Origin of the sequence: Paenarthrobacter sp. YIM B13468 (genome assembly GCF_042788025.1) — a bacterium.
Taxonomy (GTDB): domain Bacteria; phylum Actinomycetota; class Actinomycetes; order Actinomycetales; family Micrococcaceae; genus Arthrobacter; species Arthrobacter aromaticivorans.
This window is the reverse complement of sequence record NZ_JBHZPI010000006.1, coordinates 56486-114156: the sequence shown is the minus strand read 5'-3', so window position 1 is coordinate 114156 and position 57671 is coordinate 56486. Positions and strand designations below refer to the sequence as shown.

General features: G+C 61.5%; 55 protein-coding genes (2 of these 55 running past the window's edge). 14 read left to right on the top strand and 41 right to left on the bottom strand.

The window, feature by feature from the left end:
* On the top strand, window positions 1-459 hold the end of the coding sequence (locus ACFX4T_RS08040; protein ID WP_377651410.1) for a PrsW family intramembrane metalloprotease. 795 nt of this gene lie to the left of the window's left edge; the window shows 459 of its 1254 coding nt (coding positions 796-1254); the start codon falls outside the window, past its left edge; the stop codon is at window positions 457-459.
* A 110-nt stretch (window positions 460-569) separates the two neighbouring features.
* Here ACFX4T_RS08040 and nusB read toward each other — a convergent pair whose 3' ends face one another.
* From nusB to ACFX4T_RS07970, 14 genes are all read right to left on the bottom strand, one after another.
* On the bottom strand, window positions 570-980 hold the full coding sequence (gene nusB, locus ACFX4T_RS08035) for a transcription antitermination factor NusB (protein WP_216925562.1): 411 nt from the start codon (window positions 978-980) through the stop codon (window positions 570-572).
* Complete coding sequence (efp, locus tag ACFX4T_RS08030) at window positions 980-1543, bottom strand: elongation factor P (protein ID WP_011774957.1); 564 nt, start codon at window positions 1541-1543, stop codon at window positions 980-982. The genes nusB and efp overlap by 1 nt, the downstream gene beginning before the upstream one ends.
* Before the next feature lie 167 nt (window positions 1544-1710).
* Entirely contained in the window at window positions 1711-2232 is a 522-nt protein-coding gene (locus ACFX4T_RS08025; RefSeq protein ID WP_223946193.1) for a tetratricopeptide repeat protein, read from the bottom strand.
* Window positions 2229-3320, bottom strand: a complete 1092-nt coding sequence (gene aroB / locus ACFX4T_RS08020) for a 3-dehydroquinate synthase (RefSeq protein ID WP_377651409.1) — start codon at window positions 3318-3320, stop codon at window positions 2229-2231. The genes ACFX4T_RS08025 and aroB overlap by 4 nt, the downstream gene beginning before the upstream one ends.
* On the bottom strand, window positions 3317-3883 hold the full coding sequence (locus ACFX4T_RS08015; RefSeq protein WP_377651408.1) for a shikimate kinase: 567 nt from the start codon (window positions 3881-3883) through the stop codon (window positions 3317-3319). Before ACFX4T_RS08015 ends, aroB begins: the two co-directional genes overlap by 4 nt.
* Window positions 3883-5082 carry a chorismate synthase gene (gene aroC / locus ACFX4T_RS08010; RefSeq protein ID WP_216925558.1) on the bottom strand — a complete coding sequence of 400 codons (1200 nt, stop codon included), beginning with the start codon at window positions 5080-5082 and terminating at the stop codon, window positions 3883-3885. The genes ACFX4T_RS08015 and aroC overlap by 1 nt, the downstream gene beginning before the upstream one ends.
* A 26-nt stretch (window positions 5083-5108) precedes the next feature.
* Complete coding sequence (locus tag ACFX4T_RS08005; RefSeq protein ID WP_377651407.1) at window positions 5109-5963, bottom strand: shikimate dehydrogenase; 855 nt, start codon at window positions 5961-5963, stop codon at window positions 5109-5111.
* Window positions 5960-7648 carry an endolytic transglycosylase MltG gene (mltG, locus tag ACFX4T_RS08000; RefSeq protein ID WP_377651406.1) on the bottom strand — a complete coding sequence of 563 codons (1689 nt, stop codon included), beginning with the start codon at window positions 7646-7648 and terminating at the stop codon, window positions 5960-5962. Before mltG ends, ACFX4T_RS08005 begins: the two co-directional genes overlap by 4 nt.
* Window positions 7645-8235, bottom strand: coding sequence for a Holliday junction resolvase RuvX (gene ruvX, locus ACFX4T_RS07995; protein ID WP_377651405.1), 591 nt, complete (start codon window positions 8233-8235; stop codon window positions 7645-7647). The genes mltG and ruvX overlap by 4 nt, the downstream gene beginning before the upstream one ends.
* Window positions 8236-8237: 2 nt before the next feature.
* Complete coding sequence (alaS, locus tag ACFX4T_RS07990; RefSeq protein WP_377651404.1) at window positions 8238-10916, bottom strand: alanine--tRNA ligase; 2679 nt, start codon at window positions 10914-10916, stop codon at window positions 8238-8240.
* A 115-nt stretch (window positions 10917-11031) separates the two neighbouring features.
* Complete coding sequence (locus ACFX4T_RS07985; RefSeq protein WP_223946200.1) at window positions 11032-11274, bottom strand: DUF6167 family protein; 243 nt, start codon at window positions 11272-11274, stop codon at window positions 11032-11034.
* Between the two features lie 22 nt (window positions 11275-11296).
* Window positions 11297-11671: a DUF948 domain-containing protein gene (locus ACFX4T_RS07980; RefSeq protein ID WP_216925653.1), complete on the bottom strand. Its 375-nt coding sequence runs from the start codon at window positions 11669-11671 to the stop codon at window positions 11297-11299.
* 156 nt (window positions 11672-11827) lie between these two features.
* Window positions 11828-12448: a 30S ribosomal protein S4 gene (rpsD, locus tag ACFX4T_RS07975; protein ID WP_216925553.1), complete on the bottom strand. Its 621-nt coding sequence runs from the start codon at window positions 12446-12448 to the stop codon at window positions 11828-11830.
* Window positions 12449-12615: 167 nt separating this feature from the next.
* Window positions 12616-14130, bottom strand: coding sequence for a replication-associated recombination protein A (locus ACFX4T_RS07970; protein WP_377651403.1), 1515 nt, complete (start codon window positions 14128-14130; stop codon window positions 12616-12618).
* Between the two features lie 41 nt (window positions 14131-14171).
* Between ACFX4T_RS07970 and ACFX4T_RS07965 the strand changes: the two genes are divergently transcribed.
* On the top strand, window positions 14172-14849 hold the full coding sequence (locus ACFX4T_RS07965) for an acVLRF1 family peptidyl-tRNA hydrolase (protein ID WP_377651402.1): 678 nt from the start codon (window positions 14172-14174) through the stop codon (window positions 14847-14849).
* Between the two features lie 38 nt (window positions 14850-14887).
* Here ACFX4T_RS07965 and ACFX4T_RS07960 read toward each other — a convergent pair whose 3' ends face one another.
* From ACFX4T_RS07960 to hisS, 3 genes are all read right to left on the bottom strand, one after another.
* A complete protein-coding gene (locus tag ACFX4T_RS07960) occupies window positions 14888-15691 on the bottom strand; it encodes a GNAT family N-acetyltransferase (RefSeq protein WP_377651401.1) in 804 nt (267 codons plus the stop codon).
* Between the two features lie 111 nt (window positions 15692-15802).
* On the bottom strand, window positions 15803-17596 hold the full coding sequence (aspS, locus tag ACFX4T_RS07955; protein WP_377651400.1) for an aspartate--tRNA ligase: 1794 nt from the start codon (window positions 17594-17596) through the stop codon (window positions 15803-15805).
* A gap of 96 nt (window positions 17597-17692) precedes the next feature.
* Window positions 17693-19057 (bottom strand): histidine--tRNA ligase, encoded by a 1365-nt coding sequence (gene hisS / locus ACFX4T_RS07950; protein ID WP_216925548.1) that lies wholly within the window; start codon window positions 19055-19057, stop codon window positions 17693-17695.
* A gap of 207 nt (window positions 19058-19264) precedes the next feature.
* Between hisS and ACFX4T_RS07945 the strand changes: the two genes are divergently transcribed.
* The 3 genes from ACFX4T_RS07945 to ACFX4T_RS07935 all read left to right on the top strand — a co-directional run bounded on the left by ACFX4T_RS07945 (window position 19265) and on the right by ACFX4T_RS07935 (window position 22497).
* Window positions 19265-20059: a peptidylprolyl isomerase gene (locus ACFX4T_RS07945; protein ID WP_216925547.1), complete on the top strand. Its 795-nt coding sequence runs from the start codon at window positions 19265-19267 to the stop codon at window positions 20057-20059.
* A 66-nt stretch (window positions 20060-20125) separates the two neighbouring features.
* Entirely contained in the window at window positions 20126-21781 is a 1656-nt protein-coding gene (locus ACFX4T_RS07940) for a DUF349 domain-containing protein (protein ID WP_377651399.1), read from the top strand.
* Window positions 21782-21894: 113 nt separating this feature from the next.
* Window positions 21895-22497, top strand: coding sequence for a hypothetical protein (locus ACFX4T_RS07935; protein ID WP_216925545.1), 603 nt, complete (start codon window positions 21895-21897; stop codon window positions 22495-22497).
* Here the strand turns inward: ACFX4T_RS07935 and ACFX4T_RS07930 are convergent.
* From ACFX4T_RS07930 to pdxT, 9 genes are all read right to left on the bottom strand, one after another.
* The gene (locus ACFX4T_RS07930; RefSeq protein ID WP_216925652.1) at window positions 22494-24887 is read right to left on the bottom strand and encodes a bifunctional (p)ppGpp synthetase/guanosine-3',5'-bis(diphosphate) 3'-pyrophosphohydrolase; all 2394 of its coding nucleotides are present in this window, start codon (window positions 24885-24887) and stop codon (window positions 22494-22496) included. The genes ACFX4T_RS07935 and ACFX4T_RS07930 overlap by 4 nt on opposite strands.
* A 163-nt stretch (window positions 24888-25050) precedes the next feature.
* Window positions 25051-26040, bottom strand: a complete 990-nt coding sequence (secF, locus tag ACFX4T_RS07925; protein WP_377651398.1) for a protein translocase subunit SecF — start codon at window positions 26038-26040, stop codon at window positions 25051-25053.
* Window positions 26040-27791, bottom strand: coding sequence for a protein translocase subunit SecD (gene secD / locus ACFX4T_RS07920; protein WP_223946209.1), 1752 nt, complete (start codon window positions 27789-27791; stop codon window positions 26040-26042). Before secD ends, secF begins: the two co-directional genes overlap by 1 nt.
* A 114-nt stretch (window positions 27792-27905) precedes the next feature.
* Complete coding sequence (gene yajC, locus ACFX4T_RS07915) at window positions 27906-28286, bottom strand: preprotein translocase subunit YajC (protein WP_216925542.1); 381 nt, start codon at window positions 28284-28286, stop codon at window positions 27906-27908.
* 187 nt (window positions 28287-28473) lie between these two features.
* A complete protein-coding gene (gene ruvB, locus ACFX4T_RS07910) occupies window positions 28474-29550 on the bottom strand; it encodes a Holliday junction branch migration DNA helicase RuvB (protein ID WP_223946210.1) in 1077 nt (358 codons plus the stop codon).
* Window positions 29543-30187: a Holliday junction branch migration protein RuvA gene (gene ruvA, locus ACFX4T_RS07905; RefSeq protein WP_377651397.1), complete on the bottom strand. Its 645-nt coding sequence runs from the start codon at window positions 30185-30187 to the stop codon at window positions 29543-29545. The genes ruvB and ruvA overlap by 8 nt, the downstream gene beginning before the upstream one ends.
* A 79-nt stretch (window positions 30188-30266) precedes the next feature.
* Window positions 30267-30845, bottom strand: a complete 579-nt coding sequence (ruvC, locus tag ACFX4T_RS07900) for a crossover junction endodeoxyribonuclease RuvC (protein ID WP_216925539.1) — start codon at window positions 30843-30845, stop codon at window positions 30267-30269.
* A 44-nt stretch (window positions 30846-30889) separates the two neighbouring features.
* Window positions 30890-31645, bottom strand: a complete 756-nt coding sequence (locus ACFX4T_RS07895; protein WP_216925538.1) for a YebC/PmpR family DNA-binding transcriptional regulator — start codon at window positions 31643-31645, stop codon at window positions 30890-30892.
* Between the two features lie 4 nt (window positions 31646-31649).
* Window positions 31650-32351, bottom strand: coding sequence for a pyridoxal 5'-phosphate synthase glutaminase subunit PdxT (pdxT, locus tag ACFX4T_RS07890; protein ID WP_216925537.1), 702 nt, complete (start codon window positions 32349-32351; stop codon window positions 31650-31652).
* A gap of 114 nt (window positions 32352-32465) precedes the next feature.
* Between pdxT and ACFX4T_RS07885 the strand changes: the two genes are divergently transcribed.
* The gene (locus ACFX4T_RS07885; protein ID WP_216925536.1) at window positions 32466-33797 is read left to right on the top strand and encodes a Mur ligase family protein; all 1332 of its coding nucleotides are present in this window, start codon (window positions 32466-32468) and stop codon (window positions 33795-33797) included.
* On the top strand, window positions 33794-34534 hold the full coding sequence (locus ACFX4T_RS07880) for a type 1 glutamine amidotransferase (RefSeq protein ID WP_377651396.1): 741 nt from the start codon (window positions 33794-33796) through the stop codon (window positions 34532-34534). Before ACFX4T_RS07885 ends, ACFX4T_RS07880 begins: the two co-directional genes overlap by 4 nt.
* A gap of 12 nt (window positions 34535-34546) precedes the next feature.
* Here the strand turns inward: ACFX4T_RS07880 and ACFX4T_RS07875 are convergent, their stop codons facing one another.
* Window positions 34547-35545, bottom strand: coding sequence for a CapA family protein (locus ACFX4T_RS07875; RefSeq protein WP_377651395.1), 999 nt, complete (start codon window positions 35543-35545; stop codon window positions 34547-34549).
* A 7-nt stretch (window positions 35546-35552) separates the two neighbouring features.
* On the opposite strand from ACFX4T_RS07875, the gene ACFX4T_RS07870 reads away from it, so the two are divergent.
* Entirely contained in the window at window positions 35553-35768 is a 216-nt protein-coding gene (locus ACFX4T_RS07870) for a hypothetical protein (RefSeq protein ID WP_377651394.1), read from the top strand.
* 127 nt (window positions 35769-35895) lie between these two features.
* Window positions 35896-37923: a M3 family metallopeptidase gene (locus ACFX4T_RS07865; RefSeq protein WP_377651393.1), complete on the top strand. Its 2028-nt coding sequence runs from the start codon at window positions 35896-35898 to the stop codon at window positions 37921-37923.
* A 64-nt stretch (window positions 37924-37987) separates the two neighbouring features.
* Here ACFX4T_RS07865 and pdxS read toward each other — a convergent pair whose 3' ends face one another.
* From pdxS to ACFX4T_RS07830, 7 genes are all read right to left on the bottom strand, one after another.
* Entirely contained in the window at window positions 37988-38914 is a 927-nt protein-coding gene (gene pdxS / locus ACFX4T_RS07860) for a pyridoxal 5'-phosphate synthase lyase subunit PdxS (protein ID WP_211712266.1), read from the bottom strand.
* A 230-nt stretch (window positions 38915-39144) separates the two neighbouring features.
* A complete protein-coding gene (gene pgsA / locus ACFX4T_RS07855; protein WP_216925532.1) occupies window positions 39145-39756 on the bottom strand; it encodes a phosphatidylinositol phosphate synthase in 612 nt (203 codons plus the stop codon).
* Entirely contained in the window at window positions 39746-40339 is a 594-nt protein-coding gene (locus tag ACFX4T_RS07850; protein ID WP_216925531.1) for an HIT domain-containing protein, read from the bottom strand. The genes pgsA and ACFX4T_RS07850 overlap by 11 nt, the downstream gene beginning before the upstream one ends.
* An 18-nt stretch (window positions 40340-40357) precedes the next feature.
* Window positions 40358-42367, bottom strand: coding sequence for a threonine--tRNA ligase (gene thrS / locus ACFX4T_RS07845; protein ID WP_216925530.1), 2010 nt, complete (start codon window positions 42365-42367; stop codon window positions 40358-40360).
* Between the two features lie 120 nt (window positions 42368-42487).
* Window positions 42488-46021: a DNA polymerase III subunit alpha gene (locus ACFX4T_RS07840; protein ID WP_377651392.1), complete on the bottom strand. Its 3534-nt coding sequence runs from the start codon at window positions 46019-46021 to the stop codon at window positions 42488-42490.
* Between the two features lie 3 nt (window positions 46022-46024).
* Window positions 46025-46369 (bottom strand): DUF6504 family protein, encoded by a 345-nt coding sequence (locus tag ACFX4T_RS07835; RefSeq protein ID WP_216925528.1) that lies wholly within the window; start codon window positions 46367-46369, stop codon window positions 46025-46027.
* Window positions 46370-46478: 109 nt separating this feature from the next.
* Window positions 46479-47552 carry an FAD-dependent monooxygenase gene (locus ACFX4T_RS07830; protein WP_377651391.1) on the bottom strand — a complete coding sequence of 358 codons (1074 nt, stop codon included), beginning with the start codon at window positions 47550-47552 and terminating at the stop codon, window positions 46479-46481.
* Window positions 47553-47610: 58 nt separating this feature from the next.
* Here ACFX4T_RS07830 and ACFX4T_RS07825 point away from each other — a divergent pair, with 58 nt between their 5' ends.
* A complete protein-coding gene (locus ACFX4T_RS07825) occupies window positions 47611-48150 on the top strand; it encodes a TetR/AcrR family transcriptional regulator (RefSeq protein ID WP_377651390.1) in 540 nt (179 codons plus the stop codon).
* A 45-nt stretch (window positions 48151-48195) separates the two neighbouring features.
* Window positions 48196-48585 carry a hypothetical protein gene (locus tag ACFX4T_RS07820; protein ID WP_216925525.1) on the top strand — a complete coding sequence of 130 codons (390 nt, stop codon included), beginning with the start codon at window positions 48196-48198 and terminating at the stop codon, window positions 48583-48585.
* Here ACFX4T_RS07820 and ACFX4T_RS07815 read toward each other — a convergent pair whose 3' ends face one another.
* The gene (locus ACFX4T_RS07815) at window positions 48586-49350 is read right to left on the bottom strand and encodes an SOS response-associated peptidase (protein WP_377651389.1); all 765 of its coding nucleotides are present in this window, start codon (window positions 49348-49350) and stop codon (window positions 48586-48588) included.
* 147 nt (window positions 49351-49497) lie between these two features.
* Between ACFX4T_RS07815 and ACFX4T_RS07810 the strand changes: the two genes are divergently transcribed.
* Complete coding sequence (locus ACFX4T_RS07810; protein WP_017197512.1) at window positions 49498-49755, top strand: mycoredoxin; 258 nt, start codon at window positions 49498-49500, stop codon at window positions 49753-49755.
* A 5-nt stretch (window positions 49756-49760) separates the two neighbouring features.
* Here ACFX4T_RS07810 and ACFX4T_RS07805 read toward each other — a convergent pair whose 3' ends face one another.
* The 4 genes from ACFX4T_RS07805 to ACFX4T_RS07790 all read right to left on the bottom strand — a co-directional run bounded on the left by ACFX4T_RS07805 (window position 49761) and on the right by ACFX4T_RS07790 (window position 54268).
* Window positions 49761-52088 (bottom strand): FdhF/YdeP family oxidoreductase, encoded by a 2328-nt coding sequence (locus tag ACFX4T_RS07805; protein ID WP_377651448.1) that lies wholly within the window; start codon window positions 52086-52088, stop codon window positions 49761-49763.
* A gap of 86 nt (window positions 52089-52174) precedes the next feature.
* Entirely contained in the window at window positions 52175-52945 is a 771-nt protein-coding gene (locus tag ACFX4T_RS07800) for a biotin/lipoate A/B protein ligase family protein (protein ID WP_377651388.1), read from the bottom strand.
* Window positions 52945-53748 carry a thioesterase family protein gene (locus tag ACFX4T_RS07795; RefSeq protein WP_377651387.1) on the bottom strand — a complete coding sequence of 268 codons (804 nt, stop codon included), beginning with the start codon at window positions 53746-53748 and terminating at the stop codon, window positions 52945-52947. The genes ACFX4T_RS07800 and ACFX4T_RS07795 overlap by 1 nt, the downstream gene beginning before the upstream one ends.
* A 31-nt stretch (window positions 53749-53779) precedes the next feature.
* Window positions 53780-54268 carry a DedA family protein gene (locus ACFX4T_RS07790; protein ID WP_377651386.1) on the bottom strand — a complete coding sequence of 163 codons (489 nt, stop codon included), beginning with the start codon at window positions 54266-54268 and terminating at the stop codon, window positions 53780-53782.
* 105 nt (window positions 54269-54373) lie between these two features.
* Here ACFX4T_RS07790 and ACFX4T_RS07785 point away from each other — a divergent pair, with 105 nt between their 5' ends.
* Window positions 54374-55336, top strand: a complete 963-nt coding sequence (locus tag ACFX4T_RS07785) for a hypothetical protein (RefSeq protein WP_377651385.1) — start codon at window positions 54374-54376, stop codon at window positions 55334-55336.
* On the opposite strand, the gene ACFX4T_RS07780 is transcribed toward ACFX4T_RS07785, so the two are convergent.
* Window positions 55337-56845 carry an FAD-dependent oxidoreductase gene (locus tag ACFX4T_RS07780; protein WP_377651384.1) on the bottom strand — a complete coding sequence of 503 codons (1509 nt, stop codon included), beginning with the start codon at window positions 56843-56845 and terminating at the stop codon, window positions 55337-55339.
* Between the two features lie 79 nt (window positions 56846-56924).
* The gene (locus tag ACFX4T_RS07775) at window positions 56925-57410 is read right to left on the bottom strand and encodes a DNA alkylation repair protein (RefSeq protein WP_377651383.1); all 486 of its coding nucleotides are present in this window, start codon (window positions 57408-57410) and stop codon (window positions 56925-56927) included.
* A 60-nt stretch (window positions 57411-57470) separates the two neighbouring features.
* On the opposite strand from ACFX4T_RS07775, the gene ACFX4T_RS07770 reads away from it, so the two are divergent.
* Window positions 57471-57671, top strand: the 5' end (the start) of a protein-coding gene (locus tag ACFX4T_RS07770) for a YhcG family protein (RefSeq protein ID WP_216925517.1). 903 nt of this gene lie beyond the right edge of the window; the window shows 201 of its 1104 coding nt (coding positions 1-201); it begins with the start codon at window positions 57471-57473; its stop codon lies beyond the right edge, outside the window.

The following is a 57671-nucleotide window of genomic DNA, read 5'->3' as shown; positions in this document are numbered from 1 at the left end:
CGGAGATGGCATTCCGGTTATGCAGTGCTGGCCTTCGCCATCGGTCTCCTGCCGGCCATGTTCCTGCACAACCGGTGGAACAGCATGGGCCAGGACTTCCTGCTGGACTACTTCGTGGTGCAGGTGCCGATCTTCCTGATCGCGGCCCTCGGCATCATTTTCCTGCGCCTTGCCGAAGGCAAACTCACGCGCCAGCGGCTGCTCGAATATGCCAGGGCCGGATGGTTCACGCCAGCCGAAGTTGAAATGCTCGCAACATCCCAAGGAAGGCGACAGGCGGTTCGCTGGGCAGCCTCGCGTGGACGTGCGGCGCAGATGCGGGCATTCATCAAGGGTGCCACGGCCTTGGCGTTCACCCGCCAACGCATCCTCAGCGGCCGCGATGTGCCGGTTCATCAGCAGGACGAACTTGACCATCTTCGCGCGATTCCAGAGCTCCGGGCGGCAGTGCTGCACTAGCAGAAAGAGAAGGACCCGCATCCTGCGTGGATGCGGGTCCTTTCAAGCCTGATTGAGACTTAGCCATTTCGACTCGGCCCTTTCGGGCCTGAAGCAGTCCGGCAGTGCTCCTACGCGAGCAGTGACGGCTTGAGCTTCTGGAGCCGGCCGAGCAAGCCGTTGATGAAGGCCGGTGATTCGTCCGTGGACATCGTCTTGGCGAGGGCCACAGCTTCGCTGACTGCCACTCCGTCCGGGACTTCGTCGTTGTAGAGGAGCTCCCAGGCACCAATGCGGAGGATGATGCGGTCTACCGAAGGCATCCGCTCCAGCGTCCAGCCCTGGGCATAGGTCTGCAGGAACTCATCGATGGTTGGCTGCATGGAGACGACACCCTCAACGATTTCCATCGTGTAAGGGTTAATGACGAGATCCGTCTTCTCCCGACGCGCCTTGAGCGCGTCGAAAGCCGAAACGGAACGCTGCTCCGCCTCGAAAAGTACTTCAAGTGCCCTGCTACGGGCTTTACCGCGTGCGCTCACTAGTCGTTGACCCGGCCCAGGTAGCTGCCATCGCGGGTATCAACCTTGACTTTGGTGCCCTGCTCCACGAACAGCGGAACCTGGATTTCGTAGCCGGTTTCCACGGTTGCAGGCTTGGTGCCTGCCGAGGAGCGGTCGCCCTGCAGGCCGGGCTCGGTGTAGGTGATTTCGAGAACGACGCTCGGCGGCAGCTCGATGTACAGCGGAGTGCCTTCGTGGATGGCGATGTTCACCATCTGGTTCTCAAGCATGAAGTTTGTGGCGTCGCCCACCGTAGCACCGGAAACGGTGATTTGGTCGTAGTCCTGGGTGTCCATGAAGACGAAGTCTTCGCCATCCTGGTACAGGTACTGGTAGTCACGGCGGTCAACCGTAGCGGTCTCGATCTTCAGGCCGGCGTTGAAGGTCTTGTCAACCACCTTGCCGGACATGACATTGCGCATCTTGGTGCGAACGAAAGCGCCACCCTTGCCCGGCTTGACGTGCTGGAACTCAATGATGTTCCAGAGCTGGCCCTCGAGCTTCAGTACGGTTCCGTTCTTGATGTCGTTTGTGGTTGCCACTCGTATCCTCTGGTTTCTCTCACTGGTTCTAGCTACGGTTTCTAGCTTCCAGCCGGGTATGCCAGCCAGCATGCCAAAAGGCGTGCCAGCGCGTATTTATCAAAAATCCAAGAACCATTCTACCGGCAAATGGGAAGTGGCTTGGTTTCGGGTGGTTCCAGCCTGGATCAGGATGCGAGTTCCAGCACGTCCCTGGCCCGTTGGAGGGCAACTGCGGAGGAGTAAATCAGCGCGGCATCGGCGGCGTTGGCAACCCTCAGGTCGAGGGCCCTGGCGAACTCTTCGGACGCTGCCAGCGCATTTCCGCTCACGAAGTAGGCCCTGCCCAAATACTGGTGCACGATCGCTTCCTTGGACGTGCCGTTGACTTCCTGCAGCAGCTGGCGGAACAGTTGGATGGCACGGTCCAGGCGGTTGGTGGCCCGGTGGACTTCAGCTTCAAAAATCCGCAATCGGAAGGATTCCGGGTCTTTGTAGCGGGCTTCGGCGAGCAATTCCGCTGCTTCCTTGGGCTGGTTCTCCAGCAGCAGCGCCATAATGCGGTCCGCCGGATCTTCCGAAGCAGCCAACGCTGATTCCAGTGCGTCTTCATTGACGACGACGGGCAGCAGAGTGTCGGGATTCATGCGGACGCCCGGGAACCCTGCGGTTGGCCAATCGCTGACGCCTTCCCTGAGGGCGGTCATCACGACGCAATCTCCTGGTAGGCGGCAAACAACAGGGACGTATCGGGGACGTCCAGAATGCCGGGCTTGGCTACGCCATCCAGGACAACAAAGCGCAGGAGATCGCCACGGGACTTCTTATCCCGGCGCATGCCATCCAGCAGGCCTTGCCAGCGGTCCTTGCGGTAGGTGATGGGCAATCCAAGGCTCTCGAGGATGGTACGGTGCCGGTCGGCGTCGGCGTCGGAGAGCCTTCCAACGCTTCGCGCCAGTTCAGCAGCGAACATCATGCCCACCGAAACGGCCGCACCATGGCGCCAGGAGTACCGTTCCACGAGTTCAATGGCATGGCCCAAGGTGTGTCCGTAGTTCAGGATTTCGCGCAGCCCGGATTCCTTGAGGTCCTGGGAGACTACGTTGGCTTTGACCGCAATGGCACGCTCGATGAGTTCACGGACAACGTCAGATTCCGGATCCATCACGGCGTCCGTGTTCTTTTCAACGAGGTCAAGGATCGCGGGATCGGCGATAAAGCCGCACTTGATGACCTCTGCCATCCCGGAGATCAGTTCGTTCCGCGGCAAGGTCTTGAGGGTGTCCAAATCGGCGAGTACAGCCGCCGGCGGATGGAATGACCCCACTAGGTTCTTGCCTTCGGCCGTGTTGATACCTGTCTTGCCGCCAACAGAGGCGTCCACCATACCCAGCAGGCTGGTTGGCATGTGGATCACTTTGACGCCGCGCAGCCACGTAGCCGCCACGAATCCGGCTAGGTCGGTCACCGCGCCACCACCCACGGCCACGATCGCATCCGAGCGAGTGAAATCGTTCTGTCCCAGAACTTGCCAGCAGAAGGCGGCAACCTGAATGTGCTTGCCCTCTTCGGCGTCCGGGATTTCTGCCGTCAGGGCAGTGAAGCCCGCAGCTTCGAGTTCATCGCGGACGGTGTCGCCGGTCAGGCGAAGAGCGCGCGGGTGAATGACAAGCACGCGTCGAACCCGTTCGCCAAGTTTGGCAGGAAGCGATTCGAGCAGGCCACGGCCCACTACGACGTCGTAGTTCTCCGCGCTGGATTGGCCGGTCACCTTGATGACGGTTGCTTCGTTGCTCACTTTTCAACTTCCTCTTTCAAGGCTGCATGCTGGCGCAGCCGCTCCTCCAGTTGGAGGCCGATTTCAGCCACGGATCCCGAACGGACGTCCAGGACGATGTCTGCAAGACGCTCATACACAGGACGCCTGGTGGCAAACAGCGCCTCCCAACGGGACATTGCGTCGCCCTGCAGCAAAGGCCTGCCGGTGTTTCGCTCGATCCGGTCCGCAACAGTCGAGGCGTCACATTCCAGGTAAACCACGGTGCACTCCCCCAGTAATTGCTGGGTTCCCGAGTCCAGGACGGCGCCGCCACCAAGCGAGATCACACTGGGCTGCTCCTTGGCGGCCTCGATGGCTTTCGCCACTGCCCGGGCTTCAATTTCCCGGAAGGCGTGTTCACCCCGGCCGGCGAAAATGTCCGCGATGCTGCCGTGCGCTGCGACCACCACGGCGTCGGTGTCCACGAATGGAACGCCGAGCTGCTGGGCCAGCTGCTGGCCGATCGCAGACTTGCCAACCGCCATAGGGCCCACGAGGACGACGGGACGGCCAGAACAGCCGTCCTGAATTGGGCGGCCCACTACCGTCCGACCGAGTCCAGGGTTGCCGGGATGTTCTCGAGGTAGCTCTGCAGGTTACGCGTGGTCTCGGCCACGGAGTCGCCACCGAACTTCTCGGCAATGGCTTCTGCGAGGACAAGGGCCACCATGGCCTCGGCCACAACGCCCGCTGCTGGAACTGCACAAACGTCCGAACGCTGGTGGTGGGCCTTGGCTGGTTCCCCGGTGCTGACATCAATGGTGCGCAGCGCGCGGGGAACAGTGGCAATAGGCTTCATGGCGGCACGGACTCGCAGAACTTCGCCGATGCTCATGCCACCCTCAATGCCGCCGGCACGGTTGGTCTGACGAATAATTTTGCCGTTCTCATCCTTGAGGATTTCGTCGTGCGCTGCAGAACCGCGGCGGGCAGCGGTGAGGAACCCGTCACCGACCTCAACGCCCTTAATGGCCTGGATGCCCATCAGCGCAGCGGCCAGTCGGGAATCGAGGCGGCGGTCCCAGTGGACGTAACTGCCCAATCCAGGCGGAAGTCCGTAGGCAAGGACCTCAACCACGCCTCCAAGGGTCTCGCCTTCCTTGTGGGCGGCATCCACCTCGGCGACCATTGCATCCGAAGTCTCGCGGTCGAAGCAGCGCAAGGGATCTGCGTCAAGGGCGATGACGTCCTTGGGCAGAGGCAACGCCTTGCCCTCGGGTACGGTGACGCTGGCAATGGAAACGGTATGGCTTACCAATTCCACGCCCAGCTGCTTAAGGAACTGGGCGGCAACGGTACCGAGAGCAACACGGGTGGCGGTCTCACGCGCACTTGCGCGCTCAAGGACCGGACGGGCTTCGTCAAAGCCGTACTTCTGCATCCCGGTGAAATCGGCATGCCCAGGACGCGGGCGCGTCAGGGGCGCGTTGCGGGCTTGGTCGGCAAGGACTTCAGGGTCCACAGGATCAGCAGACATAATCTGCTCCCACTTTGGCCATTCGGTGTTGCCCACCTGAATAGCGACCGGACCACCCTGGGTGATGCCGTGGCGTACGCCACCGAGGATCGTGACTTCGTCCTGTTCAAACTTCATGCGGGCACCACGCCCATAGCCCAGGCGACGACGCGCCAAGGCATCACGGATTTGCCCACTGGTGAGTTCAACACCGGCGGGCACGCCTTCAACAATTCCGATCAGAGCCGGACCATGGGATTCACCGGCAGTCAACCAACGCAACATATAACCAATCCTGCCATGTAAGGCCTCTAGAACACTCGCCGGGGAAGCCCAACTGAGTCGCACATCACATCTATGACGGAGGCGTCAACGTCACAGCCACTGAACTGCCGGATCTGCTCCGCAGCTTGGTACATCAGCATTTCAAGCCCTGGAACCACCGCTCCCCCATGGCCGTGCCAAACCTCGGCGAGGCGGCTCGGCCAAGGGTCATAAGCGACGTCCAGCAAAACCCCCGCCCCGGTTCCTGGCAGGGCAGCGAGTTCCTCCGCAAGCGCGTCGGCCGCGCGCGGTGGAAAAGTGGAGATGACCAGCCCGGACCCAGCCACAGCCGTGGCCGCCTCACTGAGGGGCCGGACCCGCAGGGAAATTCCGACGGCGGCCGCGGCGGCTTGCGCGTCGACGGCACGGGTTGTGTCCCGAACGAAAACGTCGACGTGTTCGGCTCCGAGCTCGCGGACGGCAGCGACCGCAGCCGCTGAGGTACCTCCACCGCCAAGAACAGCGGCATGCCCTGCCGAAGCGATTCCGGCGTAACGTACTGCCTCTACGATGCCCTTGACATCGGTGTTGTAGCCGACTCGGCGGACCGATCCGCCGTCGTTCTCGAAGACGACCGTGTTGATAACGCCCAAATGGGCGCCCGCGCCACGAACCTCATCGACTTCCCTGACCATGGCCGATTTTAGGGGCATGGTTACCGAAAGCCCGCACCACGACCCATCCCCGCGAAGGGAATCCATGAACGTCGGCAGCCTATCGACCGTCAGGTCGATTGCCGAGTACTCGATGTCCACGCCGAGCTTGGCGTAGGCAGCAGTGTGCATCGCCGGGGACTTCGAATGTGAGATCGGGTGCCCGAGGACCGCGGCGCGACGACTCACACGCACCGTCCGGCGTGGGCCTGGCACCACGCGTTGTACTGCTCAACGTAAGTGCTGTGTTCGGCCAGCGTCTTGGAGAACTTGGTCTCCTTGGTGTCCAGGTTGATGGTCACCCAGTACAGGTAATCATTTTGCGTCGGTTTGGCCGCTGCATCGATCGCCGTCTTGCCCGGGGAACCAATCGGACCGGCAGGCAGCCCAGGGTTCGCATAGGTGTTGTAGGTGTTGGACTTGTCAGCCTTCTCTTCATCGGTGAGGTGGAAGGACTTCTTGCCCAGGCCATAGGTGACTGTGGCATCTGACTGGATGAGGCCGTTGGTCTCGGTGTTGTTGGGCTTGAGCCGGTTATAAATAGCGCCGGCGACATTTCCGTAGTCGGCCTGGCCGCCCTCAGCCTGAACGATGCTGGCGATGGTTACGGTGTCGTACTGCTTGGCCGGATCCGTAATTCCTTGGGCCTTGAGCTCATCGAGGGTGGTGGAGACCAGCTTTTGGATAATGTCCTTACCTGATGTACCTAACGGGAAGCGGTACTCTCCCGGAGCCAAGAAACCCTCCAGGTTCTTGGCCTTGGCAGGTACCCCGAACTGTCCAGGCGCCTGGTTGAAACCGTTGAGTTGGGCCATCGGAATACTGGAACCCTTGGAGATTGCCTCTAGGGATTCGTTGATCCGGAGCCCGGCACTCAGGGCAAAGTAGATCACCTTGGAGGCGTCCTTATTGGCAAGGACCGCCACGGCGTCGGAGTTTTTCATCTCCGTGCGGAACGTGAATTCGCCCGGAGAGAGTTCGCCGCCTTCCGCCACGAATGCCTTGACGAAGGTATCGGCGTCAGCCACCACGTGGTTTTCGACGAGGGCGGTTGCCACTGCCTTGGGACCTGCGCCTTCCGGCACCGTGATGCTGACGGATCCTGTGCCCGGGCCCGGATAGTCCGTGACTTTGTCCATACCCAGGAGTGGCTTGAGGAATTGCGCGCCGATCGCAATGGCGGCAACGAAGACTCCCAGCGTGATCAGCAAGGCCAGGATACGACGACGGCGGCGCGCCTTCTTTGCCGCGGCCTTGGACACGGCCGGAGTTTCGACGGGAGCTATCAGATCATGATGGTGGTCGTGATGCAGCTCGTCGTGATGAAGCTCGTCGTGAAGTTCTTCGTGATCCAGGTGGCCTTCATGGCCTTCGTACGCGTAGTGCGGGTCATGCTCTGTGAACGGATGATCGTCAACGTGGACCGGGCCGTCATGGACACCGTAGTGGTGGGTTTCATTCACATGACCGGCGAAGACGGGTACAACGGCGGGGACCGTGTGGGCGTCTTCATGCTGCTCTTCGTCCGAAAGCAACGGATCCGCCGGCATTTCAGTATGTGCAGGCGTTTCGGTGACTACCGGCGTCGCAACAGTTGGTGAAGCCTCCGGAACCGGTGGAACAGCCGGAGCAGGAACATCCGCCTCAACCGGTTCAGGCACAGTAGTCGGCCGGGGAACGGCGGGAATCGGACGGGGCAGTTCAGGCTCAACGTCGGCCGAAGGCGCTGCTTCCCCGGGCGTCGCTTCGGGAACGGGTACGACGTTCTGGTTCTGGGTGGCGAGGAATCGTTCCCGCGCCCGCAGTTCCTTGCGGGTCAGCGGCATGCCGCCGCCAGCGGTTCCGCTGGAGGGGTCGTTGTTGACCGGGCTCACAGTTGCAGTCCCCTCGTAGAAGAATCTGGTTCAGGGCCGGAGGAAGCCTGCAGCGTTGGGGCACTGCGGGATGTATCAGACTGCGCCGGTGCATTTACTCGGCGGCCAACGTCCGTTCCTCTGGCTTGTTGCATTTCGATCGCGTGCTGAAGTATTCCAGCAGCGGCAACCTGATCAACCACTTTACGGTGGTTCTTGCTGCTCATGCCAGCTTCGTGCAGGTTGCGGTGCGCCGTAACAGTGGAAAGACGCTCGTCTACGAGGTTCACGGGAACGTCCAAACCGGCGCGCGCAAGCTCGCCCGCAAGCAGTTCGGCGTACTCCGTTGCCATTTGCGCGGAGCTTCGTTCCTCGCCCTTCATCGTCCTGGGCAAGCCTACGAAAATCTGCACGGCCCGCATTTCCGTAGCGTGTTTTACCACCACGCGAACATCGGAGTTCTTCTTGGCGTCGCGGCCCACTGTCTTAAAAGGCGTGGCCAGGATTTCGTCGGGGTCGCAAATGGCCAGCCCAACCCTGACGGTGCCGACGTCTACCCCCAGCTTGATGCCTTGGGGGTAGACGCCGCTGTTCGTACTGGAATTCACCGTTAGCGCTTGGCTATCGCATCCACCACCGCTGTGAGGGCCTCAGAGACCTTCCCAGCGTCGGTGCCGCCACCTTGGGCGACGTCGTCCTTGCCACCTCCGCCACCACCGAGGATGCCGGCGGCAAGGCGCACCAATGCTCCGGCCTTCACACCGGCTTCACGGGCAGCCTCATTTGTGGCAATCAAAATGACGGGCCTGTCATTGCTGACACCGGCAACGGCCACAGTGGCGGCTTCGGAGCCCAGACGGTTGCGGAGGTCGAGGGCAAGGTTCCGGAGATCGTCTGCTCCACCTACCTGGCCGGCATCGTGGGCTACAACGCGCACACCTGCTGCGTCCTTGGCGGTGCCCACCAGGTTGGCGGCCGCTGCAGCCAACTGCTCCTTGCGAAGGCGTTCGAGTTCCTTCTCTGTTGCCTTCAACTTGTTCAACGTGCTGGAGATGCGGTCCGCGAGCTGGCCGGAGGGAACCTTCAGCAGTTCAGTGAGTTCCGTAACCAGTGCACGCTCGGCGGCCAGGTGGCGGAAAGCATCCAAGCCCACGAAGGCCTCCACGCGGCGGTTTCCGGAACCGACGGACTGCTCACCCAACAGGGAAAGGCTGCCAATAAGGGAGGTATTGGACACGTGGGTTCCACCACAAAGCTCGCGGGACCACGCGCCGTCGATCTCCACGACACGTACTTCACTGCCGTAGTTCTCGCCGAACAGGGCCATGGCGCCCAGGGCCTTGGCCTCGGCCAATCCCATGACCTTGGTGTCCACCCGGTAGTTGTTCCGGATGGCGATGTTGGAAACCTCTTCAATTTCGGACCGGGTGGCGGGGCTCAGGCCCTCCCCCCAGGCGAAGTCGAAGCGGAGGTAGCCAGCCTTGTTATAGGAACCCCGCTGGGTAGCTTCCGGGCCCAGGATCTGGTGCAGCGCGGCATGCACAATGTGCGTACCCGTGTGCGCCTGTTCGGCTGCGTGGCGCCGTTCACGGTCTACGGCGGCGCGCACCAGGGCGTCGGTGGCGATCTCACCTTCCCGGACGATTGCCTTATGGACGCTGAGGCCCTTAACCGGGCGCTGGACGTCCAGGACTTCGACGACGAACCCGTCGCCGGTGATCAGGCCGGTATCGGCCGACTGTCCACCGGCTTCTGCGTAGAATGGCGTCTCATTGAGCACCAATTCGATTTCGTCACCGGTGGAAGCGTGCGCCACCCGCTGGCCGGCACTGACGATGCCGCGGACCTTGGACTCACCTTCAAGCTCGTCGTAGCCGGTAAAGGTGGTCTCGCCCTGGCCCAGCATTTCCTGGTAGGCGCTGAGGTCGGCGTGGCCGCCCTTCTTGCCTTTGGCATCTGCCTGCGCGCGCTGACGCTGTTCGAGCATGAGCGAGCGGAAGCCGGCTTCGTCAACCTTAAGGCCGGCTTCTTCAGCCATTTCCAAAGTGAGGTCAATGGGGAATCCATAGGTGTCATGCAGCGCAAAAGCGTCGGCGCCGGACAAGGGAACGCCTGCAGCCTTCGATTCGGCCACTGCATCCTCCAGGCGTGCCGTACCCGAAGCGATGGTGCGCAGGAACGCTTTTTCTTCGGCATAAGCGATACGGCTGATGCGGGCGAAGTCCGTCTCCACCACTGGGTAGACACCCTTCATGGCGTCGCGGGAAGCGGGAAGGAGGTCCGGCAGGCAAGCCTTCTCCACACCGAGCAGGCGCATGGCACGGACGGCCCTGCGGATCAGCCGGCGCAGGACGTAGCCGCGGCCTTCGTTGGACGGTGCCACGCCGTCGGCAATCAGCATCAGGGCCGAGCGGATGTGGTCGGCGACAACGCGCATGCGGACGTCGTCAGTGTGGTGCGGATCATCAGCTGACTCCGCAGAGGTGTACTCACGGCCCGACAGCTCGGCAGCCTTGTCGATGACAGGGCGGACCTGATCGGTCTCGTACATGTTTTCCACGCCCTGGAGGATCATTGCAAGACGTTCCATGCCCAAGCCGGTGTCGATGTTCTTCTGCGGCAGTTCGCCAACGATGTCGAAGTCCACCTTGGAGCGGACATTCTCGATCTGGTACTGCATGAACACGAGGTTCCAGATCTCGATGTAGCGGGTCTCGTCCGCGAGGGGTCCGCCTTCGACTCCGTAGGCAGGGCCGCGGTCGTAGTAGATCTCCGAGCAGGGGCCAGCGGGGCCCGACTGCCCAGTGGACCAGTAGTTGTCGGCCTTGCCCATGCGCTGGATCCGCTCGGCAGGAATTCCTGTGTTCTTGAGCCACAGTTCCTTGGCTTCGTCGTCTTCTTCGTACACGGTCACCCAGAGGCGTTCCGCCGGAAGCCCATAGCCGCCGTCGTCAACGCTCTTGGTGAGCAGCTCGAAGGCGAACTTGATGGCGTCTTCCTTGAAGTAATCGCCAAAGGAGAAGTTGCCGCACATCTGGAAGAACGTGCCATGCCGGGCCGTCTTGCCGACTTCCTCGATGTCGCCAGTACGAATGCACTTCTGAACACTCGTGGCACGGGTGTAGGGAGGCTCTTCGCGCGCGGTCAGATAAGGAATGAATGGGACCATGCCGGCCACAGTGAAGAGAAGTGACGGGTCGCTTGAAACGAGCGACGCGGAGGGAACGGCGGTGTGGCCCTTGCTGACAAAAAAGTCCACCCAGCGCTTGGTGATCTCCTGCGACTTCATTAGCTGATTACTTACCCTTCTCAATTCACTGCACACGTTGTGCGCGGAACCGGCTGTTGCCCTTCCGCAGCTTTCCATTCTGCCCTGTTGCGGGCGCGGGAGCGAACCGTGTTCGCTAGCGCCGCCCGGCGTTGGGGTTGTAATCCGTACTGGTAATGCCCAACGCGGCCCTCAAGTCCTCTTCGCGTTCATGCATGCCGGAACGCACGGCGTCCGCGAAATCGAACATGCCATCCGCCAGGCGGCCAACCGCACGGTTAAGTCCGTCGGGGCCGATGCTGGCCTGGGCCTCGGTGACTTTGCGGAAGGCGATAATGCCAATGGCGACGCCAATGCCCATCCAAACAATTCTTTTCATGTGTTCCGGGTCTCCAATTGGTTCAGCGGCTGCGACGGCCGGAGGAAGGAGCGCGACGGCCCGCGAAGGCCGAACGAACACCATAGCTAAAGGCTGCAACCTTGATCAGCGGTGAACCAACAGTCGCAGCCACCAGGGAGGACAGGGCGGAAATGTTCGCCGATGCGTCGGACACGTTCGAGGCGATGCCGTCGACTTTCTTCAGTTGCTGGTTGGTAGTGGAAACCGTTGCGGTTACTTCGTCCATGAGGGGCGTCGCCCCGTCGCTGATGGATCGGATGGTGGTGCGCACTTCGTCAAAGACGCCACCGAGCTTCAAGATAGGCACGGCCAACAGCAGGACCAGCAGTGCGAACACTCCTGCTGCGATCAGGCCGGCGATGTCGCCACCAGACATAGAATTCATCTCCTAGATTGTTGCGCTGCCCGGCACTGCCGGTATCCGGCTTCGGCCAAGGCCTCCCCAGTACCCTATCGAAAAAACGTCAGTACCCTACCTACAAAGAAAGCCCGTGGCGTGTGCCACGGGCTTCCTTGTAAGCGCTGCTTGAATTTAGCGAGCGTAGAATTCGACGACGAGCTGCTCTTCGCAGATCACGGGGACCTCAGAGCGCTTCGGGCGGCGAACCAAGCGGGCCTGCAGGGCGTCGAGCTTGACGTCCAGGTATGCCGGCACGTTGTTCAGTGCGTGGGCACCAGCAGCCGCGACCTGGAACGGAGCCATGACCTCGGAGCGGCTGTGAACGTGGATGAGCTGGCCTTCGCCAACGCGGAAGGACGGGCGGTCCACGCGGATGCCGTCAACCATGATGTGGCGGTGCACAACGAGCTGGCGGGCCTGTGCGATGGTGCGGGCGAAGCCTGCACGCAGTACCAGGGCGTCCAAACGCATTTCGAGCAGCTCAACCAGGTTTTCACCGGTGAGGCCCTTGGTGCGGCGGGCTTCTTCGAAGGCGCGGGTCATCTGGGCTTCGCGGATGCCGTACTGGGCGCGGAGACGCTGCTTTTCGCGCAGACGTACGGCGTAGTCGGAGTCCTGCTTCTTGCGGGCACGGCCGTGCTCACCGGGGCCGTACGGGCGGCGCTCCATGTACTTGGCGGCCTTGGGGGTCAGAGCAATGCCGAGTGCACGCGAAAGGCGTGCGGTACGGCGAGCACGAGTGTTGTTAGCCACTTGTGTCCTTCCAAATTACTGCGGTGTGTCAGTGTTACTGGCCTCCATCAGGGAGAGCATCGGCCAACCGCTGCCTTTTGCTACTGGCCCGCGGCACAGCTCCATTGAAGGAATCTTCAAAGGGATTGTGCGTCGGGTCATGCCAGATAAGGAACTATCCTACCACGCTACTGTCCCCGGATGATCTTGCGGAGCCGTTCCAGCCTGGCGGCTATATCGCGTTCGGCGCCGTTGTTGGTTGGCTCGTAGTAGTCCTTTCCCACGAGGTCATCCGGCGGGTACTGCTGGGTTGCCACCCCATGCGGTTCATCATGGGCGTACTTGTAGCTCTTGCCATGTCCCAATTGTTTGGCGCCTGGATAGTGCGCGTCGCGCAGATGCATGGGGATGCCGCCGCCGAAACCGGCACGGACGTCGGCAACCGCCTTGTTCAGGCCCATGTACGCCGCATTCGACTTGGGGGCGGTGGCAAGGTGGACAACGGCTTCGGCCAGGACGATCCGGCCTTCCGGCATACCGATCAACTGAACGGCCTGCGCCGCAGCTACGGCCGTCTGCAAAGCAGTGGGATCGGCCATGCCGATGTCTTCCGCGGCGGAGATGACGATGCGCCGTGCCACGAACCTCGGGTCCTCCCCCGCTTCCAGCATCCGCGCCAGATAGTGAAGGGAGGCATCAACGTCCGAGCCCCTGATGGACTTGATGAACGCACTGGCGACGTCGTAGTGCTGGTCGCCGGCCCGGTCATAACGAACAGCAGCGGCGTCCAGGGCACGCTCGGTGTGCCTGAGTTCCACCAGCACAGGAGCGTCGGGTGCGCCGTCGCCGGCAAGCCCCGGTTCGCCGTCGTCGGTGATGTTGGTCCCGTCGGTGACGTTGGTACCGTCGGTTTCGCCTTCCCCTTCGACGACGGCTGAGACAGCATTGCTGTCTCCGAACGCGACGCCGGCCGCAGCTTCCAAGGCTGTCAGTGCCCTTCTGGCGTCACCTCCGGAGAGCCGCACCAAATGATCCAAAGCCTCAGGACTGAGTTCCACGCGCCCGGCAAGGCCACGGGCATCGGCAACAGCCCGCTGTAGCAGCCCGGCAATGTCATCATCGGTCAGTGGCTTCAACGTCAGCAGAAGCGAGCGGGACAGAAGCGGTGATACCACGGAGAACGACGGGTTCTCGGTGGTGGCCGCCACCAGGACTACCCACCGGTTTTCAACGCCAGGCAACAGTGCGTCCTGCTGGGCCTTGTTGAAACGGTGGATTTCATCGAGGAACAGGACAGTGGTCTTCTTGTACAGGTCCCGGGCGGTCAACGCCTCATCCATCACCCGGCGAACGTCCTTCACACCAGCAGTAATGGCAGACAATTCCACGAACTTCCGCCCCGGCCCGCGGGCGATGACATGTGCCAACGTGGTTTTCCCGGTTCCCGGAGGCCCCCACAGAATGACCGAACTGGGCCCTGCCGGCCCAGCAGCTTCTGCGCCCGCGGCGAGCTGGCGAAGCGGGGAACCGTGTCCCAACAAATGCTGTTGACCCACCACGTCATCCAAGGTCCGGGGGCGCATCCGAACTGCGAGCGGGCTCCGTTGGGACGCCATCCACCCGGCGTCGGAGGCTCCCCCTGCGGCAGGCAGATCCTCCGACTCGTCGTCGTTGTTTGCACCGGCACCAAAGAGATCTTCCACATGGATAGGCTACTCATAGTTCCAACAAAGGAGACATCGACGTGGACCGCCGCGCATCCGCCCCGCAACAACGGCAGTCAAGGGCCTCCAGCCGCACGGCCCTTGTCCCCGCATCACGGCTGTCCGGTTGGGTGGGTCGCTTTGCCAAGAGCCATGGCCCACTCACGGAAGAGCCTGACGACGGCGGAATCCTCCTCCGTGCCGCTGACGGGGCTTCTGCCCTCCTCAAGGCACCCTGGCCGGTCGATGGACGTCCAGGCCGCGGCGCCACTGACATCGAACGGCTTGCCGCTCTTGCAGGCCAGGAACGTGGCCTCGGTATCCTGCTGGTGCGCCGCGGCGGTTTCGCCGTGGCTGTGGCGAGCGGCAGCAAGGTCCTGGAATCCAAAAGCGGCAACCGCTACGTTCAGTCCAGAACGGCTGCAGGTGGCCAATCCCAACAACGGTATGCCCGGCGCCGCTCCAACCAGGCCGACGCCTTGGTGGACTCCGCAGCGGAACACGCCGCGCGTATTTTTGCCAGCCACCGGGTTGAGTACATTGTCCCCGGCGGGGATAGAGCCTTGGTGGACCTGGTCCTGGCTCAACCCTCCATGCGTGCTGTGGCCAGCCGAAGCCAACTGCCCTTCCTGGACGTCCAGGAACCCAAAACTGCTGTGCTTGCAAAAGCTGCTTCGGACGCTTGTTCCATCCGCATCCTGGTGACTGATCCAGCGTAAGTGATCCAGTTTCGTTGAGTCGACACAACAACTGCCGTTCAGCAGCCTCCAGGCGCCCGCCTCAAAGGAGCCTGCCGGTACAGATAACTCCCTTGTTCCACGAACCCGGCCCGCGAATACAACGCCTGGGCACCGTGGTTGGATGCAGTGACCAACAGCCAAAAACCCTGGAGGTTGCGGGCCGCTCCCTGATCCAGTAGCGCTGCCAGCACCATCGTGCCGTATCCGCGCCTGCGGTGACCGGCAGAGGTCGCCATACTGTAGAGGCCTCCCCAGCCGTCCACCAAGGCGAGGCGTCCGACGGCGGCCGGTACGCCGTCGTCGTCCCTCACCAGCGCGTACACAGACTTGCATCCGGTAAGAATGCTGCGGGCAACCTCCAATTCCGGCTCGCCACCGCGCCCGTCCACGGACCACCACAGGCGAAGCCATTCATCGGTGGGCGCGTCCGAGAGTTCTACGCTCTTCGGCCCGGCACCCAGGGTTTCCAAGGCGTCCGTACCCCGGACCATGATCAGGGTCTCGGACTGCTTGGTGAAGCGTTGCCCGTCCAGGACGGCGTTAAGGCCCGCACTACGGGAGTCATCGAATATCTGGAAAATGAGCGGGAGACGCCGCTGCCTGTACCAGGCTGACGCTGAACTGACTGACCGTTCAATGTCCGGACTGCTTGCCGTGCCCGGCGTCTCGGCCAGCATCCCGGGCAGGTTCCTCGGCCACACGGAGTTCGCCCTCTGCGTGACCCCAGCGGACGCGCGGAGCACCCACTCCCCCGTGTCTTTGCGCTCCACTGCCGGCCACGCCTTATCCATGAGGGTTTCCAAGAATGCTTGTTCCAACATCGCGGCACCTTTCTTCTGGAGGAACACAAGGGTCATCTGCAGGAACACCAAGGGTCATCGGCAAGAACACCAAGGGCCCCCCACATCAGTGGGGAGCCCTTGGCTACCGTCTTATTCGGACTTGGCCTCCGGCTTGGCCGCAGGCTTGGTTTCCGGCTTGAAGTCCACGCCGGCTTCCTTTCGCTGCTGTGCAGTAATGGGAGCAGGAGCGGCGGTCAGCGGGTCGAAGCCGTTGCCGGTCTTCGGGAAGGCAATGACGTCGCGGATGGACTCGACACCGGCGAGCAAAGCCACGACGCGGTCCCAACCAAGGGCGATGCCGCCGTGAGGCGGCGCGCCGTACTTGAAGCCCTCCAACAGGAAGCCGAACTTGGTCTCGGCGTCCTCCTTATCCAGGCCCATGAGCTGGAAGACGCGTTCCTGAACTTCGCGCTCATGGATACGGATGGAGCCGCCACCGATTTCGTTGCCGTTGCACACGATGTCGTAGGCGTAGGACAGGGCCGACTCAGGATCCTTGTCAAAGGTGTCAAGGAACTCCGGCTTGGGAGAGGTGAAGGCATGGTGCACGGCTGTCCACTGGCCGGCACCCACGGCAACGTCACCGGAGGCAACTGCTGCGGCAGCGGGCTCGAACATCGGTGCGTCCACGATCCATACGAAGGCCCAGTCTTTGGGATCGATCAGACCAGTCCGGTGGCCAATTTCAACACGTGCAGCGCCAAGGAGGGCCCGTGATGCGGACTTCTCGCCGGCGGCGAAGAAAATGCAGTCACCCGGCTTGGCGCCAACGGCGTCGGCCAGGCCGGCCCGCTCTTCGTCGGTGAGGTTCTTGGCTACGGGGCCGGCGAGTTCGCCGTCTTCCTTGTAAAGAACGTAGGCCAGTCCCTTAGCGCCACGCTGCTTGGCCCATTCCTGCCAGGCATCCAGGGCACGGCGCGCCTGCGAGGCGCCCCCCGGCATGACGACGGCGCCAACGTAAGGTGCCTTGAAGACGCCGAAGTTGGTGTCCTTGAAGAACTCAGTCAGCTCGGTCAGCTCCAGGCCGAAGCGCAGGTCCGGCTTGTCGGAACCGTACTTTGCCATGGCGTCCAGGTACGTCATGCGTCGGATTGGGGTGGGGACCTCGACGTCGATCAGTTGCCACAGGGCCTTCACAATTGCTTCACCGAGCTCGATGACATCGTCCTGGTCAACGAAGCTGGCCTCGATGTCCAACTGGGTGAATTCGGGCTGGCGGTCCGCGCGGAAGTCTTCGTCACGGTAACAGCGGGCAATCTGGTAGTACTTTTCGAAACCGCCCACTTGGAGCAGCTGCTTGAAAAGCTGCGGCGACTGCGGCAGCGCGTACCAGGAACCGGGGGCAAGCCGGGCGGGGACGACGAAGTCGCGGGCGCCTTCCGGCGTCGAACGCGTCAACGTGGGCGTCTCAATCTCGACGTAGCCGCGCTGGTGCAGCAACTCGCGGGCAATGCGGTTTGCCTCTGAGCGGAGGCGGAGGTTGCGTGCCGGGCCAGGGCGGCGAAGGTCAAGGTAGCGGTGCTTAAGGCGCGCTTCTTCGCCGACTTCGACGTGCTCGTCGATTTGGAACGGCAGGGGGTCCGAGGTGTTCAGGATGATGACCTTGTCCGCCATGACCTCGATCTCGCCTGTAGCAAGCGCAGGGTTTTCATTGCCTTCAGGACGCTTGTTGACGGTACCCGTCACCTGCAGGACGTATTCGTTCCGCAGGCCGTGGAAGACCTCTTCTTCACGGACAACTACCTGGGCGACACCGGAAGCATCACGAAGGTCAACGAATGCAACGCCACCGTGATCACGGCGGCGGCCCACCCAGCCGGCCAGGGTAACGGTTTGTCCAATGTGCTCGGAGCGAAGTGATCCGAGGTCATGTGTGCGCAGCACAGCATTCCTTTCAGCATGAATTTTCAAGGGATCATTGCAAAGACGATCCCGTCCGAGTTTACCCGCCCCGGCCGCGGCTGAATCACCTGGCCCGGATCAGGCAGTGATGACCCGGACGTGCAGATCTTCCTCCGACGGCGACCAACTGGCCGGGTCCGCATCCACCTGCGCGCCGGACCTGATGTCCTTGACCTGGTGCTTGCCGTCATCGTCAGTGAACCAAACAAACGGAATTCCCCGACGATCAGCGAACTTGATCTGCTTGCCGAATTTTTCAGCCTTCGCAGCAACTTCAGTAGCAATACCGCGGCCACGAAGCTGTGCCGCGACGTCCTGCGCCGCGGACCAACTGTCGTCGTTGTTCAAAGCGACCAGGACGGCGGTCGGCACTGCCCGTGTAGCAGTGGCAAGCTCCTGGCTCAGGATCCGTGAGACCAGACGGGTGACGCCGATGGACAAGCCGACGCCGGGAAACTTCCGGTTTCCTTTGCTGGCCAGGGCATCGTACCGGCCGCCCGAGCAAATCGAACCCAGTTGTTCATGGCCTACCAGGACAGTTTCGACGACGGTCCCCGTGTAGTAGTCCAGTCCCCGGGCGATGCTGAGGTCGGCAACCACCTTGCCGGGCGCGCGCTGGACGGCAGCCTCAATGACCTGCTGGAGCTCGCTCAATCCTTCCTCGAGAAGGTCATCGGTCACCCCAAGGGCACGTACCTGATCCACGAACGAGGTGTCCTCGGTGCGGATGGTGGCAAGCTTGAGCGCCAGTGCCGCCTGCTCATCCGAGGCGCCAAGCTCGCTCTTGAGCAGCTCAGCGACTTTGCCTTCGCCAATCTTTTCCAGTTTGTCGATGCTCCGCAGGACTCCGGCGGTATCAGTCAGGCCAATACCGCGATAGAAGCCCTCAGCCAGCTTGCGGTTGTTGATACGGAGGCGGAAGTCCGGAATCGGGAGGGCGCTCAGGGCCTCGGCGATGACCAGCGCGATTTCGACGTCATAGCGGAACGGCAACTCGCCATCGCCCACCACATCTATATCTGCCTGGGTGAACTCGCGCGCACGGCCTTCCTGCGGACGTTCGCCACGCCAGACCTTCTGGATCTGGTAGCGGCGGAAGGGAAAAGCGAGGTAACCCGCGTTCTCCACGACGTAGCGGGCGAAGGGCACAGTGAGGTCGAAGTGCAGGGCAAGCGCATTCGGATCAGCTTTGTCTGCCTTGTCCGTGGTGGTTGACCTGGAAGCTTCGCCTTCGTCGTCCTGCAGGCGGCTCAGGCCATAGACCTCTTTGTCGATCTCGCCCTTACGCAGCAACTGGCCGACGGTTTCAACAGCACGCGTTTCAATCGAGGAGAAACCGTGCAGTTCGAACGTCTTCCGGAGCGTGTCCAACACATGGAGCTCCACCAACCGCTCCTGGGGAAGCCACTCGGGGAATCCGGACAGGGAGGCGGTACGTGCCATGGTGGATAAATCTCCTCGAAGAAAGCTGACTCAGGAATGACCACCGCAGCTTTAAAGGCCTTTTCGGCGATTATGGGGCGGGCGTCCAGCCGGTCATGCATAAACTATGTGCGGCAGCCAGTTTATGCTTTCCGCGCGTGCACATCTAATGCAGCATGCCCGGTCCCTGCAGGCGGCCAGCGAACGTGGACACAATCAGGAGGACTCTTGGCAACAAGGTCGCGGGATGACCGCGAAGCGAGACGCCGCATCCGGCAGATGGAAGCCAAGCGTGCCCTGCGGCAAGAACAGGGCAAGCGGCGCAAACGCGACAACACTGTTGCCATCGGCGCGGGCGCTGCCGCTGTGATCCTCGCAGTGGTGCTGCAACTGACAGTTTTCAGTTCCAACCCCACAGAGGCAGAGTTCGCCGCCGCAGAGGCCGGACTGAGCTCCCCGTCCGCCTCTCCTTCGGCCTCCAACAGCGCAGACATACCCAGCCCGGACACCGCAGCCGGTAAAACCTTCACCGGCGAGCTAGCCCTGAACAGCGGCGTTGTGGGAGTGGAACTGAACGGAACGGCTGCGCCCCAGGCGGCGGCCGTCATCAAGTCCCTCACCGATGCCGGCTACTACAACGGAGCCCTGTGCCACCGCCTGACAACCTCCGAAACGTTCGGCCTTCTGCAATGCGGTGCCAAGTCCGAAGACGGCGCGGACGATCCCAACTACCGTTGGGGTCCCCTGGAGAACACACCAACGGACAACACATACCCGGCTGGAACAATCGCCATTGCCCGCTCGGGAAACAACGCCTATGGCAACGGTCATCAGTTCTTCATTGTGTATAAGGACACAACAATTCCTGCGGACACGGCCGGTGGTTACACGGTGGTCGGCAAAGTCACCAGCGGTTTGGACGTGGTCACGAAAATCGCTGCGGCCGGCCTGAAACCGGGCGAAAACGCGACCGACGGCGCCCCTGTGGCACCTGTCACGATAGACTCGTTTTCTCTGAAGTAACCAGCCTTTGGCCCCGGTCCGGGGTGCAGTACCTTAGCAGTCCCTCCAAGCGAAAGACTTTTAGCGGTGACAGACAGTCAGAAATCCGACGAAACAGCAGTAGTGGCCAACCAAGACGCAGTCGAGGCAACCAGCCCGAACGGCACTGAGGCAGAAGCCGTGGCTGAACAAACTCCCGCACTTGCGGCCGACGAAAAGCCGGCAGCAACCAATGGCCTTGCTGCTGAAGAGGCCCCAGCCGCTGAAGAAGCCCCAGCCGCTGTAGAAACGCCTGCGACAGAAGAAACGTCTGCAGAAGCGGCTGAGGTGGCACCCGCAGAGGAGGAAGCACCAGAGGCTGAGGTGGCACCGGCGGCAGAGGAAACCAAGCCTGCCGATTCGCGTCCCACTCCTTCCCCTGCTGCCTTCGCGGCCCGCCCCAAGGCGCCTGCCGCCGTCGTTCCGGCTGCTCCCGCGGTATCTGCGGCCTCGCTTGCAGAGGCAGCCAAGTGGGGGCGCGCCGAAGGCGACGGCCACGTATTCCTCACTTTGGATGGCGAGGAGATTGCCGTTGGGCAGTACCCGGGTGTTAGCCCTGACGAAGCCCTGGGCTACTTCGCCCGGAAGTTCGACGACGTCATTGCCCAGATAGTCCTGCTGGAACACCGCGTGGAATCCAAGGCTCCGGCAACGGACATGCAGAAAACGGTAACCCACCTTCGCGAGCAGCTCGCAGAGCGCAACATGGTGGGAGATATCCGTTCGGCCGAATCACGCCTGGACACGTTGTCCGAACAGATCGCCGAGCTGGAAAAGTCCGAGAAAGCAGCCCATGAGGCGGTCCGCGCCAACGAGCTTGCCGCGCGCGAAGCCATTGTGGCAGAGGCAGAGGCCATCGCGGGCCAGGATCCTGCCCAGATTCAATGGAAGACTTCCAGCGCGCGAATGAACGAACTCTTTGAGACGTGGAAGGCTGCGCAGAAGAGCGGGGTCCGTCTTGGCAGGAGCAATGAGGACGCACTGTGGAAGCGCTTCCGTTCGGCACGCACAGTGTTCGACCGCCACCGCCGTGCTTACTTCTCGCAGCTGGACAGCAACAATTCTGCGGCCAAGGTGGCCAAGGAAGCATTGATCACAGAGGCTGAGGCGCTTTCCTCTTCCACTGACTGGGGTTACGCCGCCGGGGAGTACCGCAGGCTCATGGATCAGTGGAAGGCCACCCCACGCGCCAGCCGCAAGGATGACGACGCACTCTGGGGACGCTTCCGCGCCGCGCAGGATGTGTTCTTCAGCAACCGGCAGGCTGCAAACGACCAGATCGACCAGGAGTACACGGCCAACCTTGCAGTGAAGGAGCAGCTGGTAGCTGAGGCCCAGGCGTTGCTGCCGATCAACGATCTCAACGCAGCGAAGAAGGCCCTTCAGTCCATTCGTGACCGCTGGGAAGATGCAGGCAAGGTCCCCAGGGCGGACATGGGCCGGATCGAGGCTGGTCTTCGCAAGGTGGAGGACGCAGTCCGCGAGGCTGAGGAGGAGAAGTGGCGCCGGAGCAATCCGGAGACCAAGGCCCGCACCAACAGCGCTTTGTCGCAGCTTGAGTCAGCAATTGCCGGGCTCAAGGAGGATCTGGAGAAAGCTGAAAAAGCCGGAGACCAGCGCCGCATTAAGGCCGCGCGTGAAGCTCTTGAGGCACGCCAGGCGTGGCTGGACCAGATCCAGCGATCAGCGAGCGACCTCGCCTGACCCAGCTCTGGGTTCATGTTGAGCCCATGTTTGTCTGCAGGCCCTGTACCGGTTATCCACATGCCCGGTACAGGGCCTGTACTGTTGCGGCCAGGACACGGAATGATCAATGAATGGTCCCACCCGTCACAGCCCCGCAACTGCAGGAACCCGTCCTTCCCGAACTCTACGCACCCAGCCGGATCTTCACGTGGCCTGAATTGCAGGGTATGGCCCTGGATGGCATCCTGCTTCCCTTGTACGGAAAGAGCTATGCCTCGCCCGGGATTGCAGTCACGCCCCGCCTCCGCGCCCGTGCAGCTGCCCTGACTGTCCCGGACCGGATGCGGACCAAGGTGGTCGCGGGCAGGCTCACCGCGGCCTGGATCTACGGATGCGCGAGCCCTCCGGAGCGGTTGTCACTCCTGGTGGATGCCAAGCATCGTATCTCCAGCGTGCGCAGTGCCCGGGGGTGCAACCTCCATGAGGTCCGGCTTGGCCAACTGGACGTTCTGAGCCTTGGTGGCATGCTGGTCAGCAGTCCCTTGAGAACAGCAGCGGACATTGCGCTGCACGTTGAGTCAGATCAAGCCCTGCCAGCGTTGCGGCGGCTCCTGGACCACCCGGAGCTCGGCATCAGGCTCCGTTTGCTCACCCTTGCCGTGGAGGCAGCGCCGCGGGTTCCCCACAAGAAGCGTGCGCTCGCTACGCTCGCACGGCTCGTGCCCCCGAGCTAGCTCCTGCGCCTATTACCCGTGGTGCGGTATACGTCGAAGACTCCGTCAATACGCCGCACCGCGCTGAGAACATGGTGCAAATACTTTGGGTCACCCATTTCGAAGGCAAATTTAGAGATCGCCACCCTGTCGCTTGAGGTGTGCACCGAAGCCGCCAGGATGTTGACGTGGTTTTCCGACAGGACACGGGTGACATCGGACAAGAGTGACTTCCTATCCAAGGCTTCCACCTGAATCTCCACCAGGAAGACACTGGACTGCGTTGGTGCCCACTCGACCTCGACGATCCTGTCCGGCTGGTCGCGCAACCCGGAGACGTTGGTGCAATCAGTCCTATGGACCGACACCCCAGAACCGCGGGTGACAAATCCAAGGATGGGGTCAGGGGGCACAGGGGTACAGCACCGGGCAAGTTTGACCCACACGTCTCCCACGCCACGAACGATGACACCGGAATCGGAAAACTTGGACTTGGCAACCTGCGTAGGGATGCTGACCTCGTCAAGGTCCTCATCCGGGGTCTCGTGTCCACCCAGATGCTCTACGAGCTTCTCCATCACAGACTGGGCAGAAGTATGGCCGTCACCTACTCCTGCGTACAGACCAGAGATGTCAACGTAGTGGAAGTCCTCGGCGACGGCAGACAGCGCATCATGCGTCATGAGTCGCTGCAGTGGGAGGTTCTGCTTTCGCATTGCCCGCGTCAGCATGTCCTTGCCGCGGTCAATCGCTTCCTCACGGCGTTCCTTGGTGAACCACTGGCGGATCTTGTTCCGGGCCCTTGCCGACTTGACGAAGTGCTGCCAGTCCTGGCTTGGACCCGCGCCCTCCGCCTTTGAGGTGAAGATCTCCACCCAGTCGCCATGGTTCAGTTCGCTGTTGAGCGGCACAAGCTTGCCGTTAACGCGGGCTCCGATGGTCCGGTGCCCCACTTCCGTGTGAACCGCGTAGGCGAAGTCCACCGGAGTCGATCCAGCAGGCAAGGCCATGACTTCGCCCTTGGGCGTGAAGACGAAGACTTCCCGTGCGTTGATCTCGTACCTCAGCGAATCAAGAAATTCGCCCGGGTCCGATGTTTCCTGCTGCCAGTCCACCAAGGACCGCAGCCAGCCCATATCGCCGTCGCGTGGGCTGCCAGGGCCCACCGCAGTACGGTTGGGTTGGTCCTTGTACTTCCAGTGGGCTGCGACGCCATACTCAGCCCGGCGGTGCATCTCATGCGTGCGGATCTGGATTTCCACGGGCTTTCCGCCCGGGCCGATTACCGTGGTGTGAAGGGACTGGTACATGTTGAACTTCGGCATGGCGATGTAGTCCTTGAACCGACCTGGGAGAGGGTTCCATCGCGAGTGCAGGGTACCCAGTGCTGCGTAACAATCCCGCACCGAGTCAACCAGGACGCGAACGCCCATGAGGTCGTTGATGTCGTCAAAGTCCTTATCGCGGACGATCATCTTCTGGTAGATCGAGTAGTAGTGCTTGGGCCGGCCGGTAATGGTGGCCTTGATCCGGGCCGTGCGGAGATCATCGGCAATCTGGTTGCGGATGACACTGAGGCTCTTCTCGCGTTCAGGGGTACGGTCCCCCACCATGCGGACGATTTCCTCGTACACCTTGGGGTAGAGCGCTGCGAAGGACAGATCCTCCAACTCCCACTTAATGGTGTTCATACCCAGGCGGTGTGCAAGGGGAGCGAAGATCTCCAACGTTTCGCGGGCTTTACGGGACGACGATTCCGCCGAAACGAACCGCCATGTACGGGCGTTGTGGAGCCGATCAGCAAGTTTGATCATCAGGACCCGGATGTCCTTGGCCATAGCCACGACCATCTTGCGGACCGTCTCCGACTGCGCTGCTTCACCGAAGCTGACCTTGTCGAGCTTGGTGACCCCGTCCACAAGCATGGCAACTTCCGGGCCGAAGTCGCGGGTGAGGTCATTCAGTGTGTAGGGGGTGTCCTCCACAGTGTCGTGGAGCAAGGCGGCGGCGAGGGTGGTTCCTGTCATCCCAAGCTCAGCAAGGATGGTGGCTACCGCCACCGGGTGGGTGATGTACGGATCACCACTCTTGCGCTTCTGCCCTTGGTGGCTGCGCTCTGCTACCGCGAATGCGCGCTGAATGAGGTCGAAGTCTTCTTTGGGGTTGTTGGCCCGCACAGTTCGCAGGAGCGGTTCCAGAATCGGCGAGTACGGCGCCATCCCCCGACCGGTCAATCGCGCAAGCCTGGAACGCGTGCGCTCCCGCCGCCCCGGAAAGGTTGGACGCACGCCGGGAGTATCGACTGGAACCGTACCAGCAGTCCGTCCAGCCACGCTTGTTGCCGGAACCGTCACACCGTGGTGACTGTCCTCCCCGCCCGTCGGTGGTGCCGACGTCGCACGTTCTTCCACAGAAGTACCCCTCACGACCTATTTAATTCTTCCAGTCTATTCCCGCAGGCGAATGCTTCCGCAACCGGACAGCACATGACGCACGCCGCGGCAAGTCAAAGAGAAAGGACCCCGCTGTAAAAGCGGGGTCCTCCTCCAGGACGTAATGCCTAGTGGAAATAACCTAAACAGTGGCCTCGGCCCTGCGGTGGGCCACTTTCCCGGCCTGCTTCACGAGTTCCGGCTCGCCCTGGCGCAGCCAGGCGTAGAGCGGTGCCGCAATGAAGATGGTCGCCGCCGTACCGATGAGGATCCCGACGAAAAGCGCCAGGGAAAGGTCCCGCAACGTTCCTGCGCCCAACAGTCCTGCCCCGATGAAGAGGATGGCTGCAACCGGAAGGACGGCGACCATCATGGTGTTGATGGAGCGGACCAGGGTTTGGTTGACCGCAAGGTTGACCTCTTCACTGAAGGTCCGGCGCGTGGAGGTGGAAATGCCCGCTGTGTTCTCGCGGATCTTGTCGAAGACCACCACGGTGTCATACAGGGAATAGCTCAGGACAGTCAGGAATCCGATGATGGCCGACGGCGTCACCTCGAAATCACTCAGGGCGTAGACGCCCGCAGTGGTGAACATGGTGACGAGCATGCCCACCAAGGCAGAGAGTGACATCTTCCAGGTCCGGAAATACAGAGCCATGAGGACGGCAGCGAGGCCGACGAACACCACCAGCCCAATGAGCGCCTGGCGGGTGACATCCTGGCCCCACGTGGGGCCAACAAAGTTTGATGTCACCTCGTTGTCCGTCACACCGTAAGCGGTGGTCAGGCCCTCTTTGATGCGGTTGGTCTCGTCATCGGTCAGCTGGTCCGTCTGAATCCGCATGGTGTTGCCTGCCACATTCGCAACACGGGGAATGGCACCGGATACGACGTCATGGACAGCCTTTTCGCCCAGGCCGGCATCGGTGGTCTTCACGTTGGAAACCGTGAACTCCGAGCCGCCGCGGAACTCGATGCCGAGGTTGAAGCCGCCCTTCAAAACCGGGATCAGGATGGAGAGGGCCACAGCCACCGCAGCAATGATGAACCAGATTTTCTTGGAATCAACAAAGTTGTAGGAGCGCTTGCCCGTGTAAAGCTCGTTGCCGAAGGTTGCGAAGCTCGTGGTCATTACTTCTCCTCCTTGGTGCCGTTGGCAGGCCCGGTCAATTGGCCCTTCTCGGCGAGGCGCCGTTCGGCGATGGTCATGCGGCGTTCTGCTTCAGCCGCGGCACCTGTATTGCGTGCACGGACAACGGCAGGTTTCTCAGCAGGTGTGCGGAGACGTCCGGCTCCCCGGTACAGCGGGACAGCCCCCAGGCGGTCAGGTGACAGACCGGAGAACCTGTGGCCTTCGCCAAAGAACTTTGTGCGGGCAAGGACCTGCAGCATCGGATGCGTGAACATAAACACCACGATGAGGTCGGCGACAGCCGTGAGGCCAAGGGTGAACGCGAAGCCACGGACATTGCCTACGGCCACGAAATAGAGGACCAACGCAGCCAGCAAGTTCACTGCCTTGGAAGCCAGCACTGTGCGCTTGGCGCGCTTCCAACCATTCTCGACGGCGGACACCAGCCCGCGGCCTTCACGAAGTTCATCGCGGATTCGTTCGAAGTACACAATGAACGAGTCGGCCGTCTGTCCGATGGCCACGATCAGGCCAGCAACACCCGCGAGGGAGAGGCGGTAGTTTTCAGTCCAGCCCAGAATGGCGATGGCGAGGTAGGTCAAGCCACCGGCGACAACCAGGGAAGCAATGGTGACAAAGCCAAGGGCCCGGTACTGGAACAGCGAGTATACAACCACCAGCAACAGGCCGATGAGGCCGGCGAGCAGGCCGAGCCGGAGCTGATCGCCACCGAGCGTGGCAGAGATCTGTTCCTGGGACTGGATCTCGAAGGAGATCGGCAAAGCGCCGTAGCGGAGTTGGTCGGATAGCGCCTTTGCAGAGGCCTGGGTGAAGTTACCCGTGATCTGCGGTTTTCCGTCAGTAATGACAGCAAGGGACCTCGGTGCTGAGATGACCTTGTCATCCAGGACAATGGCGAATTGTGCCTTGGGGTCGTTGCCGCCCTGGGCAAGGGACGCGGTGTAGAACTGGTTCAGCCGCTCCGTAACTTCCTTGAACTTGGCAGTTGCCTCGGCGTTGAACGTAATGTTCACACCCCAGGAGTTCGTCACCGATCCCTGTGCGCCTTGTACCTGCGAGAAGGAGGAGGAGCTGATGTCCTGGCCTTTGACCTCGACCGGACCAAGGATGTACTTGATGGCGGGAGTCTTGTCCGTTGCCGGTTCACAGGTCACAAGCGGCTTCGCCGGATCAGAACGTTCCCGCTTCTCGGTGGAAGGGTTGACGCAGTCAAGCGCCTCGAATTCCTTGTAGATCTCGGGAGTCACCCAGTTGGTGTCGCTCGCGTTGGTGGGCTCCGCGGTGGGCTTGGGCAGCTTGTCATCCGGCGTACGTGATTCGACAGGGATGGCCGCAGGATCCGCCGCAGCGATCACCGGGCGGAAGTTCATGTCCGCCGACGCCTGGATAAGATCACGGGTTTCCTTGGACGGAGTTCCCGGGAGGCTTACCACCACGTTCCGCCCCGACTGGGTGCTGATCTCAGCTTCGGCAACGCCGGAGCCGTCCACACGCTGCCGGATGATCGCTACTGCCTGATTAAGTTGTTCCTCAGTGATGTCGCTGGAACCCTCTACCCGCGGTGCCAGGATCATCTGGGTGCCGCCCTCAAGGTCCAAGGCAAGTTTGGGAGCCCAGCTTGCATGGCCGGAAATGACTCCGCCACCCAGGACAGCGGTGAGTACAACGAATATTGCTCCAAGCCAAGTCAGCACCCTGCGGGCTGAGTTTTTGGGGCCGGTCCGTGCCATTATCGATCTTCCTTTTATCGCCGGACAGCCGCCGGCGGACGCTGGTAAGCGTCTGCCGGCGGCTTTCCGCTGCCGTAGAAGTGTCCTTGCGCGGTGTTGCCGCGACTGACGGTGCTAGTTGTCCTTCTTGTCCTCTTTGTTGAGGCGCGCGATGGTTTCGTCCGGCGTCTCAGTCGCAGCCGGGGTCTCATCGGCAACGGTGAGCGACGAAGCGTCGTCCGGAACAACGGGGGCTTCCTCTTCAGCCTTTTCGATCACCTTGGTGACGGCCTGGCGGTGAACCGTAGCTTCGTTTCCGGGAGACAGCTCGATAACAACCTTGTTCTCAGCTTCGTCGATGGACACGATGCGTCCGAAGAGACCGAAGCTGGTCATGACATCGACGCCCGGAGCGAACTTGGACTGCATCGCAGCCTGCTGCTGCTGGGTCTTCTTGTTGCGGCGGAACATCATGAAGACAAAGAGTCCAAGCATGACGAACAGCAATATGGTCATTGGATCCACAGGGAAGTTCCGTTCTTTACTTACGTTTTGGTTCACGGCAACGTCCCCGGCAGATCCAGCGGACACGGGAGTAAATCCCGCACAGCAACGCGCTTCACCGCGAAGCGGGCGCATGGATCAAGGACTCGAACGTGCCGAGCGTCATACCAGTCTAGTGGGAAAAGCTGAATACAGCGTGTTAACCGATGGTATCTACGCTTTCGGCGTGGTTTTCATCCTCGTCAAACAACGCAAGGGTCTCCTGGCCGAATACGCCCGCCGGTACGGCATAACCGAGGTGTGTCCACGCTGATGCCATGGCGATGCGGCCACGAGGTGTCCGCCCGAGCAGCCCTTCGCGCACCAAGTATGGCTCGGCAACAGTTTCGACAGTCTCCGGCTCCTCGCCAACGGCGATCGCCAGCGTTGAAAGACCCACCGGTCCACCGTTGAATTTGGTAATCAACGCTTCAAGGACGGCGCGGTCAAGGCGGTCCAATCCCCGTTCATCTACCTCGTACATGTCCAGGGCCGCCGACGCCGATCGCGCGTCGATCTGTTCGATTCCGTGGACAAGTGCCCAGTCGCGAACACGGCGAAGCAAGCGGTTTGCAATTCGTGGCGTGCCGCGGGATCGTCCGGCAATCTCTGTGAATCCGGCGGAGTTGACCTTCAGGTCAAGCAATCCGGCCGAGCGGCGCAGTACGAGTTCGAGTTCTGCTACAGAGTAGAACTCGAGGTGGCCCGTAAATCCGAAGCGGTCCCGCAAGGGGCCCGGCAGAAGCCCTGCGCGGGTGGTTGCACCAACGAGCGTGAAGGGTGGAAGTTCAAGGGGAATGGCGGTTGCGCCAGCGCCCTTGCCGACCACGATGTCCACACGGAAGTCTTCCATGGCCATGTAGAGCATCTCTTCAGCCGGGCGGGACATGCGGTGGATTTCGTCGAGGAACAACACCTCCCCCTCGGACAGCGAGGAAAGAATTGCTGCAAGATCTCCGGCATGCTGGATGGCTGGTCCGCTGCTGATACGCAGTGGGGCGTTCATCTCGGCGGCGATGATCATGGCCAGAGTGGTCTTGCCCAGGCCTGGAGGACCGGAAAGCAGTACGTGGTCAGCGCTCCGGCCGCGCATACGCGAAGCTTCAAGCACCAGCGAAAGCTGCTTCCGAACACGGTGCTGGCCAACAAAATCATGCAGGTTTTTGGGCCGGAGCGCGGCTTCGATAACGCGCTCCTCCGGCTCCTCTCCCCCGGCAACGAGCGATTGCTCAGCCACGGGTGCCTACGCGGTTTCCAGCGCGCGCGCCGTCCTGCCCCAACCAGCGCAAAGTGGCACGGAGGATTTGCGCCACGTTACCGTCATCAACAAGCTCGGGGGAATCGGCCATTGCTTTGTCGATGCTGCCCGCGGCGTCCTTCTCAGACCATCCCAGACTGGTCATGGCAGCCACTACCTGGGGCTTCCATTCCACGGTAGTGATCACTGGAGCTGCTGTTCCTGTGCCAGTGCCGTGCGGGACCAGCTTTCCGGCCAGTTCAAGGACAATCCGGCCCGCGACCTTCGGTCCGATGCCTGGCACTTTAGTGAACGCCTTGCCATCGCCGGTGTGCGCAGCTACACGGATCGCTTCGGGCTCATGCACCGCAAGTACGGCCAGAGCCAGCCGTGGACCGACGCCGCTCACGCTCAGCAGGACATCGAAAACCTCGCGTTCATCATCATCGGTGAAGCCGAACAACGTGAGGGAATCCTCACGGACGATCATGGAGGTGAAGAGCTTCGCTTCGGCGCCTACTTTTAGGTGGCTCAAGGTCTGGGGCGTAGCGAAAACGCTCATTCCCGCGCCGTTGAGGTCGATCACGGCGGTCGACAAGCCAACGTGGGCAACTGCTCCACGGAGAAAACTGATCAAGACCCGGCTCCTGAGGTACGGCCTGCAAAGCAGACTATCCGAACATATCTACGAATACCCTAGCAAGGGGTTCTCCGAATCACCGTGCGCGGCGCGCTTTCGCTTCCGCTTCCGCCCAGGCCCGCTGAGCCGGGGTGAGGGAGTCCGTGCCGGTGTTCCCACCGATTCCACCCATGCCGCTGCCTGCCCGCCAAGCGTGCGTCAGCGCCAGGGCAAGTGCGTCCGCGGCGTCGGCGGGTTTGGGCGGGGCGTCGAGCCGGAGGATTTTGGTGACCAATTTAGTGACCGCGTCCTTGTTCGCAGTGCCACTTCCGGTCACGGCCGCTTTGACTTCGGAGGGCGTGTGTAAAGCTACGGGAATGCCGCGACGCGCGGCAGCCGCGATGACAACGCCCGAGGCTTGGGCCACGCCCATCACCGTGCTGACGTTCATCTGCGAAAAAACGCGCTCGACGGCGACGACGTCCGGCTCGTGCAGGTCCAGCCACTCGTCGATGGCCGTGGCGATGACCAAAAGCCTCTTGTCCAGTGTCAACTCAGCCGAAGTCCCGACCACACCAACAGCCACCATGGTGGCCCGGCGGTTCCGCTCGATATCCACTACACCGATGCCGCAACGGGTAAGGCCCGGATCGACTCCCAATACGCGAAGAGTCAAGTCCGGGCCTTCCTGTTTGTTGTCAAAATAGAAGGGCTGCCCGCCTAGTCGGCGTCGAGGGCAGCCTGCACTTCCTCGCTGAAGTCTGCGTTGCTGTAGACGTTCTGGACGTCATCCAGGTCTTCGAGGGCATCCACGAGTTTCATGAATTTCCGGGCGCCATCAATATCGAGGTCCACCTGCATGGAGGGCACGAATTCAGCTTCATCGGATTCGTACTCGATGCCGGCATCCTTCAATGCGTCACGGATGGCCTGCAGGTCAGAGGGCTCGGAATGCACTTCCCAGTTCTCGCCGCTGTCCTTGACTTCCTCTGCGCCGGCGTCCAGGACGGCCATCAGGATGTCGTCCTCGCTCAGCCCATTCTTTGGCAGCACGACGACGCCCTTGCGGGTGAACAAGTAGCTGACCGAGCCGGGATCTGCAATGGTGCCGCCGTTGCGGGAAATCGCGAGTCGGACCTCGGAAGCCGCACGGTTCTTGTTGTCCGTAAGACACTCGATCAACAACGCCGAGCCCTGGGGGCCACGGGCTTCGTACATGATTTCCGTGTAATCGACCACTTCGCCCGTGAGGCCGGCACCGCGCTTGATGGCGCGGTCAATGTTGTCGTTGGGAACCGAGGTCTTCTTCGCCTTGGTAACCGCGAGTTCCAGGCCCGGGTTGCCGGCGAGGTCCGGGCCGCCCATGCGCGCAGCAACTTCGATGTTCTTGATCAGCTTTGCGAACGACTTTGCACGCCTGCTATCAATGATGGCTTTCTTGTGCTTGGTAGTCGCCCATTTGGAGTGGCCTGACATGCTTTTACGCTTCTCCTCTGATCATTCGAATAAAGAGTTCATGCACGCGCTTCTCACCTGTGACTTCCGGGTGGAAAGAGGTGGCCAACAGCTGGCCGGAGCGCACTGCAACAATTCTAGCCAATCCGTGCAAAGTGGCGGTGTGGCTGGCGTGCTCCGGGTCAACCTGTGCCAGGACTTCGACTCCCGGGCCAACCCGTTCCACCCAAGGTCCACGGATGAAGACCGCGTGCACCGGATCCACGCCGGACTCCCCTGCGCTGAACTCGAGTCCTTTGAAATCGAGGTCGGTTTCAAAGGACTCGCGCTGCCGCCCGAAGGCATTGCGGCGCACCGTGATGTCCAATCCGCCAAAGGTCTGCTGGGGGTTTCCGTCCAGATCAGTAGCGGGATCGGCAATCTCATCGGCAAGGAGAATCATGCCGGCACAAGAGCCGTAGACCGGAAGGCCTTCGGCGATGCGCTTCCGAAGCGGGTCCGCGAGTTCAAAGATTCTAGAGAGTTTGTCGATCGTGGTGGATTCCCCACCAGGGATGATCAGGCCGTCAACGTCATCCAGTTCTGCGGGCCGACGGATGCCCACACCCGTGGCGCCTGCGGCTTCCACTGCGTGGATGTGCTCACGGAAGTCGCCTTGGAGGGCCAGTACGCCGATCCGGAGTCCTGCACCCACGCGTGATGAAGCGTCGGAAAGGGGGTTGGTCATTAGACCATCATAGTGGTCCGGCCCGGCAATCTCCTCCCGGAGGACAAGCGGCAATGCCAGCAGGAGTCGCCTCCACGCCCAGTTCCATGCCTTAACTGGGATATATTACAGAGCATGTTTTCCTTCAGCGTTCCCCTCGGCAAGCTGGTCCGCACACTGTCCCGGCTCCGGGGTGGGGGCTCTGCTTTCCCCGGCCTGGTGGTCGAAAAAATCGATCCCGGTTTCATGCAGAGAACGCTGTCCAGCCTTCCCCATGGCGTGGCAGTTGTCAGCGGGACGAACGGAAAGACGACCACCACCAAAATGGTGGTCGAGCTGTTGGAAAGCCAGGGCTTGAAGGTCTTCACGAACCGCACGGGCAGCAACTTCACCCGGGGCGTGGCCGCTTCCCTCCTCGGCGATGTTGACTGGCGTGGTCGCCTCGACGCCGACGTCGCGATCCTTGAACTCGACGAAGCACATGCTGTGCACTTCGTGAACAAGGTGCCGCCGCGTTTTAGCCTCTTGCTGAACGTCCTACGAGACCAGCTTGACCGATTCGGCGAGATCGACAAGACCGCCCGCTTGCTCGAACACATCGCGCAGAAAACCACGGACACCGTGGTGCTGAACCGTGAAGACCCGCGGGTAGCGCGAATCGCCAACACCCTGAATGTTCCCGGGGCACTCCACAATCCCAGCGTCCGATACTTCGGCCTGGATGAATCGCTGCGCAGCACGTTCCCCAACGACGACGATATGCGGACGGCTACCACCGGACCCTCGTCCCCGAACACGCCGGCACCCGGCACCGCAGGTGATGTACCTGCCGCCCCCGCTGCCGACGTCGTACTCCGCCGCGTGGGTGCCCAGGACGCCGACTTTGAGTTCGACGGCGAAACGGTCACCACCAGCATGAAGCTGCGTGGTGTCTACAACATCTTCAACGCGGCGGCCGCACTTTCCCTGGCCAGGGCGATCCTGGGTACGGGAGCCGTCGACACTCCCAAACTGGTCAAGGCACTCGGTGATGTGGCTCCTGCTTTCGGACGCGGCGAAAGCCTCACTGTCGATGGCCAGCCGTTGGAACTCGTGCTTGTTAAGAATCCCAGCGGCTTCCGGCTCGGCCTGAAGTCCTTCCCGGCCGGCGGCTACGCCACCATGATCGCCATCAACGACAACTATGCAGATGGCAGGGACATGTCCTGGCTCTGGGACGTCGAATTCGAGTCGCTGCGGGAAGACGGAGTTGAGGTCCTCACCGGCGTTCGAGCGTACGACATGGCCCTGCGACTGCAGTACGACGAGGTCCGCTTCGGTACAGTCGAGACCGACATAACCTCGGCGCTCCATGCATTCATTGACGGCTCGCGCGGCAAGCCCAAGCGAATTTTCTGCACGTACACCGCCATGCTCGCGATCCGTCGCGAACTGGCCAAAATCACCATAGTTGAGGTGGTCTCATGACCCCGGAAGCACAGCCCACCAAGGGAACTATCCGCGTCCTCCAGCTCTACCCGCGGGACATGAACATTTACGGTGACTGGGGCAACGCCCTGGTTCTCCAGCAACGAATAAAGTGGCATGGGTACACGCCGGAGCTCCTTGAATACAACGTAGACGATGACTTTCCTGACGACATCGACATCATCGTGGGCGGGGGCGGGCAGGACAGCGGCCAGCTCGTCATTCAAGGAGATCTTCAGGCACGCGCCGATCAACTGCGGAAGCTCGCGGACGACGGCGCACCCATGCTCGTAATTTGCGGCCTCTACCAGCTTTTCGGAAAGTTCTTCAAGACCAGCGCGGGCCCTGTCATTCCCGGTATCGGTATCCTCGATGTCGAGACACACGGCACGGATGAACGCCTGATCGGCAATGTAACGCTCAAGTCCTCCGAATTCGGGGACGTCCTGGGCTACGAGAACCACAGTGGACAAACCACCCTGGGCCCCGGCGTCCAACCGTTGGGAACTGTCACCAAAGGTGCGGGAAACAACAGCAAGGACGGTCACGAGGGCGCCCGCTACCGCAACGTGGTGGCCAGCTACCTGCACGGTTCGCTGCTGCCCAAGAACCCGGCGATCGCCGACTTCCTGATACGGACGGCCGCGGAGCGGAAATATGGCACCTTCGTGCCGGGAACGCCCGACGACGACTACGCCCGCCTCGCGCGGGAGCACGCTGCCCGCCGGCCACGCTAGCTACTTGCCGCCTTACTTCTCCTTGGTAATCAGCAGCTCGTGGGCTCCTGCCGCCGCCGCGCCCATGGACTCGACCACGGCCTTGGTGCGTTCGTGCGTCTCTGCGTCGGCAGCCGGGGAAGCGCAGACTCCCTGGGGTGCGTCGCTGGCCACTGAGCACCAGCGGTAGGGATCCCGGACAATCACCGACGGCGCCCAGGCGAGATCCGAGGCAGTCCAAACACCAGCCGCGTTCTGGCTGAACTGCGCACGGACCAGCAGACCTTCGTTGTTGACCACATACCAGGGCGACAGTTCCGTCACGCCATTACCCAGTCCGTAGACAATCCACGTGCCCTTGTAGTTTTCAATCGGCAGCACCGAGTGCGTGTGGTGTCCATAAACCATGGTGAATTGGCCGCTGTCCACCAATGCGTGGGCGACCTCCTGTTGCTGGGCGTTGGCCTCGCTGGCGTACTCATCACCGGCGTGCATGACTCCGAGCACGATGTCGGCTCCGAGTGTACGGGCCTTGGTCGCCTTCGCAATCATGACCGTGGGATCAAGTTCGTCCACAAGCCACGGGTACTCCGGAATCTGACCGTTGTGTCCGTAGGTGCCGGCAATGACTGCAACGGTCGCTGCGTCCGTCTTAAGCATCAGGATTTCCTGTGATGCAGCTTCGGTCCGGTAGGAACCAGTGTGCTTGAGCCCGGCAGCATCCAGTGCGTCCAACGTTCGGAGCAACCCTTCAGTCCCCCGGTCTATGGTGTGGTTGCTGGCTGTAGTGCAGGCCTGGTACCCCACATCCTTGGATGCTGTAACGATCTGCGGCGGGACATTGAAGGATGGGTACGCGGAGAACGGACCATCCGGCGTGCCAACTGGGGTTTCCTGATGGCAAATTGCGAGATCGCTGTTCCGGATATAGCGCCGCTGGCCTTCAAGGAGCGGTATGAAGGTGTAACCGGGCTGCCCTGCGGCGACGGCGTCCGCCCGGGCCTGCTGCCACAGCTGTGTATGGATCAGCATGTCGCCGGTGACCGTAATCGAAGTACAACGCAGTTCGGGACAAGAAGGGCCCTTGCCCGGGGTCGGCGTAGGAGTCGGCGTTGGGGTGGACACAGGAGACGCGGGGGCAGTAGCGGCGCTGCTGTGCTCCCGGGAATCGTTCTCCGCAATTACGCCGCAGGCGCTCAAGCACAACGCAAGTACTGATGCTGCCAGCAAGGCGCCCGTTCGCCATGGCCTGTGACGTCGGCGATCCCCCCGACTCCCGCAAGATGTGATGTTCCCCATAACAGCAATCCTACGGCGCAAGACTCGCGGGATTCCGGCGAGCCGCCCTTGAGGACACGATTCTTAAGTGAAAGAGTCCCTTCATGACCAATCCGCTTTTGAGTCCCAGTCCCCTGCCGTTCGGCCTGCCACCTTTTGCAGCAATCACCACAGAGGACTATGCCGAAGCCGTGGACGCGGGACTGAAGGAACACCTCCACGAGATCCAGCAAATTGCGGCGAACCCACTACCGGCGACTTTTGAGAACACGGCTGTGGCCATGGAAAGGTCCGGGCGGTTGCTGGACCGGGCCGCGGCGGGGTTCTTTACGCTTGTATCGGCCGATGCCTCGGACGCGATCAGGGAGCTGGAGACGGCCTTCGCGCCCCGGTTTGCCGCGCATCAGGACGCCGTCTACATGAACCGGGGCTTGTATGAACGCTTCAACGCCATTGATACCGCGAGGCTTGATGATGAGTCTGCTCGATTGGTCCAGGAATACCTCAAGGAGTTTCGGCAGTCCGGCATTCAACTTGACGACGACGGCCAGGCGCGCCTTCGGGAAATCAACGCCGAACTCTCACGTATAGGCACCGAATTCGGCCAGCGGGTCAAGGAGGCGATGAAGTCTGCCGCTATTCTCCTCGACGACGAAGCGGACCTGGCCGGCATGTCCACCGAAGATGTCGCGGGCGCTGCCGAGGCCGCCAAGGCGGCCGGGCACCATGGCCGGTTCCTCCTGACGCTCATCCAGCCAAGCAACCAACCCGCCCTCGCCTCGCTCGAAAACCGGACCGTTCGGCGGCGCCTGTTTGAAGCGTCCCTGGCTCGGGGCACTGACGGCGGAAGCCTGGATGTCCGTGATCTGGTGAGGGCAACCGTTCGCTTCCGTGCGGAAAAGGCGAGCCTGCTGGGCTTTCAAAACTTCGCGGAACTCATGGTGGACCAGCAAACGGCACCCGACTTCAAAGCCGTGCAGGCAATGTTGGGCCGGTTGGCACCTCCAGCGATCCGAAACGCCCAAGCCGAAGCCCTAGCATTGGCGGAGTCCGCCGGCCACCCACTGGAGCCTTGGGACTGGGCATACTATTCGGCGCAGGTCCGGCGGGAAAAGTACCAAGTGGATGAACAGGCCATCAGGCCTTACTTCAGCCTCGAAATGGTCTTGGCTGACGGCGTCTTCTTCGCAGCGACCCAACTCTATGGCATCACGTTCCATGAGAGGCCGGATCTCGCCGGGTACCACGGGGACGTCCGGGTATGGGAGGTGAAAAACGAGGACGGCAGCAGTCTGGGTCTTTTTCTTGGCGACTACTACACCCGGGAATCCAAGCGCGGAGGAGCCTGGATGAACTCACTTGTGGAACAGTCCCGTCTCCTTGGCACGCAAGCCGTAGTGATCAACAACCTGAACATCACCAAGCCGGCGCCAGGCGAACCTGCTCTCCTGTCCCTGGACGAGGTCCGGACCGTCTTCCACGAATTCGGGCACGCGCTCCACGGACTGTTCTCCGATGTGGACTATCCCCGGTTCTCCGGAACGTCCGTGCCCCGGGACTTCGTGGAGTACCCGTCCCAGGTCAACGAAATGTGGATCATGTGGCCGGAGGTGTTGACTAATTACGCGCGCCACCATGCCACGGGAGAAGTGCTCCCGCAGGACATCGTGGAGAGAATCAATGAATCCCTGCTGTGGGGTGAAGGATTCGCCACCACCGAATACCTGGGAGCAGCGTTGTTGGACGTGGCGTGGCACGTGCTGTCCACGGATGACGTTCCGGCTGACGTCCTTGCGTTTGAGGCCAAGGCCCTCGCCGACGCCGGCATCGCCCACCCGCTGATTCCGCCGCGCTACCGTACCGGCTACTTCCAGCACATCTTTGCTGGCGCCGGGTACGCTGCCGGCTATTACTCCTACATTTGGAGCGAAGTCCTGGACGCGGACACCGTTGAGTGGTTCAAGGAAAACGGAGGCCTTACGCGGTCAAACGGGGACCGATTCCGATCCGAGCTGCTATCGAGGGGTAACAGCCGCGATCCGTTGGAATCGTTCCGTACGTTCCGTGGGCGTGATGCCGAGCTGGAACCCCTCCTGAAGCGCCGGGGACTGAACCAACCCACCCAGCCTTAAAAACGGAACGACGGGCGCCGATCCGGAAGTGGATCAGCGCCCGCCGTCGTATGTTTGGTAACGCTTACCAGCCGCGCTCTGCGAGGCGGTGGGGCTGCGGGATTTCGTCGACGTTGATGCCGACCATGGCTTCGCCCAGGCCGCGGGAGACCTTGGCGATCACATCGGGGTCGTCATAGAACGTGGTTGCCTTCACGACGGCGGCAGCGCGCTCTGCAGGGTTGCCGGACTTGAAGATACCCGAACCAACGAACACGCCATCAGCGCCGAGCTGCATCATCATCGCAGCGTCAGCGGGTGTCGCGATGCCACCAGCGGTGAACAAGACGACGGGGAGCTTGCCCGTGGCGGCAATTTCCTTGACGAGCTCGTACGGGGCCTGCAGTTCCTTGGCCGCAACATACAGCTCGTCCTCGGGAAGGGCTGCGAGCTTGGCGATCTCCGCGCGGATCTTGCGCATATGCCCGGTGGCGTTGGAAACATCACCGGTGCCGGCCTCGCCCTTGGAACGGATCATCGCCGCGCCTTCGTTGATGCGGCGCAGCGCCTCACCAAGGTTCGTGGCGCCGCAGACGAACGGGACGGTGAAGTTCCACTTGTCGATGTGGTTCACGTAGTCGGCGGGGGTCAGGACCTCGGACTCGTCGATGTAGTCCACACCCAAGGACTGCAGGACCTGCGCTTCGACGAAGTGGCCGATGCGGGCCTTTGCCATCACCGGGATGGACACGGCGGCAATGATCTGATCGATCATGTCCGGATCGGACATGCGGGACACGCCGCCCTGGGCGCGGATATCGGCGGGTACGCGCTCGAGCGCCATGACGGCTACGGCACCGGCGTCCTCGGCGATGCGGGCCTGCTCGACGTTGACGACGTCCATGATGACGCCGCCCTTGAGCATCTCCGCCATGCCCCGCTTAACGCGGCTGCTGCCCGTGACGCTGTTCGCGGACGAACCGGCTTCGTTGCTTACATCTGGTGTAGACACAAAAACCCCTATGGGTAGATAAACGACCTTTTCGCCGGTGGCTCGCGCAGCCACACGACCGCAATCAGCGCACACCGGATATTCAGGTCAAGGTGACCAAGTACTAGTAATACTAGTCGCACGTTGCCGGGTGGCTGTACATTCATTACCGCATAAGGGGGCCAAGAAGAGGGCAACTATAGGACACCTGCACAACTGCCCCAGACGGACTCTGGTCAGATGCCAGTTTCCTAGGCTTCCGCCATCGCTTGCTTGCGGACAGTCGCCATTCTTTGCACGATAGTGACCACACTGGCAAGGGCAAGAAGGATCAGGGTCGCGAAGAGCACCACTGCTGGAAGCCCCAGCCCAGTGAGCCCGGTGATGAGAAGCACCGAAGCTAAACGCTCGGCACGCTCGGCTATGCCAACGCTGGCTTGATAGCCCAGTGATTCGGCCTTTGCCCGTGCATAGGAAACCACCATGCCCAGTACCAGGCAAACGACGGCGGCAGTACCAATAGCTGGGTCCCCACCTTTGGTGAAGAACCAGATGGTCAGCCCTGCAAAGATGGCACCGTCCGCCAACCGGTCCAAGGTGGAATCCAGAAAGTTTCCCCAGCCGCCGCTCCGGCCTTGCAAACGGGCCATTATGCCATCCACGACGTCCGAGAACGCGAAGAATGCCACCACAACAGAGCCCCACCAGAGGTATCCCAGCGGATAGAGGACCAATCCGCCCAGTATGACCCCGGCCGTACCGGCCACGGTCACTGCGTCTGGAGACACGCCAATCTTGAGGAGCCAACGCGCCAAGGGTGTGAAAATTGAAGTGAAGAAACCACGCGCATGCCTATTGAGCATTCGACTCCCCCGGCCAGGCTTCAGCCACCAGTTTGCGGACCTCGTCGAGAGTCTGCGTGATGGCCTTGGTCTGGGCGATGATGGGGAAGAAGTTTCCGTCCCCACCCCAGCGCGGTACGACGTGTTGGTGGAGGTGCGCCGCAATTCCTGCTCCACCGGTGACACCCTGGTTCATGCCCAGGTTGAAGCCGCTCGGATTGGAAACCTTCCGCAGTACGCGCATGGCCGTCTGCGTTAGCTCGGAGAATTCCGCCGTTTCCTCCACTGTGATGTCCGTGTAGTCCGGAACGTGGCGGTAGGGGCAAATCAGCAAGTGGCCCGGGTTGTAAGGGAAAAGGTTGAGTACGACGTAGCAGGTCCTGCCACGATAGACGATGAGGGACTCTTCGTCGCTACGGGTGGGTCCCACACAGAACGGGCAGTCGTCCTTGTCCTTGAATTGGTCCTGTCCGCCTTTGATATAAGCCATGCGGTGGGGAGTCCACAGGCGCTGAAAAGCGTCCGGTACGCCTGCAAGGCCGAAGTCATCGGTTACTTCGGCGTCGCCCGGAAGGTCAGCTGCCGCGCCTGTGTTCTCCTGCACCGTCTATTGTCCGTTCCCTCAGCTGTCGCGGTTCTTGACGGCATCCACGATTCTGCGGACAGCCTCTGCCACGGGCACGCCGTTGTCCTGGCTGCCATCACGGAAGCGGAACGAGACAGCACCTGCCTCGGCGTCCTCCCCGCCCGCGATGAGGACGAACGGGACCTTGTCCTTGCTGGCCGTACGGATCTTCTTCGGGAAGCGGTCCGAGGAGATGTCCACCTCCGCCCGGATTCCCACTGCCTTCAACTGGTCCACGACGTCGAACATGTAGTCGTTGAACGCCTCGGCAACAGGGATGCCCACCACCTGGACGGGAGAAAGCCAGGCCGGGAAGGCGCCTGCGTAGTGCTCCGTGAGAACACCCATGAAGCGCTCCACCGAACCGAAGAGGGCACGGTGAATCATGACGGGACGCTGACGCGTTCCATCTGCTGCCTGGTACTCCAATTCGAAGCGTTCAGGCAGGTTGAAGTCCAACTGGATTGTGGACATCTGCCAGGTCCTGCCGAGGGCGTCCTTTGCCTGGACGGAAATCTTCGGCCCATAGAATGCTGCTCCACCCGGGTCCGGTACCAGGTCCAGCCCTGACGCCTCCGCAACCTCGGCGAGTGTGCGGGTTGCTTCCTCCCAGGCGGAGTCGTCACCCACGAACTTTTCCTCGTTCTTGGTGGAGAGCTCAAGGTAGAAATCGTCCAGGCCGTAGTCCTTGAGCAGGCCAAGAACGAAGTTAAGCGTGGTGGTGAGTTCGTCCTTCATCTGCTCGCGGGTGCAGTAGATGTGGGCATCGTCCTGTGTCATGCCGCGGACGCGGGTCAGGCCGTGCACAACACCGGATTTCTCGTACCGGTACACCGAGCCGAATTCGAACAGGCGCAACGGCAGTTCGCGGTAGGACCTGCCGCGTGAACGGAAGATCAGGTTGTGCATGGGGCAGTTCATCGGCTTCAGGTAGTAATCCTGGGCGGGCTTGCGCACGGTGCCGTCTTCGTTGAGTTCGGCATCCACCTGCATCGGGGGGAACATGCCGTCCTTGTACCAGTCAAGGTGCCCGGAGACTTCGTAAAGGTGTCCCTTGGTGATGTGCGGGGTGTAGACGAATTCGTAGCCGGCATCCACGTGGCGCTGGCGGGAGTAGTCCTCCATTTCCTTGCGGATGATGCCACCTTTGGGGTGGAACACAGGGAGGCCCGAGCCGAGTTCGTCGGGGAACGAGAACAGGTCCAACTCCACACCCAGCTTGCGGTGGTCGCGGCGCTCTGCCTCGGCAAGGCGTTCCTGGTAGGCCTTGAGTGCTTCCTTGGTGGGCCAGGCGGTGCCGTAGATTCGCTGCAGTTGCTGGTTGTTCTGGTTTCCCAGCCAGTATGCGGAGGACGAACGTGTCAGCGCGAAGGCATTGGAGATGATCTTGGTGTTGGGCAGGTGCGGTCCGCGGCAGAGATCGCACCAGACGCTGTCGCCACTCTTGCGGTCCACATTGTCGTAAATAGTGATGTCGCCAGCGCCGACTTCAACGTTGACGCCTTCTCCGGCGTCGGCGGCGTCGTTCTTCTTGCCCAACAGCTCCAGCTTGTAAGGCTCGCCGGCCATGGCTTCGCGGGCTTCTTCTTCGGTGACCACGCGGCGAACGAACTTCTGGTTCTGGTTGATGATCTTCTGCATCATCTTTTCCAGCTGGCGCAGGTCTTCAGGGGTGAACGGCTCGGCGACGTCGAAGTCGAAGTAGAAGCCGTCCGTAATGTAAGGGCCGATGCCAAGCTTGGCGTCGGGCCGCAGCTGCTGGACGGCCTGGGCCATGACGTGCGCGGTGGAGTGACGGAGAACGTTGAGTCCGTCAGGAGATTCGATGGTGACACCTTCGACGTCGGCACCCTCAGTGAGGACCTGGTCAAGGTCCTTGAGCACTCCATTGACACGGGCAACAACGACGTCGCGGCGCTCGAAGAAGAGTTCCGCGCCGGTAGTCCCTTCCGTCACCTTGGTCTCTTCGCCATCGACGATGAGGGTGATCTGTTGGGCATCTGACACGGGTGTCTCCTATTCATAGTGAAGGCTTCATAGCTTGTGGCGTACGGGGACCACAGCCAGCCACCGTCAATCGTATCTGTTCCGACGAAGGCGGCCAAAGCAGCGCGCCGACGCCGCGATTCAGCTCCCGAGGCCCGTGATGGCCAGGTTCCTGGAGATACCCTCAAGGGGCCCCGAATGAGTGAATTCAAGCGGAAGCCCGACGCCGGGTGGCAGGACTTCGGCATACGGTAAAGTTTCGGGGCGGCTAAGATCCCAGGCTTTGCTGGCACTGAGGCTGATTCCCTTGGGACCTGTTCTTCGCGTAGTTCCGCGGATCAGCAGAAGCCGGGTACCGAACAGGAGTGGACCCGATTCTTCCTGCGCTTCATGGAAGAAGACAGTATCCACGCAGCCTGTACCGTCGTCGATGCTGATGAACACCACGCGGCGCCCACCACGCATGGGAGGTGTCTGCGTTGCGATCCGGACACCGGCAACCAGTACCTCGGTACCGTTCCGAAGACCCAAGAGCTTATCCGCCGTGGTGACGCCAAGCTTGTCCAGCAAAGGCCTATGACTTTCCATCAGATGCTCACTCACGTCCACTGCCATGAGATCAAGCTCTGCACGCACGTTCTCCACCATGCTGGGCTCAGGTAATCCAGCAGCAAGATTCCGCAACTCCACATCACCAAGGGGTAGGGATAATTGCCCTTCAATGACGCCGCTGGCCTTCTTGGAGGGACTGCCCTGGAGCGCTTGCAGGTGCTGCACCAGATCGGCACGGTTTGCAGTTCCGCCGGCATCCCGGTGCAGGGCATCGAAGGCTCCGAGTTGGGCGAGCCTTTTGATATTCGGTTTGCTCACCCTGGCCCGGGACCTGAGATCCGCGAGGGAATCATATGGTTGACCAGCTACGATCCGCTTCAGCTCCGCTCCCGATAGTCCATATATTCCATTCAGGCTCAAGCGAATGCCGAGCTTGCCGGAATCCTGGCTTTCCTGGATTCTTTCCACCCTGTATTCAGCCTGGCTGCGATTAATATCCAAGGGAAGGATGGGAATACCCAACCGGCGGGCTTCAGCAACCAGCAGCCGTTTGGGGTACATCCCGGGGTCGTGTTCCCACAGCCCTGCAAGGAACGCTTCAGGGTGGTGTGCCTTTAGCCACGCCGATTGATAGGTGGGTACAGCAAAGGCAGCTCCATGGGCTTTGCAGAAACCGAAACTGCCGAAGGCTTTGAGGGTTCCCCACACTTTGTCCACGACGTCCGGGGAGTATCTCTTGATCGCTTCCCGACGAAAATACCTCTCTACTTCAGGTTCGTGGAGCTCGTCACCCAAGGCCCTTCGAAACTCGTCTGCCCGGTCCAAACCACAACCTGTCATGACATGGAAGGTCTTCAGGATCTGCTCATGGAAAACCGTGACGCCATGGGTTTCCTGCAAAACGGGCTTCAGGTCCGGATGTGGATAGACCTCTGGTGCGAAACCATGCCGGTGTTCAAGGAACGGGCGGACCATATCCGACTTCATGGGGCCAGGGCGGAACAAGGAAATATCGATAATGAGGTCATTGAATTCCCGCGGCGCCATCTTCCCGATCAGCTCCCGCTGGCCAGGGGATTCAATCTGGAAGCAGCCCAAAGTGTGGGTACTGCGGATCAACTCATAGGTGGGCTCGTCGTCGAAAGGCACCGCGTTGAGATCAATCCTGCCGTCCGGGGCAATATAGTCCGGACCGGTGCCTCCCGCTTCCACCGGATGGTGGCCAGCCGCCACTACCTCCGCTTTGGACGGGTGCAGGCGGATAACTTCCCGCACCGCAAACGCCATGGCGCTTTGCATCCGCACACCCAGGACATCCAGCTTGAGCATGCCCATGGGATCCATGTCATGTTTGTCGAACTGGCTCATGGGCAGCCCCAACCCGCTGGGCTGTACCGGGGTTCTGTCCAGGAGCGTGGCATCGCCCAGGATCACCCCGCACGGGTGCATGGAAATGTGCCGGGGAAGGCGGTCCAACCTTTCAGTGAGATCCACCAGCAGGTCTAACTGCTGGTTTTCCTCCATGCCCCCAGGCCCTTCACGGCCGGCCTCTACCCGTCCGGCAAATTCTCGGAGTTCAGGCTTTTCAACCAATGCCTCCCTGAATTTGCGCGCGGAGAACCGCCACAACTGCTTGGCAATTTCGCCGATTTCACCATCGTCCATGCCAAGAGCCATGCCGGCATCGCGGACAGCACCACGGGCCCTGTACCCGTTCTGCATGCTCATCAGCGTCACCCGTTCAGCTCCGAAGCGCTCGAAGATCTTCCGGTAGACGTTGTGCCGTTCGGCGCTTTCGACGTCGATGTCAATATCGGGAAGGGTGGATCGGCGACCCGAGAGGAACCGTTCAAAAATGAGGTCATGCCGGATGGGATCCACTTGGCTGATGTCGATCAGATAGTTGACCAGGCTGGAGGCCCCGGAGCCTCTGGCAGCTACCCGGACGCCCATCTCGATGATCATCCTGGATACTTCCGCAACAGTGAGGAAGTAGGAGGCAAAGCCGAGTTTGTCGATGATCCCCAGCTCATGCTGCAACCGCGAGCGCATCTGTTTTTCCGCATTGCCGTTGATGCCTGGGAATCGCCGGGTGATTCCTGCCTCGCATCGTTGGGTGAGTTCCACCATGGGGTCGCGTTCGATGCCGATGATGGAAGCTTCGGGAACAACGGGCTTTTTCCATCCCATGTCCAGGACGGGATCGATACGGCATTTGTCTGCGAGCGCTTCTGTGTTGGAGAGCAGCTTGTTCAGCCCTGCCGCTCCTTGGCCTGCGGCGCCCATGATTTCCTTGCCGAGTTGGAGCATTTGTTGGGCGTTTTTCAACCACCCCTGCCCAGTTGGTTGCAGCAGGCCGGTTGGTTGCAGCAGGGGGGTCGATGAGAGTTCAGGGAGGGATTTTAGGGTGCGCGCGGAGTCCAGGACGTCTGCGGTGGGGGCGCCGTCCTGGGCGCAGTAGCGGACGGCGTTGCTGAGGATGGCGGGGACGTTGTATTCGAGGGCGAGCTTGAGCATGCGTACGGCGTGGGCTGTGCTGAGGGGTTCTCCAGGAGCGCTGAGGTGGGATACGGCTTCGGCGACGATTGTCCCGGGCGGCATGGCGTCGATCCATTGTTTGAAGAGTGTGCGGGGCCGAAGATATTTCCGTCCTCCCATGGCGCGGCCTACATCGGAGTCCGGTCCTATGAGGACGGTCAACACGGGCTTGAGGGTTTGCGGGTCCAGTGTCCGCGATGCGAGTTCTGCCCTGGTTACGGCGACGGGCACTACTCCCCCGGCTTTGCCGGAGGTGCGGGCATGGGCGTCCGAAATGAGTCGGCAGAGGGCGCGATAGCCGGCGCCGTTGTTGTTGCCGTGGGCGAGTACGACGACGCGGCCCGCTACTTGGGTGCGGTGGTCGCCGTCGTCGTCGAATATTGCCAGGTCCACGCCGATGATGGGGTCGATACCGGCGTCCATGCATGCTTTGAGGTGCTTGATGGTGCCGTACAAGCCATCCCGGTCTGTGCAGGCGAGCGCTGTTGCGCCGTCTGCTGCGGCTGACTGGGCAAGTTCGTCCGGCCAGGAGACGCCGTAGTGGGCGCTGAAGGCTGTGGAGACGTGCAGGTGTGTGAAGCTCAAGGTTCAGGCGGCTTCGTCTGGTTCGACTGCTTGGGCCGGTGCGGCGTCGTGGATACGCAGGAGCCGCCAGCGGCCGCTGGCGAGATGGCGGACGAGGTCAAGGGTGATGGTTGGGCCGGGTTGCTCTTCGTCCTGCGGGCGATGGAGTTGGACCCGCCAGATCTCGTGGTCCACCAAGCCTGCGCCGCTTCCCAGTGGTGCCCGGCTTTCTTCTACCCACCATTGGCGTCGTTCATACCATCTGAGGGGTTCGTTGATGACGACGTAGCGGGTTCCTTTCCACTGGATTTCCTGCGGCTGGCCAACATCCGTGCAGATGACGTCCACGGACTCACTGAAAAGCCCCATATCCACACTCCTTGCCTGTGAGCATCGCCCTGGATCTAAGATCATCGCTAAATCATGATTCGAATGTATGTTCGAATATATCCAGTTTACGCCGCCCCTCCGACAAAACCTACTGGGAAGTTTTGCTCCCTCCGGGCGCCTTGGGCTTTCGATTGACAGCGGACTTCCGCTTGGCAGCAAGGTCGAGCAGCTTGTCGCGCATGGGTTGCGCACCTTCTGCGAGCGCCACGCGCATCATCAAGGATGAACCGATGCGGTATTGCTGGGTCCGAAGAACGCGCTGACGGTTGTAGGCATCGAGGGCCTGGTCCAGGGGCAGGGTGTTGACGAGCTTACCCAAGGCGACGGCGTCTATCAGCGACTCACAGGCGCCTCGCCCGAGGTTGGGAGCCATGGCGTGGGCTGCGTCGCCGATGAGGACCACATTGCCCCGCGAATAACGCCGCAGCGGCGGGGTGGTCCAAATGCGTTGTGCCAATGATGTTTCGGGTGTCGCTACTCGCAGGACATGCTGGATTCCCTGCGAGTGCCCGGCGTAGCGGCGGCGCGTCACTGCAAGGGCTTCGCCGACGTCAATTCCCTCGGGCCCCATCCCGGAGCGGAAGGATGCATACCAGTTGGTTCCGCCGCTTGAAGGGCCTATGCCAAAGAGGTCTCCGCGCCCCCAATACTCACCTATGGTTTCACTGTCCGGTTCCTCGGCAATGACGCCTCGAACGGCGAGGTAGGGTGTCAGCTTGGCCGCACGCGATTGGCCCCACACGGAGCGCCTCACCATGCTGTGTACCCCATCCGCAGCCACTATCAAGTGGGCGTCGCTTGGGACCGCGTCCAGCTTTTCGATGCGTCGTTGGACTGTTGAGGGTACGGCTGAGTCGAGGAGCCGAAGGAGCGTGTGGCGTGCTGCGCCCACAAGGTTCTGCCCTTCCACACTCAGCCACGGCACTCCTATGGCACTCCGGAGCGCGCCACCCCTGATGACGGGGCTGTTTTCCCGGACGGCGCCAAGGATCCCCAATGAGGCCAGGGCCTCCTGGGCTTCGGGCCACATGGCCAGGGTGGTTCCTACTGCCGGGAGGCCGGCCCGCTGCTCGTACACAGTGACATGAAACTGGCTGGGATCAAGAGTTCCTGCCAAGGCGAGGCCTGCTATGCCACCACCGACGATTTCCACCTTTTTCATGATGCCAATGTACTACTACATTTGTAGTAATGGTGAGGTTAAAGACTAGACTTTCGCCATGCCTGACAGACGAACCGACCTTGCCGACGCGGCCCTCGCCGTGGTGGCCGCTAAAGGCCTCAAGGGACTGACCCACCGGGCCGTTGACGCGGAAGCCGGCGTGGCCGTCGGAACGACCTCCAATTACTTCCGCAACCGTGCCGCTTTGGTGGCTGCCGCCGTCGACCGCGTTGAAGAACGCGACTCGCTCCTGCTCCAGCAGCAGGGTGGATCCGAATTCCCGACGTCGGTAGCCGCCTTGGCGGAACAGCTCGCGGGAGCGCTGCTCCGGCTCGCGAATAATCACGCTGAACTGACCCGGGCACGATTCACCTTTGCCCTGGACCAACCCGAGGTGGTGGCCGCCGGGCACCAGAGGATGATTTCAGCTCTTGAACAGGTGCTCGATTCCATGGGAATTCCTGACCCAAGGGCCCGAGCAGAAGCGGTAGCCGACTACGGCGACGGACTGGCCATGCATCTCCTGACGGCACGCCGCGGCCAGGCGGTGGATCAACCGACAATCGCAGCCAACGTCCGGCGACTCTTGGAGGGATGAAGCAAAGGGGTGGACGCGGGCGGGTCCACAGAGCAGGATTGTGGCATGAGTACCAATGACGCACTCCTGAAGCAGGTCAGTATCTCCGCCGCAGATGACAACCTCGTTGCGAGATTCGAAATCGAAGGCAACATACCGGGCTCCGGCGCTTATGTCGTGGGCCTTGTTGCTGCCAGCGAGGACTATTCCTCCCAACGCAGGCTGGGCATTGAGTTCATGAATGGAGAAGCGATCTCGTTCTACTCCTTCAACCACTCACTCAGTGCCGAGGAAAACTATGACATCAAGGGCGTGGAACATTCTGGAAACGTGATCACCGGAAACTTTCCGATGTCCGCCATCCATGGACTCAGTAAAGGCCACGTCATGACGGCCTTCAGCGAGGCGGATGGCCGCGAGTTCCAAGCCGGCGTTCCGGTCACGGAAGCGCTCTAGCTAGAAAAGGCCCTCCACCGGCTCAATGAGTTCCGGTCCGTTGTTGCGGACATTGCCGACGGCGGCACCCACCGCGTCGAGCGTCCAGCTGGCAGCGGCGTCGTGCGCCTTTGACCGCACCAGATCCACGAGGCCGGCCGCATCATCTTCGCGCGGATTCAACCAGGCTTCCATCGTGTCCCTGCTCATGGGCAATGGAACGCGGTCATGCAGGGCAGTCAGCTCATCGAACACCGAGGCACTCCGCCGGGTAATGGCCGACTCGGCCGTCGGGGTGTCTGCCGTGAGAATCGACATGGACAGCAACCAACGGGCCGGATCATCATCAGACGCTGACTGGTCCCGCCACCATTCATACAACCCGGCAAACACCACACCCCCACCATCCGCAGGATGCACGTAATACGGCTGCTTGCTTTTTCCTTCGCCCTTCTTCCACTCGTAATAGCCATCGGCAGGAACAGCGCACCGCCTGGCCGCAGCAGCTTTTCGGAAGGACGGCTTCTCCAAGAGGGTCTCACTGCGGGCATTGATCAGGCGCGCGCCGCCTTTGGGATCTTTCGCCCACGAGGGCACCAAACCCCAGCGCGCAACGTGCAACTGCCGCTTCAGCCCATCGTCCACGAGCCTTTCCAGCACAATCGGAACAGCATCCGTTGGAGCTACATTCCACGATTTTTCGAGGGCGATCTCGTTTTCAAGTTTGGCATCAAAGTCAGCCAGCAGGTCCCCCACGGCACGGGCCATCACATAACGTCCACACATGGGAACAGTCTGCCGTGTCGTCTATGGACACACCAGCCCGGAATGTGACGTAACCCCGATTCCCGGCCTCACGGGAATTATTGGGCTGCAGGTTACGGTTGATACCAACGAATCACCCGTGAAACGACCAATACTGAGGAGAGCTCTGTGGACTTCACTCCCGACTCCGGCACCATCACCATGTTCTCGACCACCTGGTGCGGCTACTGCAACCGCCTGAAGAAGCAGCTCGACGCCAAGGGCATCGGCTACACCGAGATCAACATCGAAGAAGTAGATGGCACGGCCGAACTCGTCGAGCAGCTCAACGGAGGCAACCGCACCGTCCCCACCGTCCTGTTCCCGGACGGAACCGCAGCAACCAACCCTTCTGCTTCCGAAGTAGAAAACCGCCTCGCAGCCTAAGGCATTCACTTCCGCTGTCCGGCCGCCGCCTCGAAAATTGGGGCGGCAGCCGGTTCAAGACGAATAATCACGGACTTCGACGCCGGCGTATTGCTGCCCTCCGCTGTTGAATCCAGCGGCACCAACACATTCGCTTCCGGATAATACGCAGTCGCGCAGCCCCTGGCACTGGGGTACGCCACTAAACGCAACTGGCGCAGCACACGGTCAACGCCATCGTCGGCTTCGCTGTGCACATCCACATAGGCGCCGTCCTGGAAACCCAACCCCGCCAGATCCTCAGGGTTCACCAACAAAACCATGCGGCCCTTCTTGATCCCACGGTAACGATCATTCATGGAGTACGTGGTGGTATTGAACTGGTCATGGGACCGCACAGTCTGAAGGAGCAGTCTCCCCGGCGGTACTTCAATGGTTTCCAGGTCGTTGACAGAAAAAACGGCTTTCCCCGTTGCTGTGGGGAACGTCCGCGAATCCCTGGGGCCATGCGGAAGTACGAAACCGTCGCGCTCGCGGATGCGCACGTTGAAGTCCTCAAATCCCGGGACTACGTGGGAAATGTGGTCACGGATGGTGTCGTAATTACGCCTGAGGCCCGCCCAATCCACCGGAACCTTGTGGTCAAGGACCGCCTCGGCCATCCGTGTGACAATCGCCACCTCGGAGAGGACATCCGCAGCGATGGGTTCCAGCGGCCCTGCGGAGCGGTGCACAGCGCAGACGGTGTCCTCCACCGTGACAAACTGCTCAATCCCGTCCTGCTTGTCGATTTCGGTACGGCCAAGGGTCGGAAGGATCAGGGCCTGCTCGCCGCACACCACATGCGAGCGATTCAGCTTGGTGGAAATCTGTACTGAAAGCCTGGTCCGACGCACAGCCTGCTCAGCGACCGCGGTGTCCGAGATCGCATGCACCAGGTTCCCGCCCAGCGCGATGAGGACCTTGATCCTGCCATCACGCATTCCACGGATACTGTCCACCGAATCGACGCCCGCCTTCCGTGGCGGGTCAAAGCCAAACTCGTCCTGCAAGGCCTCAAGGAACCGCGGAGGCATCTTCTCCCAAATGCCCATGGTCCGGTCACCCTGCACATTGCTGTGACCACGGATCGGTGAGGGTCCGGCCCCCGGTTTTCCAATGTTGCCGCGGAGCAGAAGGAGGTTGATGATTTCCTTGATGGTGGGCACCGCCTTTTTGTGCTGGGTCAGTCCCATCGCCCACGTGATGATGACCTTGTCCGCGCGGATGTACCTGTCTGCGAGTTCATCGATTTCTGCGCTTCGCAGGCCGGTGGCCGCGAGAACGTCCCGTTCCTGCAAGGTTGCGAGGTGGGCAGCGAACCCAACAAAGCCCTGGCAGTGCTCATCGATGAAGGTGCGGTCCAGCACAGTACCGGGCGCTGCACTTTCGGCGTCCAGGACGCGCTTGGAAAGGGCCTGCAGCAGGGCCATGTCCCCGGCGAGCCGGATCTGCAGGAATTGGTCAGCCAGGTCCGTTCCCTTACCGGCGAGGCCGCGGACGCGTTGCGGGTTCCGGAAGTTGATCAGGCCAGCCTCGGGCAGCGGATTAACCGCGACGATGGACGCACCCGCGAGTTTGGCCTCCTCCAGTGCCGTCAGCATCCGAGGATGGCAGGTTCCCGGGTTCTGCCCCATGATGATGATCAGGTCCGACTTGGCGAAGTCCGTGTAGGTGATGGCCGATTTACCCACGCCGATGGTCTCGCCCATGGCTATACCCGTGGATTCGTGGCACATATTGGAACAATCGGGAAGGTTGTTGGTCCCGAAGGCCCTGACGAATAGTTGGTACAGGAACGCTGCCTCGTTGCTGGTGCGTCCACTGGTGTAAAACGTGGCCTCATTGGGGTCATCCAGGGCGTTCAACTCGCTCGCAACGATACCGAAGGCCCGCTCCCAACTGATGGGCGCATAGTGCTCCGCCCCTGCTGCCTTATACACGGGCTCCACCAACCTGCCCTGCTGCCCTAGCCAGTACTCGGAACGGGACTCCAGGGAACTGAGAGGATTTTCCGCCCAAAACCCTGTGGGGATCCTCAGTGGCTCCGCCTCCCACCCGATAGCCTTGGCGCCGTTTTCACAGAATTCGGCGGCCTTGCGTTCCGGCGGATCAGGCCAGGCACAGCTCATGCAGTCGAAACCGTCTTTTTGGTTGACCGCTGTAAGGGTCTTCCATGCGCGGGACGGGCCCATATGGGCCATCGCGTGGGGAAGGGTTTCGCTGAGGCTGGGCAAACCGGCGGCGGACCTCTTGGGTTCGCTGACGCTCAAGTCGACGTCGGTATCCTGAATTGGGTGCTTCTTCCGGCCCATCATTCCACCAGGTTTCGTGGGGTTAGATTCCTGTTCCCCTCAGCCTAAGCCCGGCCCCCAGCACGCTCAATGGCGGTGAAAGCCTCCTAGGCCAAGAGAGTCCGGAAGTCGCCGTCCACCACGTGCGCATAGCCGCGGTAAGCGTCAACCACAGCGTCCTCCACCGTTTTGACGTCCAAGTGGGGCAGCAGGTCATTTGCAGCACCGGCGGTAGCCGGATCCCAATCGAGGCCAAGTGCAGCGTAGCTCGCCGTCAGAACGTCACGGATAGGACTGGAGTTCTCCACCACAATCACGGAGCTGAACAGCCACCCTCCGGAAACCACCCGCTGGGCCGTTCCAATCAGCTTGATGCGATGGGCGGGAAACTCCGAGTTCTGCCCGTGCACGCTGAATTCCCCGGGGCAGTACTCCCCTGGGATCTCCCCGACGGCGGCGTGGACGCCGACGCTGCGAAGCGCACCAGCCAGCAACTCACCGAACTCGGCGAAGCGGGCTTTCGCACGGACGATCGCGTCAGGGTGCGGCTCAATATGATCAATCACCAAGGTGCCCTGGTGGTAGGCAGCCGCACGTCCACCGGCTTTCCGCACAAGTGGCTCGAAGCCGAGCTCCCGGCAAGCATCTTCGGCAGCCCTGAAGCCGGGCAGGTTCGCGTCGCGCTGGCCAAAGGCAACGGTGGGCTGCGGGCGGTACAAGCGCAGGGAGGGCCCCAGTTGCCCGCTGCGGGCCCGCTTCAGCAGCTCCAGCGCAAAATCAAGATCCTCTGCTGCACCGAGGGATTCCTCTTGACGGTAAACGGTGAGGTCACGGCGGGTGGATGCTCCGCCGTCGGGTTCGTTCCGTGCTTCGCTCATCAGCTTTTCCTCAGCGTCAGGATTTGCTCGGCCCTGCCGAAAGGTCCGTTGATGTCATGGAGCACGCTGGACGTCAGGCCGATGCCATCGGCTCCGAAGGAGACTTTGTTGTCCAGCCCGAGCCACTCGCCAGAAGGCGCCCGGTACATGTGAATCTGCAGGTCCACGTTGGGGAAGATGTAGCTGTTCTCCCCTGGGGGAACCCGTGCCGCGATGCCATTGGCGGTGTCGACCAATCCCATGAGCCGGGCAAGATCGCTGCTGTCTTCCTTGTCCGTCAAAGGATGCATGGTCCGGATCCACACCCTGCCCGAACCTGGCCGATGGCCTTCGCCGATACGCATTTCCAAGGAACGGATGTAACCACCGGGCCAGACGCTGGCACCATCCCACAGCTTGCATTCATCCGGCGCGGGCATCGGCTCGTCTTCGAACGCTGCTACAGCGCTGGTGTCGCTGGTGATCATGCGCCACGCTGCGGCACGGATGGCGACACGCCCTCCGGCGGAAAGCTCAGCCTGGATAAGTTCAATGGTTCGTCCCGGCCGCAAGGTTGAGGTGGTTACCTGGAACTCGCCGCCGGGGATCAACCCGAGGATCTCGTAGCTGATACGCGCCATACGGACATCCTCGCGCGGCTCATGCCTCAGGAGGGCGTCAGCCATGATGCCCGAGGCAGGGGCCATGTGTTGTTCGTGCGGATTCCAGGCACCTTGGGCATGAATCGTGGAGCGGTAGCGGCCCTCACCCAACGATTCGTAGTAGAAGTTGCCCTCCGCCAGTTCCGGTAATGAAGTTGTCAACGCGAGCCTTTCGCCGATCCAGCAGTAGAACTCAGACCACTGTATCCGCTGATTTGGCAGCCGACCGACGCCGCCGGGCAACGACCACCCAGACGATCACGGCGATCACAGCCAGCACGGACAGCCCGGCACCGGCCGGCGACGCCGCGGCTACCGCAAGCCACGCCTCAAGTGCAGCGAGGCCGATAGTTGCGTACAGCAACGCCCAGATGATGGAGCCCCCGACGGCGGCGGGGAGATAGCGGTGCAGCGGCATCCGCGCTGCACCGGCGGCCAGATTAACGGCCGTCTGCAGGCCGATGGTCAGGAAGGAGAGCACGACGGCGTACGGACCCCAACGCTGAATGAGGGCTTGGGCCTGGGCTGCCCGGGGGCGTTGAAGCGACGCGCCGAAGCGGGTGTGTGCGAAGCCGGCAATTGCTCCTCGACCCAGCCAGTACGTGACATTGACGCGGATCATGACAATCGCGAACAGCGCCGCAAGCGCGACGCCAAAGGGCAAACTCATGATCTGGTCCACGTGACTTAGGCTACCCTAAGCGCTGCTGGTTCCTGGACCAGGTCCCTCGGACAAGTACTCGGGACCACCAGCCAGGGTCGGCACAAGCGCACCTAGGATGAAGTCATGGATCTCCGCGATGCCGCCCAACAGTTGTACGCCGTGCTTCCGCGTGAATTCACTGCGGAGCGGACAGCCTTGGCACGGCAAGCAAAGGAGGCAGGTGAGAAGGACCTCGCCAAGGAAATCGGCAGCTTGCCAAAGCCCGCCGCCGGCGCCTGGGCCATCAACATGCTTGCCGTCCACCAACCCGAGGTGATTGACGGCGTCGTGCGTTTTGGCGCTTCCCTCCGTGCAGCACAAGAGGAGGGAGATGCGGAAGCCTTCCGTGAACTTGGCCAGCAGCGCCAAGGCCAACTGACCTTGGCCGTGCACGCGGCAAAGGACCTGGCGGGCGGGCTGGGAGCGCCGCTCAGCGCGGCCGGCGCCGCCGATGTGGAGCAGACTTTTCGGGCTGTCATGGCCGACGCCGGCGCCGCAGCGGCGGTGACGACCGGCCGGCTGGTGCGCGGGCTAAGCGGCAGCGGTTTCGAGTCCGTGGACCTGACAGATGCCGTCGCTGCAACAAATCCCGACGAAATCCCGGGTGTGGGCGAACCGCCAAAAGTGAAGCTGCCTGCCGAACCCAGGCCAGCACCCCAGAGCAAGAAGAAACAAGGGTCGCAGACGAAAGAAAAAGCACCCGCGGAAACCGCCACATCCCTGGCCGAACGCCGGTCCCAAAAGCGCCAGGCCGCGTTGGAAGAAGCCCGCACCGAGTTTGAGGCAGCGGATCAGGAAGCCACGGCGGCGGAAGAAGGCGCATCCAAGGCGTGGAATGTTGTCAAGGAAGTCGCAGGCAGGCGTTCGGAAGTCGAGGCTGAGATTGCCAAAGTAAAGAAGCGTTTAGCTTCCCTCGAAGCTGAGCTGATCGGGATCACCCGGGACGCCGAAGCCGCTGAGTCGCAGAAGAAGCTGGCAGTCCGGGCCGCCACGCAGCAACGACGCGCCGCGGACCAGGCCCGGCGGCGCGTCGAACGGTTGGCGTGACTAGTCCTTCTTTTTAATCGGCGACTTCTGCAGATTATGGGTTGCCGGGCCTTCCAGGTACTTGCCGTCGGGAGCGTATCTGGAACCGTGCAAGGGGCAATCCCAGGATTTCTCGGCGTCGTTCCAGCTCAGCAAGCCTCCCAAGTGGGCGCAGCTGGCCGACACCATACAGACATTGCCATCAACGGTAGACACAGCTGCCGGTTCACCCTTGTAAAGCCCGACGACGCCGCTCCCCTCCGGGGGACGGGTCTGGTCCGTGATTTCCGGATTGCTCCTGACCCTGGCTTTGTCCTCGACCATGCGCTTGGCGACGCTGGCATTGAGGCGAACGGCTTCCAAAGCGCCCTGGGGCGACGTAACGCGGTGGTGTATGACCTTGGCCCAATCAGACTGGCCGCCCAGAATGTCCGAAGTAATGGACAACGCGGCAGCTACTCCGTTGCTCATGCCCCACTTGTTGTAGCCGGTTCCGAAGAAGATGCGGCCGTGACCCCGGGGCATCTTGCCGAAGAAGGGAACGAGGTTGGTTGGCCGGTAGTCCTGGGCAGACCACGTATGGGTGACCTCCGCGCCCGGGTAATGCTGGTTGGCCCAGCCGAGAAGGTCATCCAGGTGCGCCTTGGGTGAGGCTGCCTGGCCGCCGGTATGTCCATAGCCACCTACCAGCAACAACTCACCCTCCGGCGTCGGGTGGGTGCGTTGGGAACGCGTAGGTGGATCAATGCTCAAGTACATTCCGCTCGGTGGCTGGGTTTCACCTGGAAGCCGAAGAGCCGCAGCGTATGACCGATTGGGTTCGAGCTTGGCGAAATAGAGTCCGCGGTCCAAGATTGGCGTGCCAGTAGCAATGACGACGGTGTCCGCGGTGAACGCCCCCTTTCGCGTGGATACTTCCACGGGAAGGTCAGAACCCACATTCTGTACCTGGACACCCTCAACAATTATTCCGCCGTGCTCCCGAATGTCCTTGGCGAGTGTCTCCAGGACTTCCATGGGGTGGATCTGCGCCTGGTCATCGAGTTCCAGTGCCTCAACCACAGGAAATGGCAGCCCGGGGTCACGGCTGAAGTGCACGTCCAAACCGGCGTCCCGTGAAACCGCAGCCTCCTTGCGCAGCCGCTGGCCGCCGTCGTCGGTGGTTGCGAACGTGACTGCCGTCCGGCGCTGAAAGGCGATGCCTTGCTCTTCCATATACCGCATCAGCCACGCCTGGCCCGTACGATTCGCCTCCACATAGGCTTGCACCACTTTCAGCGAGTACTGGCCACGCAGGGCCGAGAGTGCCCCTCCTTGCAGGAGGCTTAGTTTGCCCGTGGTGTTGCCGGTGGTAACAGCTCCCAAGGTCCGCGCTTCCAAGACCGCCACACGCTGACCGGATCTGGACAACAGCAGAGCCGTCACCATTCCTGTGAGCCCGGCGCCCGCCACTATTGTGTCGAAGTGCTTTTCTTCGGGGATTGCATCGGACGTGAAGCTGGATTCCCTGTCCAACCACAGCGATTTCATCGAACAACCTGCCTCTCAATTCAGGGAATTGGCGCCTGGCATGTGTTGATGAAAACGGTAGGCCGGTGACCCAGCCTTATCAAGAGGTGTGTGCTGCGAGTTGTGCGGCGCGGCGGAGCCATGGATCCGCGTCCTGGGACCAGCGCTCCAGAACACGTGCGGCCCGTTCCTTAGCCTGCCCTTCGAGCCTGGCGAGCAGGGGTTTGACCACGTCCGCCGCCAGAGGATCAGCAAGTTCTTCCGTGCCGGACTGCCTGATGAAGCCCTCAATGCGGGTCAGGTCCGTGTTGACCAGGATGCCCACTTTGGTTTGCAAGAGCACCACCGCAGCGAGCCGGCGTTCAAAGACCGGTTCATCCCACAGTTCCGAACTCAGGGCCGTGATGTCGTCATGGCTGAGGTTCTTGAACTTGTTCAAGGCATCGCGCACAGTTCCCCGGACAGCACCAATGGATGCGCCATACACCTTAAAGCTTTCACCCAGGCGCCATCTGGCTTCCTCGGCCTTCTCCCACGACGACTCACGCTGGAGCGTGTAGTCCACGAACTCGGCGGCTTCACTCACGCTTCTATTTTGTCAGTGCCTCCTCCTAGCGTGACGACAACAGCAAACGACAGGAGACACATGCCGTCCCAAGAGCTCGCAACAGAACCCGGGAAAACAACAGCGTCGTTTCCAGGCGTTCCGGCTGCCTCCTCCATGCCGGACTGGTACCCCAGCTTGCTCGACACCGTGGCCCAGGAGGTCCGCACCGGCCGCACGCGCGCTGTGGCGGCTGTCAACAGCGAGTTGTTGAATTCGTATTGGAGCATCGGGCGGCAGCTC

Bases quoted from the DNA above. Each gene is read 5' to 3' on its own strand.
- aroC (WP_216925558.1), bottom strand. From the start codon at position 5,082: ATGTTGCGTTGGTTGACTGCCGGTGAATCCCATGGTCCGGCTCTGATC.
- alaS (WP_377651404.1), bottom strand. From the start codon at position 10,916: ATGAAGTCGCAGGAGATCACCAAGCGCTGGGTGGACTTTTTTGTCAGC.
- ACFX4T_RS07985 (WP_223946200.1), bottom strand. From the start codon at position 11,274: ATGAAAAGAATTGTTTGGATGGGCATTGGCGTCGCCATTGGCATTATC.
- ACFX4T_RS07980 (WP_216925653.1), bottom strand. From the start codon at position 11,671: ATGTCTGGTGGCGACATCGCCGGCCTGATCGCAGCAGGAGTGTTCGCA.
- ACFX4T_RS07960 (WP_377651401.1), bottom strand. From the start codon at position 15,691: ATGTTGGAACAAGCATTCTTGGAAACCCTCATGGATAAGGCGTGGCCG.
- hisS (WP_216925548.1), bottom strand. From the start codon at position 19,057: ATGGCACGTACCGCCTCCCTGTCCGGATTCCCCGAGTGGCTTCCCCAG.
- ACFX4T_RS07935 (WP_216925545.1), top strand. From the start codon at position 21,895: ATGGTCCCACCCGTCACAGCCCCGCAACTGCAGGAACCCGTCCTTCCC.
- secF (WP_377651398.1), bottom strand. From the start codon at position 26,040: ATGACCACGAGCTTCGCAACCTTCGGCAACGAGCTTTACACGGGCAAG.
- secD (WP_223946209.1), bottom strand. From the start codon at position 27,791: ATGGCACGGACCGGCCCCAAAAACTCAGCCCGCAGGGTGCTGACTTGG.
- yajC (WP_216925542.1), bottom strand. From the start codon at position 28,286: ATGACCATATTGCTGTTCGTCATGCTTGGACTCTTTGTCTTCATGATG.
- ACFX4T_RS07895 (WP_216925538.1), bottom strand. From the start codon at position 31,645: ATGTCAGGCCACTCCAAATGGGCGACTACCAAGCACAAGAAAGCCATC.
- pdxT (WP_216925537.1), bottom strand. From the start codon at position 32,351: ATGACCAACCCCCTTTCCGACGCTTCATCACGCGTGGGTGCAGGACTC.
- ACFX4T_RS07885 (WP_216925536.1), top strand. From the start codon at position 32,466: ATGTTTTCCTTCAGCGTTCCCCTCGGCAAGCTGGTCCGCACACTGTCC.
- ACFX4T_RS07880 (WP_377651396.1), top strand. From the start codon at position 33,794: ATGACCCCGGAAGCACAGCCCACCAAGGGAACTATCCGCGTCCTCCAG.
- ACFX4T_RS07875 (WP_377651395.1), bottom strand. From the start codon at position 35,545: ATGCTGATCCATACACAGCTGTGGCAGCAGGCCCGGGCGGACGCCGTC.
- ACFX4T_RS07865 (WP_377651393.1), top strand. From the start codon at position 35,896: ATGACCAATCCGCTTTTGAGTCCCAGTCCCCTGCCGTTCGGCCTGCCA.
- pgsA (WP_216925532.1), bottom strand. From the start codon at position 39,756: ATGCTCAATAGGCATGCGCGTGGTTTCTTCACTTCAATTTTCACACCC.
- ACFX4T_RS07835 (WP_216925528.1), bottom strand. From the start codon at position 46,369: ATGGGGCTTTTCAGTGAGTCCGTGGACGTCATCTGCACGGATGTTGGC.
- ACFX4T_RS07830 (WP_377651391.1), bottom strand. From the start codon at position 47,552: ATGAAAAAGGTGGAAATCGTCGGTGGTGGCATAGCAGGCCTCGCCTTG.
- ACFX4T_RS07825 (WP_377651390.1), top strand. From the start codon at position 47,611: ATGCCTGACAGACGAACCGACCTTGCCGACGCGGCCCTCGCCGTGGTG.
- ACFX4T_RS07820 (WP_216925525.1), top strand. From the start codon at position 48,196: ATGAGTACCAATGACGCACTCCTGAAGCAGGTCAGTATCTCCGCCGCA.
- ACFX4T_RS07815 (WP_377651389.1), bottom strand. From the start codon at position 49,350: ATGTGTGGACGTTATGTGATGGCCCGTGCCGTGGGGGACCTGCTGGCT.
- ACFX4T_RS07805 (WP_377651448.1), bottom strand. From the start codon at position 52,088: ATGGGCCGGAAGAAGCACCCAATTCAGGATACCGACGTCGACTTGAGC.
- ACFX4T_RS07800 (WP_377651388.1), bottom strand. From the start codon at position 52,945: ATGAGCGAAGCACGGAACGAACCCGACGGCGGAGCATCCACCCGCCGT.
- ACFX4T_RS07785 (WP_377651385.1), top strand. From the start codon at position 54,374: ATGGATCTCCGCGATGCCGCCCAACAGTTGTACGCCGTGCTTCCGCGT.
- ACFX4T_RS07780 (WP_377651384.1), bottom strand. From the start codon at position 56,845: ATGAAATCGCTGTGGTTGGACAGGGAATCCAGCTTCACGTCCGATGCA.